Origin of the sequence: Thermomonas flagellata (assembly GCF_022419185.1) — a bacterium.
In the GTDB taxonomy this organism is placed as follows: Bacteria; Pseudomonadota; Gammaproteobacteria; order Xanthomonadales; family Xanthomonadaceae; genus Thermomonas; species Thermomonas flagellata.
In genome coordinates, this window is record NZ_JAJOZK010000003.1 from 112,592 (window position 1) to 168,655 (window position 56,064).

52 protein-coding genes (2 of these 52 only partly in view) are annotated in these 56,064 nt (G+C 73.9%); 28 read left to right on the forward strand and 24 right to left on the reverse strand.

Annotation, left to right across the window (positions count from 1 at the left end):
- Positions 1–276, forward strand: partial view of a penicillin acylase family protein gene (locus tag ML340_RS04065; protein WP_240096922.1) — the end only. It extends 2,133 nt beyond the left edge of the window; only the last 276 of its 2,409 coding nucleotides appear in the window; its start codon lies beyond the left edge, outside the window; its stop codon occupies positions 274–276.
- A gap of 13 nt (positions 277–289) precedes the next feature.
- Here the strand turns inward: ML340_RS04065 and asnB are convergent, their stop codons facing one another.
- Both asnB and ML340_RS04075 read right to left on the reverse strand, forming a co-directional pair.
- Positions 290–1,981 (reverse strand): asparagine synthase B, encoded by a 1,692-nt coding sequence (asnB, locus tag ML340_RS04070; RefSeq protein WP_240096924.1) that lies wholly within the window; start codon positions 1,979–1,981, stop codon positions 290–292.
- A 236-nt stretch (positions 1,982–2,217) separates the two neighbouring features.
- Positions 2,218–3,402 carry a PLP-dependent transferase gene (locus ML340_RS04075; RefSeq protein ID WP_240096926.1) on the reverse strand — a complete coding sequence of 395 codons (1,185 nt, stop codon included), beginning with the start codon at positions 3,400–3,402 and terminating at the stop codon, positions 2,218–2,220.
- A 134-nt stretch (positions 3,403–3,536) separates the two neighbouring features.
- Between ML340_RS04075 and ML340_RS04080 the strand changes: the two genes are divergently transcribed.
- Positions 3,537–4,010 (forward strand): Lrp/AsnC family transcriptional regulator, encoded by a 474-nt coding sequence (locus ML340_RS04080; protein WP_240096929.1) that lies wholly within the window; start codon positions 3,537–3,539, stop codon positions 4,008–4,010.
- A 3-nt stretch (positions 4,011–4,013) separates the two neighbouring features.
- Here ML340_RS04080 and dapE read toward each other — a convergent pair whose 3' ends face one another.
- Genes dapE through map form a run of 6 tightly spaced genes read right to left on the reverse strand, consistent with a single transcriptional unit; the run spans position 4,014 to position 10,086 of the window.
- Positions 4,014–5,144: a succinyl-diaminopimelate desuccinylase gene (gene dapE / locus ML340_RS04085; RefSeq protein WP_240096931.1), complete on the reverse strand. Its 1,131-nt coding sequence runs from the start codon at positions 5,142–5,144 to the stop codon at positions 4,014–4,016.
- Positions 5,141–5,380 (reverse strand): hypothetical protein, encoded by a 240-nt coding sequence (locus ML340_RS04090; protein WP_240096933.1) that lies wholly within the window; start codon positions 5,378–5,380, stop codon positions 5,141–5,143. The genes dapE and ML340_RS04090 overlap by 4 nt, the downstream gene beginning before the upstream one ends.
- Complete coding sequence (locus ML340_RS04095; RefSeq protein WP_240096935.1) at positions 5,380–5,736, reverse strand: Spx/MgsR family RNA polymerase-binding regulatory protein; 357 nt, start codon at positions 5,734–5,736, stop codon at positions 5,380–5,382. The genes ML340_RS04090 and ML340_RS04095 overlap by 1 nt, the downstream gene beginning before the upstream one ends.
- An 8-nt stretch (positions 5,737–5,744) precedes the next feature.
- Positions 5,745–6,734 carry a 2,3,4,5-tetrahydropyridine-2,6-dicarboxylate N-succinyltransferase gene (gene dapD, locus ML340_RS04100; RefSeq protein WP_240097209.1) on the reverse strand — a complete coding sequence of 330 codons (990 nt, stop codon included), beginning with the start codon at positions 6,732–6,734 and terminating at the stop codon, positions 5,745–5,747.
- On the reverse strand, positions 6,674–9,307 hold the full coding sequence (gene glnD, locus ML340_RS04105) for a [protein-PII] uridylyltransferase (protein WP_240096937.1): 2,634 nt from the start codon (positions 9,305–9,307) through the stop codon (positions 6,674–6,676). The genes dapD and glnD overlap by 61 nt, the downstream gene beginning before the upstream one ends.
- 2 nt (positions 9,308–9,309) lie before the next feature.
- Complete coding sequence (gene map / locus ML340_RS04110) at positions 9,310–10,086, reverse strand: type I methionyl aminopeptidase (RefSeq protein WP_240096939.1); 777 nt, start codon at positions 10,084–10,086, stop codon at positions 9,310–9,312.
- A gap of 238 nt (positions 10,087–10,324) precedes the next feature.
- Here map and rpsB point away from each other — a divergent pair, with 238 nt between their 5' ends.
- The 21 genes from rpsB (at position 10,325) to ML340_RS04215 (ending at position 33,010) form a co-directional block, all read left to right on the forward strand.
- The gene (gene rpsB / locus ML340_RS04115; protein ID WP_240096941.1) at positions 10,325–11,110 is read left to right on the forward strand and encodes a 30S ribosomal protein S2; all 786 of its coding nucleotides are present in this window, start codon (positions 10,325–10,327) and stop codon (positions 11,108–11,110) included.
- Positions 11,111–11,235: 125 nt separating this feature from the next.
- Positions 11,236–12,114, forward strand: coding sequence for a translation elongation factor Ts (tsf, locus tag ML340_RS04120; RefSeq protein WP_240096943.1), 879 nt, complete (start codon positions 11,236–11,238; stop codon positions 12,112–12,114).
- Positions 12,115–12,247: 133 nt separating this feature from the next.
- Positions 12,248–12,967, forward strand: coding sequence for a UMP kinase (pyrH, locus tag ML340_RS04125; protein ID WP_240096945.1), 720 nt, complete (start codon positions 12,248–12,250; stop codon positions 12,965–12,967).
- Between the two features lie 67 nt (positions 12,968–13,034).
- Positions 13,035–13,997, forward strand: a complete 963-nt coding sequence (locus tag ML340_RS04130; protein ID WP_240096947.1) for a cation diffusion facilitator family transporter — start codon at positions 13,035–13,037, stop codon at positions 13,995–13,997.
- 55 nt (positions 13,998–14,052) lie between these two features.
- A complete protein-coding gene (gene frr / locus ML340_RS04135; protein ID WP_240097210.1) occupies positions 14,053–14,610 on the forward strand; it encodes a ribosome recycling factor in 558 nt (185 codons plus the stop codon).
- 93 nt (positions 14,611–14,703) lie between these two features.
- Entirely contained in the window at positions 14,704–15,453 is a 750-nt protein-coding gene (gene uppS / locus ML340_RS04140; protein WP_240096949.1) for a polyprenyl diphosphate synthase, read from the forward strand.
- Positions 15,450–16,301, forward strand: coding sequence for a phosphatidate cytidylyltransferase (locus ML340_RS04145; RefSeq protein ID WP_240096950.1), 852 nt, complete (start codon positions 15,450–15,452; stop codon positions 16,299–16,301). The genes uppS and ML340_RS04145 overlap by 4 nt, the downstream gene beginning before the upstream one ends.
- Positions 16,302–16,304: 3 nt before the next feature.
- Complete coding sequence (dxr, locus tag ML340_RS04150) at positions 16,305–17,489, forward strand: 1-deoxy-D-xylulose-5-phosphate reductoisomerase (protein ID WP_240096952.1); 1,185 nt, start codon at positions 16,305–16,307, stop codon at positions 17,487–17,489.
- A complete protein-coding gene (rseP, locus tag ML340_RS04155; RefSeq protein WP_240096954.1) occupies positions 17,486–18,847 on the forward strand; it encodes an RIP metalloprotease RseP in 1,362 nt (453 codons plus the stop codon). Before dxr ends, rseP begins: the two co-directional genes overlap by 4 nt.
- A 94-nt stretch (positions 18,848–18,941) precedes the next feature.
- Positions 18,942–21,407, forward strand: coding sequence for an outer membrane protein assembly factor BamA (gene bamA / locus ML340_RS04160; protein WP_425608277.1), 2,466 nt, complete (start codon positions 18,942–18,944; stop codon positions 21,405–21,407).
- A 7-nt stretch (positions 21,408–21,414) separates the two neighbouring features.
- A complete protein-coding gene (lpxD, locus tag ML340_RS04165; RefSeq protein WP_240096958.1) occupies positions 21,415–22,434 on the forward strand; it encodes a UDP-3-O-(3-hydroxymyristoyl)glucosamine N-acyltransferase in 1,020 nt (339 codons plus the stop codon).
- On the forward strand, positions 22,431–22,901 hold the full coding sequence (gene fabZ / locus ML340_RS04170; protein WP_240096960.1) for a 3-hydroxyacyl-ACP dehydratase FabZ: 471 nt from the start codon (positions 22,431–22,433) through the stop codon (positions 22,899–22,901). Before lpxD ends, fabZ begins: the two co-directional genes overlap by 4 nt.
- Complete coding sequence (gene lpxA, locus ML340_RS04175) at positions 22,898–23,689, forward strand: acyl-ACP--UDP-N-acetylglucosamine O-acyltransferase (protein ID WP_240096962.1); 792 nt, start codon at positions 22,898–22,900, stop codon at positions 23,687–23,689. The genes fabZ and lpxA overlap by 4 nt, the downstream gene beginning before the upstream one ends.
- A gap of 45 nt (positions 23,690–23,734) precedes the next feature.
- Positions 23,735–24,943, forward strand: coding sequence for a lipid-A-disaccharide synthase (gene lpxB, locus ML340_RS04180; RefSeq protein ID WP_425608278.1), 1,209 nt, complete (start codon positions 23,735–23,737; stop codon positions 24,941–24,943).
- Positions 24,940–25,518 carry a ribonuclease HII gene (rnhB, locus tag ML340_RS04185; protein ID WP_240096966.1) on the forward strand — a complete coding sequence of 193 codons (579 nt, stop codon included), beginning with the start codon at positions 24,940–24,942 and terminating at the stop codon, positions 25,516–25,518. Before lpxB ends, rnhB begins: the two co-directional genes overlap by 4 nt.
- Before the next feature lie 67 nt (positions 25,519–25,585).
- A complete protein-coding gene (gene dnaE / locus ML340_RS04190) occupies positions 25,586–29,110 on the forward strand; it encodes a DNA polymerase III subunit alpha (RefSeq protein WP_275672600.1) in 3,525 nt (1,174 codons plus the stop codon).
- Between the two features lie 70 nt (positions 29,111–29,180).
- Positions 29,181–30,146, forward strand: coding sequence for an acetyl-CoA carboxylase carboxyltransferase subunit alpha (locus ML340_RS04195; protein ID WP_240096970.1), 966 nt, complete (start codon positions 29,181–29,183; stop codon positions 30,144–30,146).
- Positions 30,147–30,227: 81 nt separating this feature from the next.
- Positions 30,228–30,527, forward strand: a complete 300-nt coding sequence (locus tag ML340_RS04200) for a hypothetical protein (RefSeq protein ID WP_240096972.1) — start codon at positions 30,228–30,230, stop codon at positions 30,525–30,527.
- 43 nt (positions 30,528–30,570) lie between these two features.
- Positions 30,571–31,869, forward strand: a complete 1,299-nt coding sequence (tilS, locus tag ML340_RS04205) for a tRNA lysidine(34) synthetase TilS (RefSeq protein ID WP_425608279.1) — start codon at positions 30,571–30,573, stop codon at positions 31,867–31,869.
- A 9-nt stretch (positions 31,870–31,878) separates the two neighbouring features.
- Positions 31,879–32,142, forward strand: a complete 264-nt coding sequence (locus ML340_RS04210; protein WP_240096976.1) for an exodeoxyribonuclease VII small subunit — start codon at positions 31,879–31,881, stop codon at positions 32,140–32,142.
- Positions 32,129–33,010, forward strand: a complete 882-nt coding sequence (locus ML340_RS04215; RefSeq protein WP_240096978.1) for a polyprenyl synthetase family protein — start codon at positions 32,129–32,131, stop codon at positions 33,008–33,010. Before ML340_RS04210 ends, ML340_RS04215 begins: the two co-directional genes overlap by 14 nt.
- Positions 33,011–33,025: 15 nt before the next feature.
- Here ML340_RS04215 and ML340_RS04220 read toward each other — a convergent pair whose 3' ends face one another.
- The 5 genes from ML340_RS04220 to pmbA form a co-directional block, all read right to left on the reverse strand.
- Positions 33,026–33,481 carry a DUF4870 domain-containing protein gene (locus ML340_RS04220; protein ID WP_240096980.1) on the reverse strand — a complete coding sequence of 152 codons (456 nt, stop codon included), beginning with the start codon at positions 33,479–33,481 and terminating at the stop codon, positions 33,026–33,028.
- Positions 33,482–33,587: 106 nt separating this feature from the next.
- On the reverse strand, positions 33,588–33,959 hold the full coding sequence (locus ML340_RS04225; RefSeq protein ID WP_240096982.1) for a DUF4870 domain-containing protein: 372 nt from the start codon (positions 33,957–33,959) through the stop codon (positions 33,588–33,590).
- Between the two features lie 70 nt (positions 33,960–34,029).
- A complete protein-coding gene (locus ML340_RS04230) occupies positions 34,030–35,184 on the reverse strand; it encodes a DUF1501 domain-containing protein (RefSeq protein WP_240096983.1) in 1,155 nt (384 codons plus the stop codon).
- Positions 35,185–35,186: 2 nt separating this feature from the next.
- A complete protein-coding gene (locus ML340_RS04235) occupies positions 35,187–36,587 on the reverse strand; it encodes a DUF1800 domain-containing protein (protein ID WP_240096985.1) in 1,401 nt (466 codons plus the stop codon).
- Between the two features lie 78 nt (positions 36,588–36,665).
- Entirely contained in the window at positions 36,666–38,036 is a 1,371-nt protein-coding gene (pmbA, locus tag ML340_RS04240) for a metalloprotease PmbA (protein ID WP_240097212.1), read from the reverse strand.
- A gap of 95 nt (positions 38,037–38,131) precedes the next feature.
- Between pmbA and yjgA the strand changes: the two genes are divergently transcribed.
- Positions 38,132–38,710, forward strand: a complete 579-nt coding sequence (gene yjgA, locus ML340_RS04245; protein ID WP_240096987.1) for a ribosome biogenesis factor YjgA — start codon at positions 38,132–38,134, stop codon at positions 38,708–38,710.
- Here the strand turns inward: yjgA and tldD are convergent, their stop codons facing one another.
- From tldD to ML340_RS04265, 4 genes are read right to left on the reverse strand one after another with little or no spacing between them, the layout of a single operon-like run.
- On the reverse strand, positions 38,711–40,153 hold the full coding sequence (tldD, locus tag ML340_RS04250; RefSeq protein WP_240096989.1) for a metalloprotease TldD: 1,443 nt from the start codon (positions 40,151–40,153) through the stop codon (positions 38,711–38,713).
- A gap of 60 nt (positions 40,154–40,213) precedes the next feature.
- Positions 40,214–44,059, reverse strand: coding sequence for a YhdP family protein (locus ML340_RS04255; RefSeq protein ID WP_240096991.1), 3,846 nt, complete (start codon positions 44,057–44,059; stop codon positions 40,214–40,216).
- 27 nt (positions 44,060–44,086) lie between these two features.
- Positions 44,087–45,571 (reverse strand): ribonuclease G, encoded by a 1,485-nt coding sequence (gene rng, locus ML340_RS04260; RefSeq protein ID WP_240096993.1) that lies wholly within the window; start codon positions 45,569–45,571, stop codon positions 44,087–44,089.
- Positions 45,568–46,137: a Maf family nucleotide pyrophosphatase gene (locus tag ML340_RS04265; RefSeq protein ID WP_240096995.1), complete on the reverse strand. Its 570-nt coding sequence runs from the start codon at positions 46,135–46,137 to the stop codon at positions 45,568–45,570. The genes rng and ML340_RS04265 overlap by 4 nt, the downstream gene beginning before the upstream one ends.
- A 153-nt stretch (positions 46,138–46,290) precedes the next feature.
- Between ML340_RS04265 and ML340_RS04270 the strand changes: the two genes are divergently transcribed.
- Positions 46,291–47,037 (forward strand): SIMPL domain-containing protein, encoded by a 747-nt coding sequence (locus ML340_RS04270; protein ID WP_240096997.1) that lies wholly within the window; start codon positions 46,291–46,293, stop codon positions 47,035–47,037.
- 34 nt (positions 47,038–47,071) lie between these two features.
- Here ML340_RS04270 and rlmH read toward each other — a convergent pair whose 3' ends face one another.
- From rlmH to leuS, 6 genes are all read right to left on the reverse strand, one after another.
- Entirely contained in the window at positions 47,072–47,542 is a 471-nt protein-coding gene (rlmH, locus tag ML340_RS04275) for a 23S rRNA (pseudouridine(1915)-N(3))-methyltransferase RlmH (RefSeq protein ID WP_240096999.1), read from the reverse strand.
- 70 nt (positions 47,543–47,612) lie between these two features.
- Positions 47,613–48,014 (reverse strand): ribosome silencing factor, encoded by a 402-nt coding sequence (gene rsfS / locus ML340_RS04280; protein ID WP_240097001.1) that lies wholly within the window; start codon positions 48,012–48,014, stop codon positions 47,613–47,615.
- A 13-nt stretch (positions 48,015–48,027) separates the two neighbouring features.
- On the reverse strand, positions 48,028–48,714 hold the full coding sequence (nadD, locus tag ML340_RS04285; RefSeq protein WP_240097003.1) for a nicotinate-nucleotide adenylyltransferase: 687 nt from the start codon (positions 48,712–48,714) through the stop codon (positions 48,028–48,030).
- Between the two features lie 7 nt (positions 48,715–48,721).
- Complete coding sequence (gene holA, locus ML340_RS04290; protein ID WP_240097005.1) at positions 48,722–49,765, reverse strand: DNA polymerase III subunit delta; 1,044 nt, start codon at positions 49,763–49,765, stop codon at positions 48,722–48,724.
- Between the two features lie 7 nt (positions 49,766–49,772).
- Positions 49,773–50,291 (reverse strand): LPS-assembly lipoprotein LptE, encoded by a 519-nt coding sequence (locus tag ML340_RS04295; RefSeq protein WP_240097007.1) that lies wholly within the window; start codon positions 50,289–50,291, stop codon positions 49,773–49,775.
- A gap of 23 nt (positions 50,292–50,314) precedes the next feature.
- A complete protein-coding gene (gene leuS / locus ML340_RS04300; RefSeq protein WP_240097009.1) occupies positions 50,315–53,098 on the reverse strand; it encodes a leucine--tRNA ligase in 2,784 nt (927 codons plus the stop codon).
- 120 nt (positions 53,099–53,218) lie between these two features.
- Between leuS and ML340_RS04305 the strand changes: the two genes are divergently transcribed.
- Both ML340_RS04305 and ML340_RS04310 read left to right on the forward strand, forming a co-directional pair.
- Entirely contained in the window at positions 53,219–54,562 is a 1,344-nt protein-coding gene (locus ML340_RS04305) for a metal-dependent hydrolase family protein (protein WP_240097011.1), read from the forward strand.
- Positions 54,559–54,810, forward strand: a complete 252-nt coding sequence (locus ML340_RS04310) for a SemiSWEET transporter (protein ID WP_240097013.1) — start codon at positions 54,559–54,561, stop codon at positions 54,808–54,810. Before ML340_RS04305 ends, ML340_RS04310 begins: the two co-directional genes overlap by 4 nt.
- Here the strand turns inward: ML340_RS04310 and ML340_RS04315 are convergent.
- Complete coding sequence (locus ML340_RS04315) at positions 54,791–55,381, reverse strand: DUF998 domain-containing protein (protein ID WP_240097015.1); 591 nt, start codon at positions 55,379–55,381, stop codon at positions 54,791–54,793. The two genes, ML340_RS04310 and ML340_RS04315, sit on opposite strands and share 20 nt — an antisense overlap.
- A gap of 42 nt (positions 55,382–55,423) precedes the next feature.
- On the opposite strand from ML340_RS04315, the gene trxA reads away from it, so the two are divergent.
- On the forward strand, positions 55,424–56,064 hold the 5' portion of the coding sequence (gene trxA / locus ML340_RS04320; protein ID WP_240097017.1) for a thioredoxin. It continues 223 nt past the right edge of the window; only the first 641 of its 864 coding nucleotides appear in the window; the start codon lies at positions 55,424–55,426; its stop codon lies off the right edge, out of view.

Here is a 56,064-nt window from a genome sequence, read left to right on the forward strand (position 1 = left end):
CCGGCGCTGGCCGAGCGCGTGCTGTGCATGCCGGCGGTGCCGCTGCCGGGCGACGCCGACATGCCGCGGGTGCAGGCGCCGGCGTTCGGCGCCAGCGAGCGCATGGTGGTCAGCCCGGGGCACGAGGCCGACGGCATCACCCACATGCCCGGCGGGCAGAGCGGGCACCCGCTGTCGCCGTTCTGGGGCGCGGGCGAGGCGGGGTGGGCCGCGGGCGAGCCGACCCCGTTCCTGCCCGGCGCCGCCCGCCACCGCCTGCAGCTGCAGCCGCGCTGAGCGCGGCGGCCGCTCAGGCCGCCACGTGCACGTCGCGCACCGCGCGCCCGGACGGATCCGCGGCGGCGGCGAACGCCGCGTCCCAGGCGATCGCCGCCGGCGAGGAGCAGGCGATCGACTTGCCGCCGGGCACGCTGCGCGCGCAGGCCTCGCCCGGGAACTGCTGTTCGAACAAGCTGCGGTACCAGTAGGCCTCCTTGGTCTGCGGCGGGTTGATCGGGAAGCGCTCCTCCGCGGCGGCCAGTTCGGCGTCGCTGACCCGCTGCTCGGCATGCGCCTTGAGCCCGTCGATCCAGCCGTAGCCGACGCCGTCGCTGAACTGCTCCTTCTGCCGCCACAGGATTTCCTCCGGCAGCGCGCCGGCGAAGGCCTCGCGCAGCACCGCCTTCTCGATCCGCCGGCGTCCGTCCGCGCCGCTGCCCGCCATCTTGTGGGCGGCGTCCATGCGCATCGCGGTGTCGATGAACTCCACGTCCAGAAAGGGCACCCGCGCCTCCACGCCCCAGGCCATCATCGCCTTGTTCGCGCGCAGGCAGTCGTACTGGTGCAGGGCATCCAGCTTGCGCACCAGCTCCTCGTGGAAGGCGCGCGCGTCCGGCGCCTTGTGGAAGTAGAGGTAGCCGCCGAACAGCTCGTCGCTGCCCTCGCCGGAGAGCACCATCTTGACCCCCATCGCCTTGATCCGGCGCGCGAGCAGGAACATCGGGGTGGACGCGCGGATGGTGGTGACGTCGTAGGTCTCGACGTGGCGGATCACCTCCGGGATCGCGTCCAGCCCCTCGGCGAAGGTGTAGGTGAAGCCGTGGTGGACGGTGCCGAGCGCGTCCGCCGCGCGCTGGGCGGCGGCCAGGTCGGGCGAGCCCGGCAGCCCGATCGCGAAGCTGTGCAGGCGCGGCCACCAGGCCTCGCCGCGGTCGTCGTCCTCGATCCGGCGGCGCGCGAAGCGCGCGGCGCAGGCGGCCACCAGCGAGGAGTCCAGCCCGCCCGAGAGCAGCACCCCGTAGGGCACGTCGCTCATCAGCTGGCGGTGCACCGCGCGCTCCAGCGCCTGGCGCAGCTCCGCGCGGTCGGGGGCGACTCCCTGCACCGCGTCGTAGTCGCGCCACGCGCGCCGGTACCAGCGCTGCGGCGCCTCGCCGGCGGCGCTGTCATACACATGCCCCGGCGGGAACAGCGCCGCGTCCGCGCACACGTCGGCGATCGCCTTCAACTCGGAGGCGACCCACAGCCGCCCGGCGTCGTCATGGCCCCAGTACAGCGGGCAGATGCCCATGTGGTCGCGCGCGATCAGCAGGCGCTGCGCCGCGGCGTCCCACAGCAGGAAGGCGAAGATGCCGTTGAGCCGCGCCAGCCACTGCGCCGGCGCCTCGCCGTCGCGGTACAGGGCGTTGATCACCTCGCAGTCGGAGCCGGTCTGGAACGCATACGGATGCGCCAGCCGGCGCTCGAGGTCGCGATGGTTGTAGATCTCGCCGTTCACCGCCAGCACCAGCGCGCCGTCGGCGGACACGATCGGCTGCGCGCCGCCGGCCGGGTCCACGATCGCCAGCCGCTCGTGCACCAGCAGCGCCGCCGACTCCGCGTGCACCCCGCTCCAGTCGGGGCCGCGGTGGCGCTGGCGCGCGGAATGGGCCAGCGCCTGCGCGCGCAGCGGGCGCAGGTCGGCGCCGGGGCGCAGGTCGAACAGTCCGAGAATCGAGCACATGGGCGGCAGTCCTGTCGGGGTGGGAGGTGGAAGGCGTAAACCGGGGGGGGCGAAAACGCGCGAGCCCGCACGGGGGGGTGCGGGCTCGTCGGGGGATCAGCGTGGGGAATGCGCGCTAATCGCCGGCCCGCGGGAGGCAGGCGTTATTGCGATTGGCATTCGCGCGGAGGCGGGTCACGGCGCGATCCTGCCAGCCGCGCGCGGCCGCTGGCAAGCGTCGGTTGCGCGCGCAAGCATCAGCCGGCCGCGGCCTGCAGCGCGCGCGCCACGTCCTCCAGCAGGTCGGGCGCGTCCTCCAGCCCGGCCGACAGCCGCACCAAGCCCTCGCCAATGCCGGCGGCGGCGCGCTCCTCCGGGGTGTAGGTGGAATGGGTCATGCTCGCCGGGTGCTGCGCCAGCGACTCGGCATCGCCGAGGCTGACCGCGCACGCCACCAGCTGCAGCGCGTCGATGAAGCGCCGCCCGGCCGCGACCCCGCCGTGCAGTTCGAACGCCAGCATCCCGCCGGGCTGGCGCATCTGGCGCGCGGCCAGGGCATGGAACGGATCGTCCGCCAGCCCCGGGTAGTACACCCGCGCCACCGCCGGGTGCCCGTGCAGCAGCCCGGCCAGCGCGCGCGCGTTGGCACAGTGGCGGTCCATGCGCAGGGCCAGGGTCTTCAGCCCGCGCAGCAGCAGGCTGGCATCCGCCGGCGAGAGCACCGCCCCGGTCATGTCCTTGAGCCCCTGCAGGCGCACCTGCGCGGCCAGCTCCGCATCGCGCGCCACCATCACCCCGGCGGTGGCGTCGCCGTGCCCGGACAGGTACTTGGTGGCCGAATGCAGCACCACGTCGGCGCCCAGCGCCAGCGGCTGCTGCAGGTAGGGCGTGGCGTAGGTGTTGTCGACCGCGACCAGCGCGCCCGCGGCGTGCGCCGCGGCGGCCACCGCGGCGATGTCGATCAGGCGCATGTTCGGGTTGGCCGGCGATTCCAGGTACACCAGCCGCGGCCGTTCGCGCAGGCCGTCGGCCAGCGCCGCCGGGTCGGTCATGTCGACCTGGCGCACGCGCACTCCGAACTGGCCGATCCCGTGGTGCAGGAAGGCGAAGGTGCAGCCGTACAGGGTGCGGTCGGCCAGGATGAGATCGCCCGGGCGCAGCAGCGTCCACAGGGTGCTGGTGATCGCGCCCATGCCGGAGCCGAACGCGACCGCGGCGGCGCCGCCCTCCAGCGCCGCCATCCGCGCCTCGAACAGGGCCAGGGTCGGGTTGCCGATGCGGGTATAGACATAGCCCGGCCCCTCGCCGGCGAACGCGCGCGCCGCCGCCTCCGCGCCGGGAAAGGCGAAGGTCGCGCTGTGGTAGGTCGGCGGCACCAGCGCCCCGTGGTGCGCCTGCGGGTCGTAGCCGTGGTGGATGGCGAGCGTGGAGAAGCCGGACATGGCGGGCCAGCGGGTCGGGAGGAGGCCACCAGCCTAGTCCGGCCGCCGCGGAAGAGGCTTGCAATGCTTGCCCTGCGATGGGGGTTCGCAGGCAGGTTTTTGCCTTGAACCGGCGGATCGGGGATGATCTTTCGATGGACGCCCCGCTCGACCGCACCGACCGCCGCCTCTTGGCCGCCTTGCAGGACGATGCCCGCCTGACCGTGGCGGAGCTGGCTGAGCGGGTCGCGCTGTCGCCCTCGCCGTGCTGGCGGCGGGTGCGCCGGTTGGAGCAGGCCGGGGTGATCAGCGGCTACCACGCGCGGCTGGACGCCGGCCGCCTGGGCCTGGGCATCACCGCCTTCGTCAGCGTGGTGATGGGCAGCCACACCCGCGAGGTCGCGCGTGCGTTCGAGGCCGCGGTGCAGGACATCCCGGAGGTGATCGCCTGCCACAACGTGTCCGGCGAGTACGACTTCCTGCTCGAGGTGGTGGCGCCGGACCTGGCCGCCTACGGCGAATTCGCGCGCAGCGTGCTGCAGGCGCTGCCGGGGGTGCGCGCGCTGCACTCGAGCTTCGCCCTGAAGCCGATCAAGACCGCGCGCCGGCTGCCGATCCCCGGCGCCTAAGCCTCAGCCGAGCAGCAGGCGCTCGACCAGCGTGGCGTACAGCGCGGGCAGGCGCTCGAGGTCGGCCACCCGCACGTGTTCGTCGACCTGGTGGATGCTGGCGTTGACCGGGCCGATCTCGACGCACTGCGCGCCCAGCGGGGCGATGAAGCGCGCGTCGGAGGTGCCGCCGCCGGTGCTCTCCTCCGGCGGGTGGCCGGCGAACCCGGCGAGCACCGCGCGCGCGACCGCGCGCAGGCGACCTTCCGGGGTGTAGAACGGCTCGCCGCCGCGGTGCCAGTGCAGGGCGTAGTCCAGCCCGTGCGCGCGCAGCACCGCCTCGCATTCGGCTTCCAGCTGCTCCGCGCGCCAGTGCGGGTTGTAGCGAAGGTTGAACAGCACCGCGAGTTCGCCTGGGATCACGTTGTTGGCACCGGTGCCGGCGTGCACGTTGCTGATCTGCAGGCTGGTCGGCGGGAACGATTCGTAGCCGTCGTCCCAGCGCCGGGCGGCCAGTTCCGCCAGCGCCGGCAGGGCCTGGTGGATCGGGTTGCGCGCCTTCTCCGGATAGGCCACGTGGCCCTGGATGCCGCGCACCGTCAGCGTGGCCGACAGCGTGCCGCGGCGGCCGACCCGCAGCAGGTCGCCCAGCATCTGCTTCGAGGACGGCTCGCCGGTGATGCACCAGTCGATGCGCTGGCCGCGTTCGCGCAGCACCTGCGCGACCTTGCGCACGCCGTCGATGGCCTCGCCCTCCTCGTCCGAGGTCAACAGCAGCGCGACTGTGCCCGGATGCGCCGGATGCGCGGCGACGAAGCGCTCCAGCGCCACCACGAAGGCCGCCACGCTGCCCTTCATGTCGGCGGCGCCGCGCCCGTACAGGCGGCCATCGCGCACTTCGGGAACGAACGGATCGCTGGCCCAGGCCGCGCGCGGGCCGGGCGGCACCACGTCGGTGTGGCCCAGCAGCAGCAGCACCGGGCCGCCGCGGCCGTGGCTCGCCCAGAGGTTGTCCACCGCCCCGAAACGCAAGTGTTCGACCGCGAACCCCGCAGCCTGCAGGCGCTGCGCGATCAACGCCTGGCAGCCGGCATCCTCCGGCGTCACCGACGGCCGCGCGATGAGGTCCTGTGCCAGCGCCACGACCTCGCTCATGTTTTGCTCCTGTCCGCTGCAGACCGGGCGTGCCGTCGCGCGTTGCGCGACGGCTGCCAGATCGCCATCAGTGCGGCGCCGATCAAGGCCCCGAAAAAGGCGACCCGCAGCTCCGGGCCGATGGTGTCGTGCCAGCCGAACAGCCATTCGCCGCCGGCCAGGGCCAGGAAGAAGCCCGCCACCGCACCTGCGCATGCGCCGAACACGCCTGCCGCGAGAATACGCAGCGCCGCCATCATCCGATCCCGAACAGCTTCTTGAAGCCGTTGTCGGAAAAGCCCTGCGCGATGCGGCCATCGTCCAGCACCACCACCGGGCGCCGAATCAGCTGCGGGTATTCACGCAGCAAGAGCTTCCATTCGGCATCGCTGCCGGGGGTCTTGCGGTGGGCGGGCAGCTGGCGCCAGGTGGTCGAGGACTTGTTGACGAGCGCGTCCCAGCCGCCGGCCGCATCCCGCCAGGCCAGCAGGGTCTCCGCCGGCTGCGGCTGCTCGCGGTAGTCCACGAACGCATGCGCCACGTCGAAGCGCTTGAGCCAGTTCTGCGCCTTCTTGCAGGTGTCGCAGGTCTTCAGTCCGTACAGGGTGACCATGTCCGCGCTCACTGGGCCAGCCCGCGCAGCAGCTCGTTGATCGAGGTCTTGCTGCGGGTGCGCGCGTCGACCTGCTTGACGATCACCGCGCAGTACAGGGAATGGCTGCCGTCGGCCGCCGGCAGCGAACCGGACACCACCACGCTGTAGGGCGGCACCCGCCCGTAGCCGATCTCGCCGGTCATGCGGTTGTAGATGCGCGTGCTCTGGCCGAGGAACACGCCCATCCCGATCACGCTGTGGTGGCCGACTACCACGCCCTCCACGATCTCCGAGCGCGCGCCGATGAAGCAGTGGTCCTCGATGATGGTCGGGCTGGCCTGCAGCGGCTCCAGCACGCCGCCGATGCCGACCCCGCCGGACAGGTGGCAGCCCTTGCCGATCTGCGCGCAGCTGCCGACCGTGGCCCAGGTGTCGACCATGGTGCCCTCGCCGACGTAGGCGCCGATGTTGACGAAGCTGGGCATCAGCACCACGTCCTTGCCGATGTGGCTGCCGGCGCGCACCACCGCGCCCGGCACCACGCGCGCGCCGAGCTTGCGGAAGTCGGCCTCGTCGAAACCCGCGAAGCGCGCCGGCACCTTGTCCCAGAATGGCGCCGGCTCGGCCTCGATCAGCTCCATCTCCTGGGTGCGGAAGTACAGCAGCACCGCCTTCTTCAGCCATTCGTTGACGCGCCAGCCGCCGTCGCCGTCCGGCTCGGCGACCCGCCAGCGGCCTTGCTCGAGGCCGGCGATCACGCGCTCCACCGCCGGGCGGGTGGCGTGCTCGATCTCCTCCGGGGTCAGCATGGCGCGCCGCTCCCAGGCGCTGTCGATCAGCGCGCGCAGCGCCTCCGCCTCGCTGGCGCGGGCGCCGCCGCGGCGGCCTCCGGCGGGGCGCGTGGCGGTGTCGTGGGCGTCGGCAGTGGGGGTCTGGTCCTTGTCCTTGCGGGTTCTCACGTGGGGTCTCCGTCGATGACGGCCAGCAGGGCCCGGCGCAGGGCCTGCCGGCGCGATTCGTCGCGCAGCGGCGCGTCGTGCTGGTCGCTGATCTGGAACAGGTCCTCGGCGCGCTCGCCGAAGGTGGCGATGCGCGCATCGTGCACGCGCAGGCCGGCCTCGCGCAGCACCCGGCTGATGTCGGCCAGCAGGCCCGGGCGGTCGGTGCACACCAGCGACAGCTGGGTGCGGCCCTGCTCGGCATCGCCGAATTCGATCCGCGGCGCGATCCGGAAGTGCTTGAGGTGGCGCGGCGGGGCGCGCCGCGCCGGGCGCACGCGGTCGAGGTCGGCGCCGGCGAGCACCTCGCGCAGGCGCTGCGCCACCGCCTCCGGGTCCTGCCCGCGCTGGCCGTCGGCCGGCACCAGCTCGAAGCTGTCGACCACGGTCCCGCCCGGCGCATCCAACAGGCGCGCGCGCTGGATCGCCAGGCCCAGGCGGTCGAGGGTGGCCACGATCGCGGCGAACAGGCCGTCGCGGTCGGGGGCGCGCACGAACACCTCCAGCGCGCCGGACTGCGCGGCGAGCGCGCGCGCGGCGACCCGCAGTTCGCCAGGGGCGGCCCCGCGCAGTTGCAGCGCCTGCCAGGCCACCGCCTCGGCGCGGCTGCGCATGAACACCTGCGCCGGCAACAGCGCCAGCAGCCGGCGCTGCTCGTCCTCCCCCACTCCGGCCGCGGCCAGCGCGGCGCGGGCGGCGGCGCGCACCTCGGCGGCGCGCTCCGCGGCGGCCACCGGGTGCTCCAGCCCGCGCCGCAGCGCTTGCCGGGTCGCGTTGTACAGGTCCGCCAGCAGGCGGTCCTTCCACGCGTTCCACAGCTTGGGCGAGGTGCCGGCGATGTCGGCGCAGGTCAGCAGGTAGAGCAGGTCCAGCCGCTCGCGGTCGCCGACCTGGGCGGCGAAGCGGTGGATCACGTCGGGGTCGGCGATGTCCTGCTTCTGCGCGGTCATCGACATCAGCAGGTGCTTCTGCACCAGCCAGGCCACCAGCGCGGTGTCGGCCGGGGACAGCCCGTGCGCGGCGCAGAACGCGCGCGCGTCCACCGCGCCCAGCTCGGAATGGTCGCCGCCGCGGCCCTTGGCGATGTCGTGGAACAGCCCCGCCAGCAGCAGCAGCTCCGGCTTGCGCAGCCGCGGCCACACGTCGTGCGCGATCGAGAAGCGCGGATCCGGCTGGCCGCCGGCGAAGCCCTCCAGGTTGCGCAGCACCATCAGGGTGTGCTGGTCCACGGTGTAGACGTGGAACAGGTCGAACTGCATGCGCCCGCTGACCCGCGCGAACGCCGGGATCCAGCGCCCGAGCACGCCCAGGCGCGCCATCCGCTCCAGCGTGCGCACCGGCTGCGGCCCGCGCAGCAGGTCCATGAAGCGCGCGCGCAGCGCCGCCGGCGCGGCCTCGTAAGCCGGGATCTCCGGCAGCAGCTGCGCCAGCGCGCGTGCAGTCTGGGTGTGCAGGCCGCGCAGGCCGGGATCGGCCGCCCACGCCGCGAACAGGGCAAACACGTGTGCCGGGTCCGCGGCCAGCCAGTCCGGCCGGCGCACCGCGAGGTAACCGCGCCGGCGCTCGAAGTCGGCGTCGATCGGCTCCGGCGCCGTGCTGCCCTCGAAATGCTCCTCGAACCGCTGCAGCAGGCGCTCGTCGATCCGGCGCACCACCGCGGCGCTGCAGTAGAACGCCTGCATCATCTGCTCCACGCCCAGCGCATCGGCGTCGTCGCGGTAGCCCAGGCGCGCGGCCAGCGCCTTCTGGTGGTCGAAGCGCAGGCGCTCCTCGCGGCGCCCGGCCACCAGGTGCAGGCCGAAGCGCAGCCGCATCAGCAGCTGGCGCTCGCGCTCCAGCGCCTGCGCCTCGTCCGCCCCGAGGTGGCCGAGTGCGACCAGCGGCCCCAGCTCGCGCACGCCGAAACTGCGCAGCGCCAGCCAGCCCAGGGTGTGCAGGTCGCGCAGCCCACCCGGGCCGTCCTTCAGGTTGGGCTCGAGGTTGTCGGAGGTGTCGCCGAAGCGCGCGTGGCGCAGGCGCTGCTCCTCGCGCTTGGCGAGGAAGAAGTCGCGCGCCGGCCACACCCGCTCCGGCGCGATCGCCGCCTGCAGGGCCGCGACTGCGGCGGCGTCCGCCTGCAGCGGGCGCGCCTCCAGCAGCGCGGTCAGCACGGTCTGGTCGGCGGCCGCGGCGGTGCATTCCTGCGCCGAGCGCAGCGCCTGGCTGGCGGCCAGCCCGGCATCCCACAGCAGCGCGTGCAGGCGCGCCAGCGCCCCGGCCTGCGCCCGCTGCGCCGGCGCTTCGGCCAGCACCAGCAGGTCGACGTCGGATTGCGGGTACAACTCGCCGCGGCCGTAGCCGCCGACCGCGAACAGCGCCAGTCCGGCCTCGCCGTCCGGCAGGCAGCGCCGCCAGGCACCGGCGACGATTGCATCCACCGTGCGTGCGCGCAGCGCGACCAGGCGCTCCACCGGCTCGCCGGCGTCGAACCGGCGCGCCAGCCGCGCGTCGGCCTGGGCCAGGGTCTCGCGCGCCTGCGCCGCCCACGCGGCATCGCCGTCGGTCCCGGCGGGAAGGGCGGCGGCCGCGGCGGGGACGGCGTCCGCCTGCATGCTCACAACTCGTTGTCGTCGCCGGGCAGGCGGGTCAGGATCTCCACCCCGTCGCGGGTGACCGCCACGGTGTGCTCCCACTGCGCCGACAGCTTGCGGTCCTTGGTGACCACCGTCCAGCCGTCCGGCAGCAGGCGGGTGTGCCGGCTGCCCTCGTTGATCATCGGCTCGATGGTGAAGGTCATGCCCTCCTGCAGCACCAGGCCCTCGCCCGGGCGGCCGTAGTGCAGCACCTGCGGGTCGTCGTGGTAGACCTTGCCGATGCCGTGCCCGCAGTACTCGCGCACCACGCTGAAGCGCTGCGATTCGGCGTAGCTCTGGATGGCGTGGCCGACATCGCCCAGGGTCGCGCCGGGACGCACCGCGCGGATGCCGCGGAACATCGCCTCGCGAGTGACCTCGACCAGCCGCCGCGCCATCACCGAAGGCGTGCCGACGAAGTACATGCGGCTGGTGTCGCCGTGCCAGCCGTCCTTGATCACGGTCACGTCGATGTTGAGGATGTCGCCCTCGCGCAGCACCTTGCTCGGGCTGGGGATGCCGTGGCAGATCACGTTGTTGACCGAGGTGCACACGGTCTTGGGGTAGCCGCGGTAGCCGACATTGGCCGGGATCGCGCCCTGCACGTTCACGATGTGGTCGTGGCAGATGCGGTCCAGCTCCTCGGTGGTGACCCCCGGCTTCACGTACGGCGCGACCACCTGCAGCACCTCGGCGGCCAGGCGGCCGGCTTCGCGCATCTTCTCGATCTCGGCCGGGGTCTTCAGGTGGATGTTCATGCGCCGATTATCGCGCATTTGCCCGCGCCCGGGGCCGCGGCTATACTTCACAAGCTTTTTAGCCGCCACGCCGGGCGCACCGGCGAATCCACACCCACCGGCAACCCCTGCTCCGGGGTGCCTGCGCAAGCAGGTTCGGCAGCAGTGACGGTGGGGAGGCCCAACCCCGGAACCTGCGCCCGCCCGCGCGGACGCACCGCCCATGCCCGGCGGCCGGTTCCCCTTCCGGAGACATGCAATGCCCCAGATCACCATGCGCCAGATGCTGGAAGCCGGCGTCCACTTCGGCCACCAGACCCGCTACTGGAACCCGAAGATGGCCCCGTACATCTTCGGCGCGCGCGGCAAGATCCACATCATCAACCTCGAGAAGACCGTCCCGCTGTTCAACGACGCGATGAACTTCATCAGCGGCGTGGCCCAGAAGCGCGGCATCGTGCTGTTCGTCGGCACCAAGCGCAGCGCGCGCGACGCGATCAAGGAAGAGGCCGAGCGCTGCGGCATGCCGTACATGACCCAGCGCTGGCTGGGCGGCACCCTGACCAACTTCGCCACCGTGAAGAAGTCGGTCGCGCGCCTGAAGGAGCTGGAGGCCGCCGAGACCGACGGCACCTTCCAGAAGCTGGTCAAGCACGAGGTGATGGCGCTGCGCCGCGAGCGCGAGAAGCTCGAGGCCAGCCTCGGCGGCATCAAGGACATGCAGCGCCTGCCCGACGCGCTGTTCGTGATCGACATCGGCCACGAGGACATCGCGGTCAAGGAAGCCAAGAAGCTGGGCATCCCGGTGGTGGCGGTGGTCGACACCAACTACGACCCGGCGCTGGTGGACTACGCCATCCCGGGCAATGACGACGCCATCCGCGCGGTGCAGCTGTACGCCCGCGCCGCCGCCGACGCGGTGCTGGAGGGCAAGGCCGCGGCGCCGTCCGCCGCGGTGGTGCGCGAGGACGAGTTCGTCGCCGTGGCCGAGGCCGCCGAGGGCGAGGACAAGAAGCCCGCGCGCCGCGCCCGCAAGGCCGACTGACGCGGCTTCATGCCGCGGTCACGCGGCCGCGCGATCCTGCGCGGCCGCGCCATCCACCCCCAGGCCGGCGCTGCCGGGCGCCGCTCGGCGCCGCCACGTCGGCCCACCACACCCCGAGGTCACCCATGGCAGAGATCACCGCTTCCCTGGTCAAGGAACTGCGCGAGCGCACCGGCGCCGGCATGATGGAATGCAAGAAGGCGCTCACCCAGAACGACGGCGACATCGACGCCGCCGCCGAATGGCTGCGCAAGCAGGGCCTGGCCAAGGCCGACAAGAAGGCCAGCCGCGTCGCCGCCGAGGGCCGCATCGCGCTGGCCCAGGACGGCGGCAAGGCGGTGCTGGTCGAGGTCAACTCCGAGACCGACTTCGTCGCCAACGATGCCAACTTCAAGGCCTTCGCCGACGCGGTGGCGCAGGCCGCGCTCAGCTCCGGCGCGGGCGACGTCGAGGCCCTGAAGGCCGCCACGCTGGCCAGCGGCGAGAGCGTCGAGGAAGGCCGCGCGGCCGCGGTCGCCAAGCTCGGCGAGAACATCCAGGTGCGCCGCCTGGTCCGCATCGACAGCGCCCACAACGTGGCCGCCTACGTGCACGGCGGCAAGATCGGCGTGCTGGTCGAGGTCGCCGGCGGCGACGCCGACTTCGCGCGCGGGGTGGCCATGCACGTGGCCGCCATGAACCCGCCCTACAACAAGCAGGCGGACGTGCCGGCCGAGTTCATCGCCAAGGAGAAGGAGATCGAGCTGGCGAAGATGAGCGAGAAGGACCGCGCCAAGCCGGCCGAGATCCTGGAGAAGATCATCAGCGGCAAGCTGGCCAAGATCGTCAACGAGGTCAGCCTGTACGGCCAGCCGTACGTGCTCAACACCGACCAGACCGTGGAGCAGGCGGCCAAGGCCGCCGGCGCCGACGTGCTCGGCTTCACCCGTCTGGTGGTCGGCGAGGGCATCGAAAAGCCGGTCGAGGACTACGCCGCGGAAGTGGCCAAGGCCATGCAGGTCTGACCCTTCGGGCGATAGCGCAAGACACCCGGGAAAACCCGCCGCGAGGCGGGTTTTTCCGTTCCGCCGCAGCGCCGCGACTGCCGCGCCGGCGGGCTTCCGCTAGAATTTCGCCGTTTGCCAGCCGGAGCCCGCCATGTCCGCCCTCGCCTACCGCCGCGTCCTGCTCAAACTGTCCGGCGAGGCGCTGATGGGGGAGGAGGACTACGGCATCGATCCCAAGGTGCTTGATCGCCTCGCGCGCGAGGTGATCGAGGCGCGCGAGGCCGGCGCCGAGATCGCGCTGGTGATCGGCGGCGGCAACATCTTCCGCGGCGCCGGGCTGGCGGCCGCCGGCATGGACCGCGTCACCGGCGACCAGATGGGCATGCTGGCCACCGTGATCAATGCGCTGGCGATGCAGGACGCGCTGGAGAAGCTCGGCGCCAAGTGCCGGGTGATGAGCGCGATCAAGATCAACGACGTGTGCGAGGACTACATCCGCCGCCGCGCCGTGCGCCACCTCGAGAAGGGCCGGATCACCATCTTCGCGGCCGGCACCGGCAACCCGTTCTTCACCACCGACTCCGGCGCCGCGCTGCGCGCGATCGAGATCGGCGCCGACCTGCTGCTGAAGGCGACCAAGGTGGACGGGGTGTACGACAAGGACCCCAAGAAGCATGCAGACGCCGTCCGCTTCGACGCGCTGCGCTACGACGAGGTGATCGCGCGCGACCTGCAGGTGATGGACACCGCCGCGTTCGCGCTCTGCCGCGACGCCGGGCTGCCGCTGCGGATCTTCGACATGGCCCAGCCCGGGGTGCTGCTGCGGATCCTGCGCGGCGAGCCGGTCGGCACCCTGGTCCACGCCGGCTGAGCGCCCCGCCGCCACGACGCCCGCCGCCGTAATAGTGTCCGCGCGCGGCGCATGGCAGGCTGCGCGCATGCACGGCCACCACCACGCCCACGACGCGACCCGCGCCTTCGCCTGGGTCACCCTGCTCAACCTCGCCTACACCGCGGTCGAGGCCGGCTACGGCTTCGCCACCGGGTCGCTGGCGCTGCTGTCGGACGCGCTGCACAACGCCGGCGATGTGCTCGGCCTCGGTCTGGCCTGGGCCGCCGCGGCGCTCGCCCAGCGCGCGCCGACCGCCCGCCACACCTACGGCTGGCGGCGCGCGACCCTGCTCGCCCCGCTCGCCAATGCGGTGGTGCTGGTCGGCTTCTCCGGCGCCCTCGGGTGGGAGGCGCTGCGCCGCTTCGCCGCGCCGCCGCAGGTGCCCGGCGCCACGGTGATGGTGGTGGCCGCGATCGGGATCGCGGTCAATCTCGGCGCCGCCTGGCTGGTGCGCGACGGCCACGCCCACGACCTCAACCGGCGCGCCGCGTTCCTGCACCTGGTGGCCGACGCCGCGGTGTCGCTGGCGGCGGTGCTGGCCGGCGCCGGCATCCACTGGCTGGGCTGGGAATGGCTGGATCCGGCGACCGCGCTGCTGGTCGCGCTGGTGGTCGCGGCCGGATCGTTCGGCCTGCTGCGCGACGCCTTCGCGGCCGCGATGGACGCGGTGCCGCGCCACCTCGACCGCGGCGAGGTCGAACGCTGGCTGCTGGCGCAGCCGGGCGTGCGCCAGGCCCACCACCTGCACATCTGGTCGCTGGGCACCGGCGAGATCGCGCTGACCGCGCACTTGGTGCGCGAGGACGCCGGCGACCACGACGCCTTTCTCGACCGCCTGGCCGAGGAACTGGACGCACGCTTCGGCATCAATCACCCGACCATCCAGATCGAGCGCGGCGGCGACTGTGCCCACGACTGCATCCAGCGCGCCCCGCACGGGCGCGCGCACGACCATGCCCATGCGCACGCCCACCCGCATCCCCACGCGGGAGGCCAGCACCGGCACTGAGGCGCGGCCCGGCTCGCATATAATCCCGGGGTTGCCCCATTCCCGGAGCCCGTCGATGCTGAACGAGATCAAGAAGGACGCGCAGGCGCGGATGGCCAAGAGCGTCGAGGCGCTGCGCCACAACCTGGTCAAGGTCCGCACCGGCCGCGCCAGCACCGGCCTGGTCGATACCATCAAGGTCAACTACTACGGCGCGGACATGCCGCTGTCGCAGGTCGCCAGCGTGTCGGTGGCCGACGCCCGCTCGATCACCATCACCCCGTGGGAGAAGCAGATGGTCGGCGCGATCGAGAAGGCGATCCTCGCCTCCGACCTCGGCCTCACCCCGAACACCGCCGGCACCGTGATCCGCCTGAACCTGCCGCCGCTGACCGAGGAGCGCCGGCGCGAGCTGGCCAAGGTGGTGCACCACGAGGGCGAGGACGCCAAGGTGGCGATCCGCAACATCCGCCGCGACGCCAACCACCACGTCAAGGAACTGCTGAAGGACAAGCAGATCACCGAGGACGAGGCGGCGCGCTGCGAGCAGGACATCCAGAAGCTGACCGACGCCGCCATCAAGGACGTGGACGAGGTGGTCAAGGCCAAGGAAGCCGAGCTGATGGCGGTCTGAACCGCCGCGCCGGCGCCCGCCCATGCCTGCCGCCCGCCGCCGCCCACCGCCGCGCCGCGCGCCCCGGCCCACCCCCGGCCGGCCGCCGCGCGCATGAGCGCCGCCGCGCCGCTGCCGCGGCACATCGCCATCATCATGGACGGCAACGGGCGCTGGGCGCGCCTGCGCCGGCGCCCGCGCCTGGTCGGGCACCGTGCCGGCGCGCGTGCGGTGCGCGCCTGCATCGAGCTGTGCCTGCAGCGCGGCATCCCGGCGCTGACCCTGTTCGCGTTCTCCAGCGAGAACTGGCAGCGCCCGCCGGAGGAAGTACGCGGGCTGATGAAACTGTTCCTCGGCGTGCTCGAGCGCGAGGTGGACGACCTGCATGCGCGCGGGGTGCGGCTGCGCTTCATCGGCGAGCGCGCGCGCTTCGAGCCGGCGATCCGCGCGCGCATGGCCGCCGCGGAGGCCCTGACCGCCGGCAACGCCCGCCTGCAGCTCACCGTCGCCGCCGGCTATGGCGGCCGCCAGGACATCGCGCGCGCCGCGCGCGCGCTGGCCGAACAGGTGGCCGCCGGCCGGCTGCGCCCGGAGCAGATCGACGAGCACCTGCTCGGGACGCAGGTGGCGCTGGCCGACCTGCCGCCACCGGACCTGTTCATCCGCACCGGCGGCGAGCTGCGCATCAGCAATTTCCTGCTGTGGCAGCTGGCCTACACCGAGCTGTGGTTCACCCCGGTGCTGTGGCCGGACGTGGACGCCGCGCTGCTGGAACAGGCGCTGGCCGACTATGCCGGGCGTGAACGCCGCTACGGCCTGACCAGCGAGCAACTGGCGCAGGGCGGCACGGAGCACGCGGCATGACCCGCACCCGCCTGCTGGCAGCGCTGGTGATGGCGCCCGCAGTGATCCTGGCGGTGCTGCTGGCACCGACCCCGCTGCTGGCGGCGCTGGCGGCGGCGGTGTTCCTGATCGCGCTGTGGGAGTGGCTGCGTCTGGCCGAAATCAGCGACACCCTCGCCCGCACCGCCCTGCTGGCCTGCAACGTCGCGCTGATGGCGGCCCTGGCCTGGGGCTCGCGCACCCGCGACGGCGGCAGCCTGGCCCTGCTGCAGCTGGCGGTAGTGATCGGGGTCGGCTGGTGGCTGCTGGCCCTGCTGTGGCTGCGCCATCCCGGCTTCGCCGCCGCCCACGACGGACCGGCGCGGATGGCCAAGCTGGCCGCCGGCAGCCTGGCGGTGATCCCGGCCTGGTGCGCGCTCGCGCTGATCCACGCCACCCCCCCGAACGGCCACCGCTGGCTGCTGCTGGCGCTGTGCCTGGTGTGGGCGGCCGACACCGGCGCCTATTTCGCCGGCCGTCGCTTCGGCGGGCGCTGGTTCGGCGGGCGCCGGCTGGCGCCGCGCATCAGCCCGAACAAGACCCTGGAGGGGCTGGCCGGCGGCCTGCTGCTGGTGCTGCTGGTGGCGCTCGCCGGCGCCCCGCTGGCCGGGGCGAGCGCCACGCAGTTGCCGGCGGTGGCGCTGGTGGCGCTGGCGACCGCGCTCGCGGCGGTGCTCGGTGACCTGTTCGAGAGTCTGCTCAAGCGCCAGGCCGGGGTGAAGGACGCCGGCGACCTGATCCCGGGGCACGGCGGCCTGCTCGACCGTCTCGACAGCGTGCTGGCGGCGCTGCCGGTGTTCGCCCTCGGCAAGGCCTGGCTGGGGTTCTGAGCCATGCAGCGCGTCGCCGTGTTCGGGGCCACCGGTTCGATCGGCACCTCCGCGCTGGACGTGATCGCACGCCACCCGCAGGCGATGCGCGCCAGCGTGCTGGCCGCCGGACGCCAGGTGGAGGCGCTGCTGGCGCTGTGCCGCCGACACCGGCCGGAGCACGCCGTGATCGCAGATCCTGCGGCCTACCCGGCGCTGCGCGACGGCCTGCGCGCCGCCGGGCTCGCCACCGAGGCGCATGCCGGCGATGCCGCGCTGGCCGCGCTGGCCGCCGGGGAGGCCTGCGACACCGTGGTCGCAGCGATCGTCGGCGCCGCCGGGCTGCCCTCCACCCTGGCTGCGGTGCGCGCCGGCAAGCGCGTGCTGCTGGCCAACAAGGAATCGCTGGTGCTGGCCGGCGAGCTGCTGATGCAGGCCGCGCGCGCGGGCGAGGCCACCCTGGTGCCGATCGACAGCGAGCACAACGCGGTGTTCCAGTGCCTGGCCGGGGCCGGCGAGGCGGCCGCGGTCGCGCGCATCACCCTGACCGCCTCCGGCGGCCCGTTCCGCGGCTGGTCGCGCGCGGCGCTGGCCAGCGTCACCCCGGCGCAGGCGGTGGCGCACCCGACCTGGGCGATGGGCCCGAAGATCTCGGTCGATTCGGCCACCCTGATGAACAAGGGGCTGGAGGTGATCGAGGCGCACCACCTGTTCGGCCTGCCCCCGGAGCGGATCGCGGTGCTGGTGCACCCGCAGTCGCTGGTGCACGCGCTGGTGGACTACGTGGACGGCAGCTGCCTGGCCCAGCTCGGGCGGCCGGACATGCGCACTGCGCTGGCGGTCGGGCTCGGCTGGCCGCGCCGGCTGGCCTCCGGGGTGCCGCTGCTGGACCTGCTGGCGCAGGGCGGCCGGCTCGACTTCGAACCCCCGGACACCGAAGCCTTCCCCTGCCTGGCGCTGGCCTATGCCGCGCTGCGCGCGGGCGGCGCCGCGCCCGCGGTGCTCAATGCCGCCAACGAGGAGGCGGTTTCAGCCTTTCTTCAGGGCCGGATCGGTTTCCTGTCCATCCCCGACATCGTCCGCCACGCCCTCGACCACATGCCATCGCATGCCGCCGGCTCGCTGGAGTCGCTGCTGGAGGCCGACGCGCGCGCCCGTGCGCACGCGCGCGCGCGCATCGCCGCCCTGTCCGCCGGAGGCAGCGCATGAGCGGGGTGCTCGGTTCGGTGTGGTGGATGCTGGTCGCGCTCGGGGTGCTGGTCACCTTCCACGAGTTCGGCCATTACTGGGTCGCGCGCCGCTGCGGGGTCAAGGTGCTGCGCTTCTCGATCGGGTTCGGCCGCCCGCTGTGGACGCGGCGCGGGCGCGACGGCACCGAGTACGTGATCGCCGCGATCCCGCTCGGCGGCTACGTGAAGATGCTCGACGAGCGCGAGGCGGAGGTGCCGCCGGAGCAGCGCCCGCTGGCCTTCAACAACAAGCCGGTGTGGCAGCGGATGGCGATCGTGGCCGCCGGCCCGCTGGCCAACCTGGTGCTGGCGGTGGCGCTGCTGTGGGCGATGCTGGTGATCGGCCGCCCCGACCATGCGCCCATCGTCGGCCAGGCCCAGGGCCTGGCGGCGGCGGCCGGGCTGCAGCCCGGCGACCGCCTGCTGGCGGTCGGCACCCGCGCCACCCCGACCTGGAGCGAGGCCGAACTGGCGCTGGCGGTGGCCGCGCTCGATCGCGCGCCGGTCACGCTGGAAGTGGCCCGGCCCGGCCGCAGCACCCCGCTGCGGCGCACCCTGCCGCTGCAGCAACTGCCGGCGCGGATCGACGAGACCCGCACCCTCGCCGCGATCGGGCTGACCCCCCGCCACCTGCTGGTGCCGGCGGTGGTCGGCAAAGTGGTCGAAGGCAGCCCCGCCTGGGGCGTACTGGCCGAGGGCGACACCATCACCGCGATCGACGGCCACCCGGTCACCAGCTTCGAGGACATCGCCCCGCTGCTGGCGCGCCTGGGGCAGCGCGGCGGCCCGGGCATGGTCGAAGTGCTCCGCGACGGCGAGCGGCTGGCGCTGGAGCTGACCCCGGCACGCGAGGTCGGCCGCGACGGCCAGGTGCACTGGCGGCTCGGCATCGCCAACGCGCCGCCGCCGCGCCCGGCCACCGACGCGGTGCTGCGGCTGGGGCCGCTGGCGGCGGTGCCGGCGGCGGTGCGCGAGACCGGCTACCAGGTGCGCCAGCTGCTGGGCATGCTCGGGCGCGCCTTCAGCGGCGCGGTCTCGGTGCAGAACACGGTGTCCGGGCCGATCACCATCGCCCAGGTCGCCAACGGCTATGCCAGCCTCGGCCCGGCCTGGTTCCTGAACTTCCTGGCCCTGCTCTCGATCAGCCTGGCCATCCTCAACCTGCTGCCGATCCCCGTCTTGGACGGGGGTCACCTGCTGTATTACCTTATCGAACTGGTCATCGGCCGCCCGCTGGGCGACCGCGTGGTGGCCGCGGGCCAGTACATCGGCCTGGCCCTGCTGGCCGGCCTGATGGGGCTGGCCTTCTACAACGACATCCTGCGGCTGGTGTCGTGACGCGCCGTCCACCCCGCGCCGGCGTGCCGGCGTCCGGCCAATCCACCGTGCTTGCCCGGCCCGCCGCGCGGGCCCCCCAACCAGGATGTTGCGAATGCCCCGATCCCTGCCCCGCCGCCTGCTGACCCTCGCCCTGGCCTCGGCGCTCGCGCTGCCGGCCTGGGCCCAGGCGACGTTCGCGCCGTTCACGGTGACCGACATCCGCATCGACGGCCTGCAGCGCATCGGCGCCGGCACCGTCCTGACCTACCTGCCGGTCGAGCGCGGCGACACCCTGGACGCCGCCAAGGCCGCGCAGGCGCTGCGCGCGCTGTACAAGACCGGGTTCTTCCAGGACGTGAAGCTCGACCACCAGGGCGGGATCCTGGTGGTGAGCGTGGTCGAGCGCCCGGCGATCAACAAGCTGACCATCACCGGCAACAAGGACCTCAAGACCGAGGACCTGATGAAGGGCCTGAAGGAGATCGGCCTGGCCGAGGGCGAGACCTACAACCCGCTCAACCTCGACCGCGTCACTCAGGAACTGACCCGGCAGTACAACAACCGCGGCAAGTACAACGTCCAGATCACCCCGACCGTCACCCGCCTCGACCGCAACCGGGTCGACGTGACGCTGGCGATCAAGGAAGGCAAGGCGGCCAAGATCCGCCACATCAACCTGATCGGCAACGACAGCTTCAGCGACAAGGACATCACCAAGAACTGGGAGTCGCACACCAGCAACTGGCTGTCCTGGTACAAGCGCGACGACCAGTACTCGCGCGAGAAGCTCTCCGGCGACATCGAGAAGCTCAACTCCTGGTATCTCGACCGCGGCTACATCGACTTCAGCCTGGACTCCACCCAGGTCGCGATCAGCGGCGACAAGAAGGACATGTTCATCACCGCCGGCATCACCGAGGGCGACGTGTACACGGTGTCCGCGGTCAGCGTCTCCGGCGACACCATCCTGCCCAAGGAGGACATCGAGAAGATGGTGTCCTTCATCAAGCCCGGCAGCACCTTCTCGCGCGCGTGGCTGGAGCTGGCGACCAATGCGATCACCGCGCGCCTGGCCAACGTCGGCTACGCGTTCGCCAAGGTCAACCCGGTGCCGACCATCGACCGCAGCAAGCGCACGGTGGCGATCGACTTCCAGGTCCAGCCCGGGCCGCGGGTGATGGTCCGCCGCATCGTGTTCAAGGGCAATACCCGCACCGCCGACCAGGTGCTGCGCCGCGAGATGCGCCAGTTCGAGAACACCTGGTACTCGCAGGCCGCGATCGACCGCGGCAAGGTGCGCCTGGACCGCCTCGGCTACTTCGAGGAGGTCAGCGTGGACAACGAGCCGGTCGCCGGCAGCGACGACCAGGTGGACGTGGTCTACACGGTCAAGGAGACCACCTCCGGCAGCATCTCCGCGGGCGTCGGCTATTCCCAGCTGACCGGCGTCAACCTGTCGCTGCAGCTGTCGGAGAACAACTTCCTCGGCACCGGCAACCGGGTCTCGACCTCGATCACCCGCAGCATCTACCAGCGCCGCTACGACTTCACCTTCGTCAACCCGTACTTCACCGACGACGGCGTCTCGCTCGGCTACAACCTGTGGTGGCGCAAGTTCGACTACTCGAGCTTCAACGTCGCCCAGTACTCCACCAACAGCGGCGCCGCGCAGGTGTTCACCTCGGTGCCGATCAGCGAGAGCGACTCGGTCTCGCTGATGTTCGGCATCGACAGCAACAAGATCCTGGCGATTGAGGGCTCCACCCCGCCGCCGCTGGTGGACTACATCAACGCGGTCGGCAACCGCACCTTCCACGCCTGGCGCATGCAGGCCGGCTGGGGCCGCGACACCCGCAACGACTACTTCATGCCGGTGGTCGGCATGACCCAGAACCTGACCGCCGAGATCACCCTGCCCGGCTCCACCGTCGAGTACTACAAGCTGCAGTACGACGTGGCGCGCTACTGGCCGATCAGCCGCGCGCTGGTGCTGCGCACCGCGCTCAACCTGGGCTACGGGGATTCCTACGGCAAGACCTTCACCCGCAACCTGTGCTTCACCCCGCCGACCCTGATCGACAGCAACAACGACGGCGTGGTCGACACCTCGGTGCCCGGCCCGCCGCCGAGCGTGCCGTGCCTGACCACCTCGCCGGACTACGTGAAGACGGTGACCGCGCGCGGCCTGCCGTTCTTCGAGAACTTCTACGCCGGCGGCATCGCCGCGCAGGGCCGGGTGCGCGGTTTCATGGACAACACCCTGGGCCCGGTCTACATCTCCCCCGGCGGCTTCCGCCAGCCGCTGGGCGGCTCGTTCCTGCTGGCCGGCTCGATCGAGACGGTGTTCCCCAAGCTGTTCGACAGCCCGGCGGCGCGGGTCTCGGCGTTCCTCGACTTCGGCAACGTGTACGACGGCTGGAAGAACTTCAAGGCCAACGAACTGCGCGCATCGACCGGCGTGGCCCTGCTGTGGCGCTCGCCGATGGGCCCGCTGTCGATCAGCTATGCGTTCCCGCTGCGCAAGAAGCCCGGCGACCAGCTCGAGCGCCTGCAGTTCACCTTCGGTGGCGGCTTCTGAGGCCGGCATGCCCGGCACCGCGGTCCTCGCCTCGGAACTGGCCCGCCGCTTCGGCCTGGATCTCCAGGGCGAGGACCGCGCGCTGGACGGGGTCGCCACCCTCGCCCGCGCCGGCGCGACCCAGCTGGCCTTCCTGGCCAACCCGCGCTACCGCGCGCAGCTGGCACAGACCCGCGCCGGTGCGGTGGTGCTGCGCGCCACGGACGCCGCCGGCTTCGCCGGCAGCGCGCTGATCGCGCGCGACCCGTATGCCGCGTTCGCGCGGATCGCCGCGCTGTTCGAACCGCGCCCGGCGCGTCCGCCCGGGATCCATCCGAGCGCGGTGGTCGACCCCAGCGCCCAGGTCGACCCCAGCGCGCACGTCGGCGCGCACGTCGCAGTCGGCGCGCGCAGCCGGATCGGCCCCGGCTGCGTGGTCGGCCCCGGCTGCGTGATCGGCGAGGACTGCGAACTCGGCGAGGGCTGCGAGCTGGTGGCGCGGGTCACCCTGGTCACCCGCGTGCGCCTCGGGCGGCGGGTGCTGGTGCACCCCGGCGCGGTGCTCGGCGCCGACGGCTTCGGCATCGCCATGGACCAGGGCCAGTGGCTGAAGGTGCCGCAGCTGGGCGGGGTGGTGGTCGGCGACGACTGCGAGATCGGCGCCAACACCACCATCGACCGCGGCGCGCTGGACGACACCGTGCTCGAACAGGACGTGCGCCTGGACAACCAGATCCAGATCGCGCACAACGTCCACATCGGCGCGCACACCGCGATGGCCGGCTGCGCCGCGGTGGCCGGCAGCGCGCGGATCGGCCGCCACTGCCTGATCGGCGGCGGCGCCGGCATCCTCGGCCACCTCGAGCTGTGCGACCGGGTGGTGGTCACCGCGATGTCGCTGGTGACCCACTCGATCCGCGAGCCGGGCGAGTATTCTTCCGGCACCCCGCTGATGGAGAATCGGCGCTGGCGGCGCAGCGCGGCGCGGTTCAAGCAGCTGGACCGCATCGCGCGCCGCGCCGGCGCCGGCGACAAGGACACCGAATGAACGACGCCGCCTTCACCCCGCTGTTCACCCCGCCGTTCGGGCCGGCCGAGATCGAGCGCCTGCTGCCGCACCGCTATCCGTTCCTGCTGGTCGACCGCGTGCTCGAGTTCGAGAAGGACCGCCGCGTGCTGGCCTACAAGAACGTCAGCTACAACGAGCCCTTCTTCGGCGGGCACTTCCCCGGGCACCCGGTGATGCCGGGGGTGCTGGTGATCGAGGCGATCGCGCAGGCCGGCGGCGTGCTCACCCAGCTCTCGCGCGATCCGTCCGAGCTGGGCAAGGACACCTTCTACCTGGTCAAGGTGGACAAGGCGCGCTTCAGCCGGATGGTGGTGCCGGGCGACCGCCTGGAACTGGAGGTCACGCTCGAGCGCCGCATCCGCAACATGGCGCAGTACGCCGGAGTCGCGCGGGTGGACGGCGAGCAGGCCGCCTGCGCCGAGATCATCTGCGCGGCCGCGCGATGAACGCCGCCGCGCCCGAGGTGCATCCGACCGCGGTGGTCGCCGCCGACGCCCGGCTCGGGCCGGGCGTCGTGGTCGGCGCGTACACCGTGATCGGACCGGAGGTCGAGATCGGCGCCGGCACCCGCATCGGCCCGCACTGCAGCGTGCTCGGGCCGACCCGGATCGGCCGCGACAACGTGATCCACGGCCACGCCGCGATCGGCGGCGACCCGCAGGACAAGAAATACCAGGGCGAGCGCGTCGCGCTGGAGATCGGCGACGGCAACGTGTTCCGCGAGTTCGTCACCATCAACCGCGGCACCGGCGGCGGCGGCGGCGTGACCCGCATCGGCCACCGCAACTGGTTCCTGGCCTATTGCCACGTCGCCCACGACTGCCAGGTCGGCGACGACTGCGTGTTCTCCAACAACGCCGGCCTGGCCGGGCACGTCACCATCGGCAACTTCGTGATCCTCAGCGGCTTCTCCGGGGTGCACCAGTTCTGCCGGGTCGGCGACCATGCCTTCATCGGCATGGGCGCGCTGGTCGGCGGCGACGTGCCGCCGTTCGTGATGGTCGCCCAGGACCGCCCGGCGCGGCCGCGCGGCATCAATACCGAGGGCCTCAAGCGCCGCGGCTTCACCCCCGAGCGGATCGCCGCGATCCGGCGCGCCTACCGCACCCTGTACCTCGGCGACGGCGGGCTGGAGGAGGCGCGCGCCGAGCTGGCCGAGGCCGCCGCCGGCAACCCGGACGTGCGCGCCTTCCTCGACTTCATCGAGGCCGGCGGGCGCCCGCTGCTGCGCTGAGCAGACCGCATGGCGCGCGCCGCGGGCCCCTGCTGAACCGCCCCGATGCCAGCGAGCGTGCCCGCGCCCACCCTGTCCACGCCGCCGCCAGCGGCCACGCCGCGGCCGCCCCTGCGGATCGCGCTGTGCGCCGGCGAGGCCTCCGGCGACCAGCTCGGTGCCGGTCTGGTCGCAGCCCTGCGCGCGCGGGCGCCGGACGCGCAGTTCGCCGGGATCGGCGGCGAGGCCATGCGCGCGGCCGGGGTGCAGACCTGGCACGACAGCAGCGCGCTGGCGGTGATGGGCCTGGCCGAGGTGCTGGCGCACCTGCCGCGCCTGCTCAGGCTCCGCAAGACGTTCCGCCAGCGCGTCCTCGCCTGGCAGCCGGACGTGTTCATCGGCATCGATGCGCCCGACTTCAACCTCGGCGTGGAGCGCTGGCTGAAGCAGCGCGGCGTGCGCACGGTGCACGACGTCAGCCCCTCGGTCTGGGCCTGGCGCGAGGGCCGCGCCGCGCGGATCGGCGCAAGCGCGGACCGCGTGCTGTGCCTGTTCCCGATGGAACCGCCGATCTACGCCCGCCACGGGGTGGACGCGGTCTACACCGGGCATCCGCTGGCGGACGCGATCCCGCTGGTGCCGGACCGCGCCGCGGCGCGCGCGGCGCTGGGCGTGGCGGCGGACGCGCCGGTGCTGGCGCTGCTGCCGGGCAGCCGGCTGGGCGAGATCCATCGCCTGCTGCCGGTGTTCCTCGCCGCCGCCGCGCGCCTGGCCGGCGATGTCCCCGGCCTGCAGGTGCTGGTGCCGGCGGCCAATCCGGCCTGCCGCGCGGCGATCGCGGCCGGGCTGGCCGCGGCCGCGCCGCTGCCGATGCCGGTGCAGGTCCTGGACGGCCAGGCGCAGGCGGCCATGATCGCCAGCGACGTGGTCCTGCTCGCCTCCGGCACCGCCGCGCTGGAGGCGATGCTGTGCAAGCGGCCGATGGTGGTCGGGCACCGGGTGTCGCCGGCCAGCTATGCGATCGCGCGCCTGCTGCGACTGATCCGTACCCGCCACGTCAGCCTGCCCAACATCCTCGCCGGCGAGGCGCTGGTGCCGGAGCTGCTGCAGGACGCCTGCACCCCCGGGAACCTGCACGCCGCGCTGCTGCGCTGGTTCCGCGATCCGGCCGCGGTGGCGGCGCTGCAGCCGCGCTTCCTCGCCCTGCACCAGGCCCTGCGCTGCGACGCCTCGGCGCGCGCCGCCGAGGCCGTGCTGGAGGTGGCGCGGCGATGACCCTGCGCGTCGCCGGGGTGGACGAGGCCGGGCGCGGGCCGCTGGCCGGCCCGGTGGTGGTGGCCGCGGTCATCCTCGACCCGGCGCGGCCGATCGCTGGGCTGGACGACTCCAAGCGCCTGAGCGCGGCACGGCGCACCGCGCTGGTGCCGCGGATCGAGGCCACCGCGCTGGCCTGGCGGGTGGAGTTCGTGTCGGTCGCCGAGATCGACGCGCGCAACATCCTGCACGCCACCCTGGACGGCATGCGGCGCGCGCTGGCCGCGCTGCGGCCGCCGCCGCAGCACGCCCTGGTGGACGGCGACCGCGTCCCGGACGGGCTGGCCTGCGCGGCGACCGCGGTGGTCGGCGGCGATGCCAGCGAACCGGCGATCATGGCCGCCTCGATCCTGGCCAAGGTCGCCCGCGACCGCCACATGCAGGCGCTGCACCGGCGCTATCCGCAGTACGGGTTCGACCGCCACATGGGCTACCCGACCCCGGAGCACCGCGCCGCCCTGCTGCGCCACGGCCCCTGCCCGGAACACCGGCGCAGCTTCGCCCCGGTGCGCGCCGCGCTGGCCGCGCGCGGCTGAGCCGGCTGTCAAGCCTTGTCCGCGCCCGGCGCCGGGCCTACCCTGCCGGGGCCCGCCAGGACGCGTGATGCCCGCCCGCTTCGTCCACCTGCACCTGCACAGCGAATACTCGCTGGTCGATTCGACCATCCGCCTACCGGACCTGGTCGCGGCCTGCGCGGCGCGCGGACTGCCGGCGGTGGCAGTGACCGACCTCGACAACCTGTTCGCGCTGGTCAAGTTCTACAAGCAGGCGGAGAAGGCCGGGATCAAGCCGATCGCCGGCGCCGACCTGCGGATCGCCGAAGGCGACGCCGCGGCCGCGCGCCTGACCGTGCTGTGCCGCGACCACGCCGGCTACCTCAGCCTGTCGCGCCTGCTGACCCGGGCCTGGATGGAAGGCCACCGCCTCGACGGGGTCGCGCTGCGCCCGGCCTGGCTGGAGGACAACGCCGGCCTGTTCGCGCTCGCCGGTCCGCAGTCGGAGCCCGGCCTGCTGCTCGCCGCCGGCCGCCCCGACCACGCCGAGCAGGCGCTGCGCGACCTGCAGGCGCGCTTCGGCGAGCGCCTGCACCTGGAGCTGGTGCGCTGCGGGCGCCCCGGCGAGGAGGCGTTCAACCGCTTCGCGCTGGAGGCCGCGGCGCGCCTCGGCATCCCGCTGGTGGCCAGCAACGACGTGCGCTTCCTCGACCCGGAGGGCTTCGATGCGCACGAGGCGCGGGTGTGCATCGCCAGCGGACGCACGCTGGACGACCCCAAGCGCCCGCAGGACTACAGCCGCGAGCAGTGGCTGAAGCCGGCGGAGGCGATGGCCGCGCTGTTCGCCGACGCGCCCGACGCGATCGACAACGCGCTGGCGCTGGCCAGCCGCTGCAACCTCGAGCTGCGGCTGGGGACCTACTACCTGCCGGCGTTCCCGGTGCCGGCCGCGGAGACGCTCGACAGCTGGATTCGGCGGCAGGCGCGCGACGGCCTGCAGGCGCGCCTGGAGAAGCACCCGCTGGCACCGGGCAAGACCCGCGCCGACTACGACGCGCGGCTCGAGACCGAGCTGGACGTGATCGTGAAGATGGGCTTCCCCGGCTACTTCCTGATCGTGGCCGACTTCATCAACTGGGCCAAGCAGCACGGCATCCCGGTCGGCCCCGGGCGCGGCTCCGGCGCCGGCTCGCTGGTGGCATGGGCGCTGGGCATCACCGACCTCGACCCGCTGCCCTACGACCTGCTGTTCGAGCGCTTCCTCAACCCGGAGCGGGTGTCGATGCCGGACTTCGACATCGACTTCTGCATGGACCGCCGCGACGAGGTGATCGAGTACGTCGCACGCAAGTACGGGCGCGACCGCGTCAGCCAGATCATCACCTACGGCACCATGGCCGCCAAGGCGGTGTTGCGCGACACCGGGCGCGTGCTCGGGCATCCCTACGGCTTCGTCGACGGCCTGGCCAAACTGATCCCGCTGCAGCCGGCCGACCCGGTCACCCTCGCCGACGCGCTCGGCACCAGCGCGCGCGCGCGCCAGGAGCCGGAACGCCAGGTCGCGGAGTTCCGCCAGCGCTATGACGGCGACGACACGGTGCGCGACCTGGTCGACCTCGCCCTGCAGCTGGAGGATCTCACCCGCAACGCCGGCAAGCACGCCGGCGGCGTGGTGATCGCGCCCTCGCCGCTGTCCAACTTCTGCCCGCTGTACGCCGAGCACGACGGCCAGGGCCGCGGCAAGAACCCGGTCACCCAGTTCGACAAGGACGACGTGGAGGCGGTCGGGCTGGTCAAGTTCGACTTCCTCGGCCTGCGCACGCTGACCATCATCGACTGGGCGGTGAAGGCCATCAACGCGCGCCGCCGGGCGGCCGGCGAGGCGCCGCTGGACATCGCCGCGCTGCCGCTGGACGACGCCGACACCTATGCCCTGTTCGCGCGCGGGCAGACGGTGGCCGTGTTCCAGTTCGAATCGCGCGGCATGCGCGAGCTGCTCAAGCGCGCGCGCCCGGACCGCTTCGAGGACATCATCGCGCTGGCGGCGCTGTTCCGCCCCGGCCCGCTCGGCAGCGGCATGGACCGCCAGTGGTGCGACCGCAAGCACGGGATCGAGGAGGTCAGCTACCCGCACCCGGCGCTGGAACCGGTGCTGGCGCCGACCTACGGCGTGATCGTGTACCAGGAACAGGTGATGCAGATCGCGCAGGTGCTGGCCGGCTATTCGCTGGGCGGCGCCGACCTGCTGCGGCGCGCGATGGGCAAGAAGAAGCCCGAGGAGATGGCCAAGGAGCGCGCCAAGTTCGAGGCCGGCGCCGCCGCGCGCGGGGTCGACCCGAAGACCGCGACCCAGATCTTCGACCTGATGGAGAAGTTCGCCGAGTACGGCTTCAACAAGTCGCACTCGGCGGCCTACGCGCTGGTCGCCTACCAGACCGCCTGGCTCAAGGTGCACTACCCGGCCGAGTTCATGGCCGCGGTGCTGTCCTCGGACATGGACAACACCGACAAGGTGGTCGGCTTCCTGGCCGAGGCGCGCGCGCTCGGGATCGACGTGCAGCCGCCGCACGTGAACGCCTCGGACTACCGCTTCCGGGCCGAACCCGACGGGGCCATCCGCTACGGCCTGGGCGCGGTCAAGGGCGTCGGCCAGGGCGTATGCGAGGCGATCGTGGCCGCACGCGCGGCCGGCGGCGCGTTCACCGGCCTGCTCGACTTCTGCCAGCGGGTGCAGGCCAGCGGCCTGAACCGGCGCACCCTGGAGGCGCTGATCCAGGCCGGCGCGCTGGACGGGCTGGCCCCGACCCGCGCCTCGCTGATGCTGCAGCTGCCGCAGGTGCTGCAGGCCAGCGAGCAGATCGCGCGCAGCCGCGAGGCCGGCCTGCAGGACATGTTCGGCGCCGCGGAGGCCGCCAGCCCGCTCGACGTGCCGCTGCCGACCTGCGCCGAATGGCCGCTGGCGCAGCGGCTGGCGGGCGAACGCGAGACCCTCGGGCACTACCTCAGCGGGCACCCGCTCGACCCCTACCGCGAGGAGCTGCGGCAGCTGGTCGGGCACGACCTCGGCGGGCTGGACGCGGTCTGGGAGGCGCGCCCGGCCGACGCCCGCAGCGGCTGGCGCCCGGAGCTGACCGTGGTGGTCGCCGGGCAGGTCGCCTCGGTGCGCAAGCGCGGCGACGACCAGTCCTTCGTGGTGCTGGAGGACGGCCGCGGCCGGATCGAATGCGGGTTCTTCGGCCAGCAATGGCAGCAGTACGCGCCGCTGCTGGTGCGCGACCGCATCCTGCTGGTCGAGGGCGGCCTGCGCGAGGACGAATTCAGCGGCGGCTTCTCGCTGCGCGCGCGCCGCGCCTGGGACTACCCGGCATGGGTGGCCGAAAGCCGCGGCCAGCGCCTGCAGCTGGAGCTGGACCTGCGCGCGCACGGTGCGCTCGAGCAGCTGGCGCGGGTGCTGCGCGAGCGCCGCGGCAGCACCCCGGTGCTGATCGAGGCCACCACCGCGGCCGGCCGCGGCCGGCTGCTGATCAACGGCGACGGCGGACTGCGGGTGGACGCGGACCTGCCGGACCTGCTGCGCGGGCTGCCGGGGGTGGGCCGGGTGCGCCTGCAGCTGGCGCGCCCGTGGGCGGAATGAGCCCGCGCGCGGCGGGGCGCCTGCCACCTACGGTTCGGTACGGTCGCCGCGCTGGGCTACACTGCCGGCGATGAACCCGAACTACCTCGATTTCGAGCAGCCGATCGCGGACCTGGAGGCCAAGATCCAGGAACTGCGCCAGGCCAGCAGCGCACCCGGGCTGGACGTGGACGCCGAGGTGCGCGCGCTGCAGGACAAGCTGCGCAAGCGCACTGCCGCGATCTTCCGCGATCTCAGCCCGTGGCAGGTGTCGCAGCTGGCGCGCCACCCGCAGCGGCCGTATACCCTGGACTACCTGCGCCTGATTTGCGAGGAGTTCCAAGAGCTGGCCGGCGACCGCGCCTTTGCCGACGATCCGGCGATCGTCGGCGGGCTGGCGCGGATCGACGGCCGCGCGCTGGTGGTGGTCGGGCACGAGAAGGGCCGCGACACCAAGTCCAAGGTCCGGCGCAACTTCGGCATGCCCAAGCCAGAGGGCTACCGCAAGGCGTTGCGCCTGTTCAAGCTGGCCGAACGCTTCCGGCTGCCGGTGCTGACCTTCATCGACACCCCCGGCGCCTGGCCCGGGATCGACGCCGAGGAGCGCGGCCAGTCCGAGGCGATCGCCCGCAACCTGCTAGAGATGAGCCAGCTGCGGGTGCCGGTGGTGTGCACCGTGATCGGCGAGGGCGGCAGCGGCGGCGCGCTGGCGATCGGCGTGGGCGACCGCACCCTGATGCTGGAATACAGCACCTACTCGGTGATCAGCCCGGAAGGCTGCGCCTCGATCCTGTGGCGCGACGCGGCCAAGGCCAAGGACGCGGCCGAGCAGCTCGGCCTGACCGCGCGCCGGCTCAAGGAGCTCGGGCTGATCGACAAGGTGGTGCGCGAGCCGATCGGCGGCGCCCACCGCAATCCGGTGCAGATGGCCAAGCGCCTGAAGGCGGTGCTGCTGAACGAACTGGACGCGCTGCAACCGGTGCCGATCGACACCCTGCTGGAGCGCCGCTACCGCCGCCTGCGCGGCTACGGCGCCTACGAGACCGCGGCGGCCTGAGACCCGGCGCGCGCTGCGCGCGGGCGCGCTGCTTGCTAGAGTCCCCGCGCCGCCATCCGGGCGGCGTCTGGGGAGGACACCATGGTCATCAAGCGTATCGGAGTGCTGTCCGCCGGCAAGCTCGCCGGCATCATCGCGGCCGCGATCGGGCTCATCGTCGGGCTGCTGCTGTTCCTGTTCAGCAGCCTGCTCGGCGCCGTGGTCGGCAACAGCCTGGGCCAAGGCAGCGGCATGGCCGCGGGCCTCGCCGGCGGGGTCGCCGGGATCATCGTGCTGCCGATCCTGTACGGCGTGTTCGGCTTCATCGGCGGGGTGATCCAGGCCTTCATCTACAACCTCGCCGCGGGCGTCGTCGGCGGGCTGCAGATCGAGGTGGAATGAAGCGCATGCGCGCCGCGCCCCGGCGGGCGCGGCGCCGCCGTCCATGCAACCCTCCGGCATGCCACTGCACCTGCCGCCGCTGCCGCGGGACGGCCCGCTGCGGGTGGGCTTCAGCGGCGGGCTGGACTCGCGCGTGCTGCTCGATCTGCTCGCGGCCGATCCGCGCATGCGCGCGCTGGGGCTGTCGGCGCTGCACGTGCACCACGGCCTGCATCCCGAGGCTGATGCCTGGGCGGCGCACTGCGCAGGCGTGTGCGCTGCGCTCGGGGTGCCGCTGCAGGTCGTGCAGGTCCGCGTGGACCGGGACTGCGGGCTCGGCCCGGAGGGCGCGGCGCGGCAGGCGCGCCACGCGGCGTTCGCCGAGGCGCTCGACGCCGACGAAATCCTGGTGCTCGCCCACCACCAGGACGACCAGGCCGAGACCCTCCTGCTGCGCGCTCTGCGCGGCGCCGGCGTGGACGGCCTGGCGGCGATGCGCCCGTGGCGGCGCTTCGCCCGCGGCTGGCTGTGGCGCCCCCTGCTGGCGCAGCCGCGCGCGGTGCTGGCCGCCTATGCCCGCACCCACGGGCTGCAGTGGCTGGAGGATCCGAGCAACGCCGATCCCGCCCTCGACCGCGGCTTCCTGCGCCGCGAGATCCTGCCGCGGCTGCGCCAGCGCTGGCCGCAGGCGACCGCCGCCCTTGCGCGCAGCGCTGCGCTGAGCGCACAGGCCGCCGACCTACTGGCCGACGAGGACGCGGCCGCGCTCGTGGCCGCCCGCCTGGGCGCAGACACCCTGCGCGTGGAGGCCGTGCGCGCCCTGCCCGCCGCGCGGCGCATGCGCCTGCTGCGGCACTGGATCGCCGCGCTCGGGCTGCCGCCGCTGCCGGAGCGGGCACTGGCGCGGGTCGAGGGCGAACTGCTGGCCGCGCGCGCGGATGCGCAGCCGCGGATCGACTGGCACGGCGCGCGCCTGCAGCGCTGGCGCGACCGCCTGCACGCCGGCCCGATCCGCCCCGCGCTGCCGCCCGACTGGAGCACGCTCTGGGACGGCCGCACGCCGCTGCGGCTGCCGACCGGCGACTGCCTGCTGCTGGAGGGTACCGCCGGCTTCGATGCGCCGCTGCAGGTGCATGCCCGCCGCGGCGGCGAGCGCCTGCGCCTGCCCGGGCGACGGCATACCCATGCACTCAAGCACCTGCTGCAGGAGGCCGGGATTCCGCCGTGGGAGCGCGCGCGCCTGCCGCTGCTGCGGCATCCCGACGGCGCGCTGCTGGCCGCGGGCGCCGCGCTCATCGGCGCGCGCCTGGCCGACTGGCTGCAGCACCACCACGCCCGCCTGCACTGGCAGCCGCTGCCGTAAACTGCCGGTATGAGCAGCCAAGCCCCCACCCCGCCGCCGGTGCCCACGGTGGCCAATTTCGAGGCCTCCATGCAGGAACTGGAGGCGCTGGTCGCACGCATGGAGAAGGGCGACCTCAGCCTCGAGGAATCGCTGCAGGCCTACCGCCGCGGCGTGGCCCTGTACCAGGCCTGCGAGAAGATCCTCAAGGACGCCGAACTGCAGGTGCGCACCTTGGCCGATCCGCTGCAGGCCGACGCGGATGCCGGCGCGGACGACGATGCCGGATTCTGAGGCCCGCCTCGCCGGCTGGCGGGCGCGGGTGGAGGCCAGCCTCGACGCGGCGCTGCCGCGGCCCGAGGCCAGCCCCGCGCGCCTGCACGCGGCCATGCGCCACGGCGTGCAGGGCGGCGGCAAGCGCATCCGCCCGCTGCTGGTGTACGCCACCGGCACCGCGCTCGGCGCGGACGAGCCCACGCTCGATGCCGCCGCCGCCGCGGTCGAACTGGTGCACTGCTACTCGCTGATCCACGACGATCTGCCGGCGATGGACGACGATGTGCTGCGCCGCGGCCAGCCCACGGTGCACGTCGCGTTCGACGAGGCCACCGCGATCCTGGCCGGGGATGCGCTGCAGGCGCTGGCGTTCGAACTGCTCGCCGGGGCCGCGCTGCCCGCGGAGCGCCGGGTCGCGATGCTGGCGGAGCTGGCGCACGCTGCCGGCGCCGCCGGCATGTGCGGCGGGCAGGCCCTGGATATGCAGGCCAGCGGGCAGCAGCTGGAGCTGGCCGCGCTGGAGATCCTGCACGCGCGCAAGACCGGCGCCCTGCTGCGCGCCGCGGTGCGCCTGGGCGCGCTGGCCGCGGGTGCGGACGCCGGCACCCGTGCCGCGCTCGATCGCTATGCCGACGCGCTCGGGCTGGCGTTCCAGATCCGCGACGACCTGCTCGACGTGGAAGGCGATCCGGCCGTGCTCGGCAAGACCGCGGGCAAGGATGCCGCGCAGGCCAAGGCCACCTTCCCGGGCCTGCTCGGCCGCGACGCCAGCCGCGCGCGCCTGGCCACGCTGGCGGTGCAGATGCAGGAGGCCCTGCAGGCGCTGCCAGGGGAGCACGGGGCGCTCGCCGCGCTCGCGCGCCAGGTGGTCGAGCGCGACCGCTGAGTGGCGCCGCGCGCTTCAGCGCAACAGGCGCAGGGTGATCGGATAGCGGTAGGGCTGGCCGTCGTAGGCCTTGTACGCCGCGATCAGGCTGCACACCAGCCAGGTCAGGGCGATCGCCGCGTACAGCGCCAGCAGGAGCAGACCGGCCGGCGCGGTCAGCAGCAGGCCGAGGCCGAGGGTCAGCACGGTCGCGCCGACCAGCACGATGCCGATCACCACCGCGATCACCGCGTAGATCAGCATGCTCAGGTTGAAGTTCACCGCCTCGCGCGCGTGCGCGGCGGCGAACGCGGAGCGGTCGCGCACCAGCGCCCACACCGCCAGCGCGGCCAAGGTGCCGGCCAGGCCCGCGATCCAGCTGGTGAGGAAGGCCGCCAGCAGCGCGGCGACATGCGCGCCGGCCGCCCACAGGCGCTCCTGCTGGCTCGGGACCGCCGCCGCGGGGGCGATCGCCTTGATCGGTGCTTGCACGGGTGGCCTCCTGCGCGCGCGCCGGGGGATTCCGGCCGTACGCAGAGCATGGGGCCGATCCGGCCCCATGCAAGCCAACCGATGGCCTACGAACGCTGGCCGGTGATCAGGCGATCAGGCGCAGCGCGAAGGGATAGCGGTAGTCCACGCCCTCGTTGGCCTTGATCCCGGCGAGGATGCAGAACACCAGGTTCACGATCAACAGCACCGGGTAGAGCAGGAACCCGATCATGACCACGCTCAGTACGATCGCGACCACCCAGGCGATCGCGATGGTGATCTGGAAGTTCAGCGCTTCCTTGGCCTGCCCGGTCAGCCAGGCTTTCTCCGGCTTGTCCTTGTTGGTCAGCCAGATCACCAGCGGCATGATGAAGCTGAGCAGGATGCCGGACAGGTGGGTGATCAGGGCGAGGGTCTTGTCCTCCTGCGCCGGCAGCGCGCCGGAGGCCTGCGGGAAGCTGGTGTCGTTCGGACTCATGGTGGTGGTTCCCCGGGAACGGCGTACGGCCGCGATCGCCCATGCTAACGCAGGCAGATGACAGAAGCGGTCACGCCGCCCGCACCAGCCCGGACAGCGGCGCCAGCGCCGCGCTGTCCGGGAACACCCGGCGCGCCAGCACGTCCGCGCCCAGCCCGAGGTGGTCGCGCAGCACGCCCTTGAACACCGCGCGCAGGTCGGTGGTGGCGCGCAGGTCGCGGCCCTCGTTGAGCTGGGTGCGGCCCAGCCCCGGCCAGTCGCCGGCCACGCGCCCGCCGGCCACCGCGCCGCCGGCGAGGAAGGCCACCCCGCCGGTGCCGTGGTCGGTGCCGCCGGTGCCGTTGATGGCGGCGGTGCGCCCGAATTCGGTGACCACCGCCACCACCGTGCGCGGCCACACCGGCTGCGCGCCGTCGCGGAAGGCCTGCAGGCCGGCATCCAGTTCCGCCAGCTTGCGGTCGAGCACCGCCAGTTCGCCGCCGTGGGTGTCCCAGCCGGTGTCCTCCACGAAGCCGATCCGCGGCCCGTCCGGCGCGGCCATGAAGCGCGCCGCCGCGGCCATCGCCTGCGGCAGGCGCAGCCCGCCGCCGGCCTGCATCGCGGCCTGGCCGGCGTCGATCCCGGCGAAGGTGGGCGCCAGCGCCGGATCGGCGGCATACAGCAGCTGCAGCTGCTGCCACAGGATCGGGTCGATGCGGTTGCCCAGCGGCGGCGACCAGGTGCTGGCGTTGCCGCTGCCGCGCAGCGCCAGCGGCATCACCGCCGAGATCGCCAGCCCCGCCCCGCCCGGCATCGCCGCGACGCAGCGGTTCAGCCAGCCGGTGGTGCCGCCGCCGCTCGTGGTGCCGTTCTCCACGCAGTCCTGCGCCTCGAAATGCGAGCGCTGGCGGTAGGGCGGCGCCACCGCCGCGACCGGCAGCAGTTCGCCGCGCGCATACAGCGCGGCCATGCCGGACAGCTTGCCGTGCAGGGCGAAGTCGGCATCCAGCCGCAGCGGCGCGGGCTGGCCGGGGCTGGCGGCGAACGCGCCGCGCAGATCCGCGAACGCCGGGTCGCCCAGCGGCTGCAACGCGTGCAGGCCGTCCATCCCGCCGCGCAGCAGCACCAGCAGGAAGCGGGTGTCGTGCGCGCCGGTCGCGGCCAGCGCGAACCGCGGCAGCGCCGCCAGCGCCAGCGCGGAGGCGCCGAGGCCGAGGAATCCACGTCGGTCGATCCGCAGCGTCATCTTCAGGTCCTCCACTGGAAGGCAGGGCTGGCCAGCAGCAGCGCCACGCCCTGCTGGATGGATTCGGCGCGCCGCAGCGCGGTCGCAGTCTGCGCGTCCAGCGCCGCGCCCAGCGCGGCCTGGCCGAGCGCCAGCGGGGTCGTGCCGGTGTCCGGCAGGCGGGTCGCCAGCGCCTGCGCGGCCTGCACCCGCTTGAACAGGGCGTCCGGCCCGCCCCAATCGGCGGCGACATCCCCGAACCCCGCCGGCGAGCGCGGCTGGAACAGCGGCTGCCCCAGCAGCGCCTGCAGGCGCTGCGCCAGCGCGAGGTCGGACTCCGCGCCCAGCCCGCAGGCACGCAGCGCCGACAGGCAGAAGTCGTCCGGCGTCTTGAACTTGCGCGCCCCCGGCTGCCAGGCGGCGGGATCCTCGACCAGCACGCGGTACACCTGCGGCAGGTCGCCGCCGCTGTCCAGCCAGGCCCGCGCCATGCGCTGCACCAGCGCCGGCGGCGGATCGTCGCCGACGAAGTGCCGCGCCAGCTTGGTGGACACGTGGCGGGCGGTGGCCGGGTGCACGGCGAGGTCGTGCAGGATGGCGACGCCCTGGGCCTCGCCGTCCTGGCGGTAGGTCTTGCCGAACACCCGGCGCGCGCCCGGCTCGTGCGCGGCGGCGCGGAACAGGAAGGCGGTGGTGCGGTCGCCCGCCTCCGGGTCCACGCTCCAGCCGGTGATCGCGCGCGCGAATTCGGTGACGTCCTGCTGGCTGTAGCCGGCGTCCACCCCGAGCGTATGCAGTTCGAGGATCTCGCGCGCGAGGTTCTCGTTCAGGCCGCGGCGCGGGCCCTGGCCGGTGCGCTGGCGGCGGCGCTCGGCCTGCTGCGCGGCGCGCGAGTCCGCGCCCACCGACTGCGCGTTGTCCAGGTACAGCAGCATGCCCGGATGGCGCTCGACCGCCAGCAGCAGGTCGGCGAAGCGACCGTTCACGTGCGGGCGGATCGCCTCGCGCTCCATCGGCGCGGCGAACAGCGCGGCCACCCGCTTGTCCACCGAGATCGCGAAATGGTTCGACCAGAACCGCACCAGCCGCTCGCGGAAGCCGTCGTCGGCGCCGACCGCGACCTGCTGGCGCAGTTGCAGCTCGCGCTCCAGCCCCTGCCGCACTAGCCGCGCCGACTGCATCTGCGCGGCCTTGGCGTCGGCATCGCCGGACTGCCGGGCCTGCCGGCGTTGCTGCTGCAGGCGGCGGTACTGGCCGAGGTAGTCGGCGCTCGTCGGCAGCCCGGCGAACGCCGCAGGCGCCGGCGCCGGGCCGAGCTGCGCGCGCAGCCAGCTGCGCGGGTCGGGATCGATCCTCTGCAAATCGCCCGGCCGGGCCCCGAGCCCGAACCGGTTGGCGGCCGTGCCTGCCTCGCGTGTGGCCATGCGCTGCACCCGTGGAATGGAACCGCCACTGGCAACGCCGGCGCCCGCGGCCGGTTGACCGCGGCGGACGGCCGGCGTTCAGCCGCCGTCGTCGCCGGCCACCGTCATCCTGCCCACCAGGATCGAGCCGGTGCGGATGTGCGAACGCGGATCGACGTCGCGGCCGACCGCCTCGATCGCGGCGAACATCTCGCGCAGGTTGCCGGCAATGGTGATGCCATCGACCGGGTGGGCGATCTCGCCGTGCTCCACCCAGAACCCCGCGGCCCCGCGCGAGTAGTCGCCGGTCACCGGGTTCACGCCCTGCCCCATCAGCTCGGTCACCAAGAGGCCGCGGCCCATGCCGCGCAGCAGGGCATCGAGGTCGCCGGCATTGGCGTACACCTGCAGGTTGTGCGCGCCGCCGGCGTTGCCGGTGCTGGCGAGCCCGAGCCGGCGCGCTGAATAGCTGCCGAGCAGGTAGTGCTGGACGATGCCGCCGTCGACCAGCCGCGAGCGCCGGGTGGCCACGCCCTCGGCGTCGAACGCGGCGGAACGGAAGCCGCGCGGCAGGAACGGATCCTCCTCGAGCACGAACCACTCCGGGAACACCCGGGTACCGGCGCTGTCGAGCAGGAAGCTCGCGCGGCGGTAGAGCGCGCCGCCGCTGACCGCATTGAGGTAGTGGCCGACCAGCGAGCGCGCGACCTCGGCGGCGAACAGCACCGGCACCTCGCGGGTCGCCAGCGGGCGCGGATCCAGCCGGGCCAGCGCGCGCTGCGCGGCCTTGCGGCCGATCGCATCCGCCGCCTCGAGGTCGCCCGGCGCCAGCGCCACGCTGTACCAACCGTCGCGCTGCATGCCCTCGCCTTCGCCGGCGATCAGCATGCAGCCGATGCTGTAGGAGGTGCTGCGCTCGCTGCCGAGGAAGCCGTGGGAGTTGGCGTACACGCTCAGCGAGGCGTTCGCATTCACCGAGGCGCCGTCGGAATTGCGGATGCGCGCGTCGGCCGCGCGCCCGCTCTCCTCGCAGGCCTGCGCCAGCGCGATCGCCTGCTCGGCGTCGAGCGTGGACGGGTGCCAGGTGTCGAACTCGCGCAGGGTGGTCGCCAGCCAGGCCGGATCGGCCAGCCCCGCGGCCGGGTCGGGCTCGGTGTGGCGGGCGATCGCGCAGGCCTGGGCGACCGTCGCGGCCAGGCTGTCCTCGCGCAGGTCGGCGGTGCTGGCGCTGCCCTTGCGCTGGCCGAAGTACACCGTCACCGCGATCCCGCGGTCGCGGGTGGCCTCGACCGTCTCCACCTCGCCGAGGCGGACGTTGACCGCCAGCCCGGTGTCCACGTCGCAGCTCACCTCGCACTGGTCGGCGCCGGCGGCGCGCGCCTGCGCGAGCAGGCGCTCGGCGATCCCGGCCAGCTGCTGCAGGCGGGCGGGGCTGTCGTCGTGCACGGGCAGGGCATCCTGGATCGGCATGGTCGGCGGGGTCCTCATGGAGTGGGCGGTCGCTGCGAAGGCGGGACGGAGCGCGCGCGGCGCGGCCGGACGCGCTCGTGGCGTATGCTGTGGTGATGCGCGGACGCGATCCGGACACCGGCGAATACCTCGGCCCCAGCCGCAGCCAGCAGCGCCGCGCGGCGCTGGACGTGCTGGAGCTCGGGCAGCAACTGGCGGCGCTGAGCGCGGCCCAGCTGGCGCGGCTGCCGCTGCCGGAGGAACTGCTGCCGCACATCCGCGAGGCCCAGCGCATCACCGCGCACATCGCGCGCAAGCGCCAGCTGGCGTTCCTGGCCAAGCAGATGCGCGCGCTCGAGGCGGAGACGCTGGAGGCGATCCGCGCCGCGCTCGCGCAGGACGGCGCCGACGCGCGCCGCGCGACCGCGCGCATGCACCGCGCCGAGGCCCTGCGCGAGGCGCTGCTGGGCGACGCGGGCGATGCCGCGCTGGCCGCGCTGCTGGCCGCGCACCCACAGGCCGACCACCAGCAGCTGCGCCAGCTGGTGCGCAATGCGCGCGCCGAGCGCACCCACGGCAAGCCCCCGCGCGCGCAGCGCGCGCTGTACCGGCAGCTGCACGCCCTGCTGGACGACCCGGCGCCGCACGCGCACGCAGCGTCGGCGGAAACGATGGACGACGGCCCGCACGCCTGATCAGCCCGCGCGGGTGCCGCCGACGGTCAGCTCGGAGATCAGCAGCGACGGCTGGCCGACGCCCACCGGCACGCTCTGGCCGTCCTTGCCGCAGGTGCCGACGCCGTCGTCGAGCGCGAGGTCGTGGCCGACCATCGCGACCTTGCGCATGGTCTCCGGGCCGTTGCCGATCAGGGTCGCGCCCTTGACCGGGGCGGTGATCCTCCCGTCCTCGATCAGGTAGGCCTCGGTCGCGGAGAACACGTACTTGCCGCTGGTGATGTCCACCTGGCCGCCGCCGAAATTGACCGCGTACAGGCCCTTCTTCACCGCGCGGATCATGTCCTGCGGGTCGTGGCTGCCGGCGCGCATGTAGGTGTTGGTCATGCGCGGCATCACCAGGTGCGCGAAGGATTCGCGGCGGCCGTTTCCGGTGGGCGCCACGCCCATCAGGCGCGCGTTGAGGCTGTCCTGCATGTAGCCGACCAGCACGCCGTCCTCGATCAGCGTGGTGCACTGGGTGGGCTGGCCTTCGTCGTCGATGTTGAGCGAGCCGCGGCGGCCGGCGAGGGTGCCGTCGTCGACGATGGTCACGCCCCTGGCCGCGACCTGCTCACCGATCCGCCCGGCATAGGTGCTGGTGCCCTTGCGGTTGAAGTCGCCCTCCAATCCATGCCCGACCGCCTCGTGCAGTAGCACGCCCGGCCAGCCGGCGCCCAGCACCACCGGCAGCGCGCCGGCCGGCGCCTCCACCGCCTCCAGGTTCACCAGCGCCTGCCGCAGCGCCTCGCGCGCGAATCTCTCCGGCTTGCCCTCGGCCAGCAGCTCCGCGTAGCCATGGCGGCCGCCGAAGCCGGCATAGCCGGTCTCGCGGCGCCCGTTCTGCTCCACGATCACCTGCACGTTCATCCGCACCAGCGGGCGCACGTCGGCCGCCAGCACGCCGTCGCTGCGCGCCACCAGCACGGTGTCCACGCTACCGCTCAGGCTCACCATCACCTGGCGCACGCGCGGGTCGAGCGCGCGCAGCAGGGCATCCACCCGGCGCAGCGCCTCCACCTTGGCCGCGTCGTCCAGCGCCGCGACCGGATCCAGCGCCGGGTACAGCGCGCGCCCGCCGCGCACCCGCAGGCCCTGCGGCGGCTGCGGGCGGCCGTCGCGGGCGATCGCGCGCGCGCTGCGCGCGGCCTCCAGCAGCGCCCCCGGGTCGAGGTCGTCGCTGTAGGCGAAGCCGGTCTTCTCGCCGCTGATGGCGCGCACGCCCACGCCCTGCTCGATGCTGTGCGCGCCCTCGCGGACGATGCCGTCCTCCAGGCTCCAGTGCTCGCGCCGGGTGTGCTGGAAGTAGAGGTCGCCGAAGTCGACCCCGGGCCCGAGCAGGGCCGAGAAGGCGCGCTCGAGGCCGGCGGGATCGAGGCCGGCCGGGGCGAGCAGGCGGTCTTGGGCGAGAGCGAGGTGGTCCATCGGGCTGTCCTGGTCGGGGAACGGGAGGAATGGCGGCGGTCGGCGCGGATTGCAACCGGTTCAGTCCGCCGCCGGGCGCTCGCGCGCGCGCGGCAGCGGTGCCGGGCGCGCCTGCGCCTCCACCTGCGGCGCCTGCCACGCGCCGCGGATGCGGTAGCTGCGCGCACCCAGGTCCTGCATCGGGCGGTCCAGCACGGCGTTGGCGACCGCACCCACCGCGGCGCCGACCGGGCCGCCGGCGAGCGCGCCGACCGCGGTCAGCACCCCGCCCGAATGCGGGTATACGTCCACCGTCTGGTCCAGGCGCTGGCCGACCAGGTCGGCGCTGCCGCGCACCCGGATCTCGGCCGCCGGGCCGCGGATGTCGAGGTCGTCGGTCTGCACCTGGCCGCCGCCGACCCGGGCACTGCCCTGCAGGCGGTCGAACGCGAAGCCCTTGTCGAAGAAATCGCGGAAGTCCAGGGTCAGCCGGCGCGGCAACTGGGCGATGCCGAGCAGGCCAAGCACCCGCCCGGCGCCGGGCTCCACCTGCAGCAGGCGGCCGTCGCGCACGTCCACCGCCAGCTGCGCCTGCAGGCCGGCCGCGGTCAGCGCCTGCGGTCCGCCGTGCCAGCCCGCGTCCAGCTGCAGGCGGCCGTGGCCGCCGGCGAGCTGCCCGCCCAGGCCGAGCGCGCCCAGCAGGCGGCCGACGTCGTCGCTGTCGAGGCGGGCGGAAAGCTGGGTCTGGGCGGCGCCCGCGTGCCCGCTCCAGTGCCCGCTGGCCTGCAGGCGCTGGCCGGCGCCGTGGGTGCTCAGCTCCTCCAGGCGCAGGCCGTCGGCGCTCGGCTGGGTGCGCAGGCGCGCACCGCCGAACGCCAGCCCGCCCACGCGCAGGTCGGCCACGTCGATCTGCAGCGGCGGGATGCGCGCCGGATCGGGCGCGGCCGCCGCCGTGGGCGTCGCGGTGGCCGCCGCGCCCGGCCAGGCCAAGGCCGGCGGGCGCCAGTCCAGCCGCGAGAAGCGCCCGACGATCGGCGCGCCGCGCGCATTCGGCAGGGTCAGCACCCCGGCGAGCGCCGGCCCCTCCAGCTGCAGGCGCTCGCCGCCGGCGACCGGCGCCAGGGTCAGCGCGGTGTCGGCGAAGTCCGCGCCGAGCAGGTGCAGCTGCCCCACCTGCAGTTCCACCCGCCGCAGCGGCGGGCCGCCGCGGCTGCCGCCGCCGGCCAGCACCGCGCTCCAGTCGAGCGGGTCCAGCTGCGGCACCCGGCCGTCGATCCACAGCCCGCTGCCGCTGGGCGCCGCCGCCGCCCCGCCGCCGAGGCGGAGCTGCACCCCGGCCTGGGGGCCGCTGCCGCGGCTGCGCAGCGAGAGCACGTCACCCAGATCGACCGCGACCTCGCCCTGCGCCAGCGGCAGGCTGAGGTCCACCTGCACCGGCCATGCCGCGGCGGCCGGCTTGCGCAGGGGCGGCGGCAGGCCGATCGCGGTGCCGACTAGGCTGGAGCGCAGGGCCAGCCGCCCCTGCCCCGCGGCCGCGCCCTGCGGCACCGCCAGCCGCGCGCTCCACGGCGAACGCCCGTCCATCCAGGGCTTGAGCCAATCCAGCTCGCCGCCGGCATGCGCGAGCACCTGGTCGATCCCGACGCTGGCCTGCAGCTCGGCCTCGAACGCCAGCCCCGGCGCCTGCGCGTGCGGGCCGGAGCGCAGCGAGAGCAGCCCCGGCTGGCCGTCGTGGCGCACCTGCAGGCCCTCGGCGAGGATGCCGGCGCGGTCGTAGCGCAGTCGCCCGCGCACACCGTCGAACGCCAGTCCCCAGCCGTCCTCGCGCAGCGCCACGTCCTGCAGCTGCACCTGGCCCTCGACCTGCATCGGCGGCGCCGGGTGGTAGAACGGCAGGCGCAGGTGGAAATCGCCCTGCACCGGCCCCCGCGCCTGCAGCCCGTCGAGCACGCTGCCGACCTCGCGCCGCAGCGGGCTGGCGCGCAGCAGTGCCAGCACCGCCCCGGCCTCGCCGGCGGTCTCGGCATCCACCGTCAGCTCGGCCTGGCCGAAGCGCGCGATCCCGGCGCGCAGGGACGTCACCGGCACCCCGGCCAGGCGCGCGCGCCCGCTCAGGCCGAAGCCGTCGGCCTCGAACGCCAGCGCCCCGTCGACCTGCTCCGCCGCCGGCCAGTCCGGCTGGAACTTGACCCGGCCCTCGGCGATGCGGGCATCGATCCGGAACCGGCCGGCGCCGGCGCGCCCGGCCTCGGCGCGGAACGGCCAGTCGCGCAGGTCGCCGGCGACCACCGCGTGCGCATCGCGCACCCAGCCGCCCTGCAGCGCGGTGTCCAGCCAGCGCACGGTCTCCGCCGGCATCAGGTAGCGCACCCAGAACCCACGCGCGGCGGTGACCGGGGCCGGCCCGACGTCCGCGGCCAGGTCCAGCCGCGGGCGGCCGCCCTCCGCGGGGAAGCCGATACCGCCGCGCACCGCCACTGCCACCGCGTCCACCTGCAGCGCCAGGCCCGGGGTCTGTACCTGCCAGCCGGCATCGTCGCGCCAGGCCACCGCCTCGCCGTCGGCGCGGAACGCGTGCGCGACCCCGAACCCGGACGGCCAGTCGAACACCGCCTGCGCCTGCGGGTCGAAGCGCAGGCGCAGCCCGTGGCCGTCCGCGCGCAGGTCGCCGGCCACGCCTTGCAAGCCCGGGGCATGCCCGACCGGCGCGAAGCCCAGCGCGCGCAGGCGTGCGCCCGCCTGCAGCCGGTCCGGCGCCGCCGCGTCCAGCCACAGGTCTTCTGCCACTCCGCTCGGACGCGCCTGCAGCAGCCAGCGCCGCAGGCCGGGCGGCAGCCGGTCCGACAGCGCGGCCCAGGCCAGCAGCGGCCCGGCGTCGATGCGCGCGGCGCGCACCGCGTAGCGGCCGCCGCCGGCGACCGCCAGCCCGTCCAGGGTCTGCGCGCGGCGCCCGCCGCCGACCCGCAGCCGCAGCGCGCGCGCCTGCCACTGGCGCAGGGTGCCCTGCCAGTCGAGGTCGAAATCGAGCGCGCCCAGCGCCTGCGTCGGCAGCGGCGCGCCAGGGGCCAGCGGCGCCCCGGCCAGGGCCACGCCCTGCAGCCGGCCGCGGCTGCGCACGCCGACCACGCGCCCGCCGCGCAGGGTCAGCCAGGCCTCGGCCTCGCCGCGCCCGGCCGCGGCGCGCAGCCCCGCCAGCGGCGCCAGCGCGCGCCAGTCGCGCAGGTCCAGGCGCGGCGCCTGCAGGTACAGGCGCCCGTCACCGCGGTCGCGCGCGACGTCGAGCGCGGCGTATACCGGCGCCGCGTCCGCGCGCGACCGCGCGCGGACGCCGGCCTGCAGGCGCGCGCCGTGCACCTGCAGGCGCAGGTCCACCGTCGGGAAGGCCAAGTCGAGCCCCAGCTCCGGGGCCAGCACCCGCAGCCGCGCCTGCGCGACCTGCAGCTCGCCCAGCCGGCGCAGCGCATCCAGCGGATCCCCGCCGCCCGGCTGGCGCGGCAGCCCGCGCACCTGCCAGTGCCCGTCCGCCAGCCGCTGCAGGGTCAGGTCGAGCCCGTGCAGCCTAAGCTCGGTGAACGCCCGCCACGGCAGCCAGCCGGTGTACTGCGCGACCAGCAGCTCGGCATCGCCGATCCGCAGCGGCGCCGGGCCCGCCCCGATGCGCAGCCCGTCCAGCCGCAGCAGCGGGCCGCGCCGGGTCCAGGCCGTGTGCACGCGGTCGAACGCGACCGGCTGGCCAGCGCGCGCCGACAGCCAGGCGGCGATCTGCGCCGGATGGCGCTCCGCCAGCGGCAGCAGCAGGCTGCCGAGCGCGTTGCCCAGCGCCAGCCCGATCGCCAACAGCAGCGCGCCGTAGCCGAGCCCGCGCCGCAGCAGGCGCCAGCGCCGCCGCGGCGGCAGCGGATGGGCGGTGGCGGCGGGCGCGGTCAAGCCGATCCGCGCCCGCGGCCGGCGCGCTCACAGCAGGACCACATCGAACTGCTCCTGCAGGTACTGCGGGTCGGGCTGGAACCTGATCGACTTGCCGAGGAATTCCTCCAGCTCCGCCACCGCGTTGGATTCCTCGTCGGTGATGCGCGCCACCACCTTGGGCGAGGCGATCACCAGCAGGCGCTCGGCCTCGAACTGGCGCACCGCGCGCACCACCTCGCGGAAGATCTCGTAGGTCACGGTCTCGGCGGTCTTCACCATGCCGCGCCCGCCGCACTCGTGGCAGGGCTCGCACAGCTGGCGCTGCAGCGAGTCCACCGTGCGCTTGCGGGTCATCTCCACCAGCCCCAGCGGCGAGAAGTCGTACACCGTGGTCTTGGCGTGATCCTTGGCCAGCGACTTCTCGAGCGTGCGCAGCACCTGCCGCCGGTGCTCGGCGTCGAGCATGTCGATGAAGTCGATGATGATGATCCCGCCGAGGTTGCGCAGGCGCAGCTGGCGCGCCACCGCCTGCGCCGCTTCGAGGTTGGTGCGGAACACGGTCTCCTCGAGGTTGCGCTGGCCGAGGAAGCTGCCGGTGTTCACGTCCACCGTGGTCATCGCCTCGGTCTGGTCGATCACCAGGTAGCCGCCGGACTTCAGCGGCACTTCCTTCTCCAGCGCGCGCTGGATCTCGTCCTCGACCCCGTACAGGTCGAAGATCGGGCGCGAGCCGGCGTAGTGCTCGATCTTCTCGGCCAGCCCCGGCATGTACTGCGCGGCGAACTGGCGCAGGCGCTCGCAGGTCTCGCGCGAATCCACCTTGACCTTGTCCACGTCGCGCCGGATCAGGTCGCGCACCGCGCGCAGCGGCAGGCTCAGGTCCTCGTAGATGCAGGTGCCGACCTTGGCCGCGGCGGCGGCCTGCTCGATCCGCTCCCACACCCGGCCGAGGTAGGCGATGTCCTCCGCCAGCGCTTCCTGCGGCTGGCCCTCGGCATTGGTGCGCACGATGTAGCCGTGGCCGCGCCCGGCCGGCGCCAGCGCGGCCATCAGCCCCTTCAGGCGGGCGCGCTCCGCGTCGTCCTCGATCCGCGCGGAGATGCCGACCACCCGCGTGCGCGGCAGCAGCACCAGGTAGCGCGAGGGGATGCTGAGCTGGGTGGTCAGGCGCGCGCCCTTGCTACCGATCGGGTCCTTGACCACCTGCACCACGATCTCGGCGCCGTCGCGCAGGACCTCGCCGATCGGCACCTGCACCTGCGGCGCCGGCGCGCCGGACTCCTCGCCCGGCTCCAGCGGGGCGTTGCGGAAGATGTCGTTGACGTGCAGGAAGGCAGCGCGGTCGAGGCCGATGTCGACGAACGCGGCCTGCATGCCCGGCATCACCCGCTGCACCTTGCCCTTGTAGATGTTGCCGACCACCCCGCGCTGGCTGCCGCGCTCGATGTGCAGCTCCTGCAGCATGCCGTTCTCGACCACCGCGACCCGGGTCTCGCGCGGGGTCACGTTGACCAGCAGCTCCTCGCTCATGGGTCGATCCCGAACTGGCGCAGCAGCTGGCGGGTCTCGTACAGCGGCAGGCCCATCACCCCGCTGTGGCTGCCGGCCAGGTGCGCGACGTGGGCCTCGAAGCGGCCCTGGATCGCGTAGGCGCCGGCCTTGCCCTGCCATTCGCCACAGGCCAGGTAGCGCGCGATCGCGGCCTCATCCAGCGCCTCCACCGTGACCTGCGAGCGCGACACCGCCTGCGCCTCGCGCCCGGCGGCGACCACCGACACCGCCGTGGCCACCTCGTGGGTGCGCCCCGACAGCCGGCGCAGCATGTCCGCGGCGGCGGCGGCGTCCGCCGGTTTGCCGAACACGTCGTCGTCGAGGATGACCTCGGTATCGGCCGCGAGCACCACCGCGCCCGGCACCGCCACCACCCGCAGCAGGCCCGCGCCGGCCTTCTCGCGCGCGACCCGGCACACGTAGTCCAGCGCCGGCTCGCCCGGGGCGCGCCGCTCCGGCAGGTCGAGGTCGAGCACGCCGAAGTCCAGCCCCAGGCGGGCCAGCAGGTCGGCGCGGCGGGGCGAGCGCGAGGCTAGATGCAGCATGCCCGGCAGTCTAACCCGAGCCCCGCGCCGGCCCGGCGGCAGCGGCCCGCGCAGCGGGCGCCGGCTCATCACGCATTCACCGCCGGCGCGCGTTCACCTGCGGGCAACCCGGCGCCGGCGATGCTCGCTCGCGCCATCCCACTGGAGCCTCGCATGCCCGCCGTCCGCGCCGTCCTGCCGGTCCTTGCCCTCGCCCTCGCCCTCGGAGTCCCCATGCACGCCGGAGCCCAGTCGACCACGCCGCCTACCCCGCAGGTCCCCGCCGACGCCACCCTGCTGTCGGTGGCGACCACCGCCGAGACCACCCGCGTGCCGGACGTGGCGCGGATCTCCACCGGGGTAGTGACCCAGGCCGGCGACGCCAATGCGGCCATGCGCGAGAACGCGACCCAGATGGACCGGGTGATGGCGGCGCTGCGCAGCGCCGGGATCGCCGCGCGCGACATCCAGACCAGCGGGATCAGCCTGAACCCGCAGTACCGCTACGTGGAGAACCAGCCGCCGGCGATCGTCGGCTACCAGGCCAGCAACACCGTCAGCGTCAAGGTGCGCGAGCTGGCCCGCCTGGGCAAGGTGCTGGATGCGCTGGCCGCCGCCGGCGCCAACCAGATCAGCGGTCCCAGCTTCGAGGTCGACCAGCCGGAGGCCGCCTACGCCGAGGCGCGCGTGCTGGCCCTGCGCAAGGCGCAGGCGCAGGCGCAGACCTATGCCGAGGCGCTGGGCCTGAAGGTGCGGCGGGTGATCAGCATCAACGAGGGCGGCCCGCGCCTGCCGACGCCGATGCCGGTGCTGCGCGCGGCCGCCGCGCCGATGGCGATGATGGAGAAGGACACCGCGGTGTCGCCGGGCGAGGCCAGCCTCGGCGTCGGCATCGAGGTGGTGTTCGAGCTGGGCCGCTGAGCCGCCCTACCCGGGCGCGCGCCCAGGGCCGCGCTCAGGCGCGGTGGTAGGGATGGCCGGCCAGCAGCGCCGCCGCGCGGTAGAGCTGCTCGGCCACCAGCAGGCGCACCAGCATGTGCGGCAGCGTCAGCGGGCCGAGCGACCAGGCCTCGTCGGCGCGCGCCAGCACCTCGGGGGCATGCCCTTCCGGGCCGCCGATCAGCAGGGCGAGATCGCGCCCCTGCCCACGCCAGTGCGCCAGGCGCTGGGCCAGCTGCTCGGAGCTGTGCATGCGGCCGCGTCCGTCCAGCGCGACCACCTGCGCCTGCCTCGGCAGCGCCGCCAGCACCCGCGCGCCCTCGTCCGCGATCGCGCGCGCGGTGTCGCGGCCCTTGCCGCGGCTGCCGGGCGCGACCTCCACCAGCTCCAGCGGCAGCCAGTGCGACAGCCGCTTCTGGTATTCGGCAAACCCCTGCGCGACCCAGCCGGGCGCGCGCTCGCCGACCGCGACCAGGCGGGCTTTCATCGCGGCAGGACCGGGGCGTGAGGCAGGGGGCGCGCAGCCGTGTGCGCGCGCACGCCCCGGCGCGGCCGGCTCATCCCGGCAGGCCCGGCTCCGGCGGCTGGTCGCCGACCGTCCACAGCCGCTCCAGCGCATAGAACTCGCGCACCCGCGGCAGCATCACGTGGACCACCACGTCGCCGAGGTCGACCAGCACCCACTCCGCCTCGCGCTCGCCCTCGACCCCGAGCGGCACCACGTCCAGCCGCTTGGCGAACTTCACCACCTCGTCGGCGATCGCCTTGACGTGGCGGGTGGAGGTACCGGAGGCGATCACCATGAAGTCGCACACGCTGCTCTTGCCGCGCACGTCGATCTCGACCACGTCCTTCGCCTTGAGCTCCTCGACCGCCGCGTGCACGGTCTTCAGCAGGACGTCCGCGGACGGCGGCGGGTGCGGCAGGCGGGTCTTGATGACGTGGGCGGGCGTGGTCAAGGGCGTCGGGCTCTCAGGCGTCGGTGGACTCGGGCGGCAGTATAGCCCCCGGCTCGCGGTACAGCCGGTGGCGTTCGATGTAGGCGGCGACCGCCGGCGGCACCCAGTCCTGCCAGGGGTCGCCGCTGCGGATGCGGCGGCGCAGCTCGGTGGAGGACTCCGGGCGCGGCAGCGCCAGCGGCAGCAGAGCGAAGCCGCCGGAGGCGCTCTCGTGCAGGGCCGAGGGCGGCAGCCAGCGCTGGTCGAGTTCGGCCAGCACCGCAGGGGCGCTGGCGCGCAGCATGGCCGCGTCGATCGGGGCGCCGGGGCGCTGCACCGCGACCACGTGCGCCAGCTCGAACAGGTCCTGCCAGCGGTGCCAGGTATGCAGCTGCAGCAGGGCGTCGCTGCCGACCAGCCAGGCGATCGGCAAGGCCTCGCCCAGTTCGGCGCGCAGCTCGGCCAGGGTGTCCACGGTGTACGAGGGCCCCGGCCGCGCCAGTTCGCGGCGGTCGAGGTGCAGGCCCGGCTCGCCGGCCAGCGCCAGTTCGAGCATGGCCACCCGCTGGGCGGCGTCGGCGCGGGTCTCCGGCTTGTGCGGCGGGTCGTGCGCGGGCACCAGCCACACCTGCGCGTGCAGCACGTCGCGCGCCGCGCGCGCGATCGCCAGGTGCCCGGCATGCACCGGGTCGAACGTCCCGCCGAAGCAGACCCGCAGCATGCGCCGTCTACGCCGCCAGCAGCGGCAGCGCCGCCGGATCGGCCACCGCCAGCAGCAGCCGTTCCAGTTGCAGCCAGGCGTCCATGCTCTCCTCGCCGGGCCGGGCGCGGCCCTTGGCGATCCGGTCCACCCGCGCCGCCTCGCGCAGGAAGCGCTCCCACTGCGCGCGCGGATGGCGCGCGAGGGCGCGCTTGCAGGCCGCCTGCTTGGCCTCCCACAGCCGCTGCGCGCGGCACTCGGCGGCGAAGTCGCGCGCCGCCGCCAGGGTGGCGAGCAGCTGCAGCTCGCGCACCACCATGCCCAGCAGGGCCGGCACCGCCTCGCCCTCGGCGCGCAGCCCGGCGAGGATGCGCGCGACCTGCGCCGGCCGCCCGGCCAGCGCTGCATCCATCAGGCGGAACACGTCGTAGCGCGCGCTGTCGGCGACCAGCGCCTGCATCCGCGCCGCGTCCAGCACCGCGGCGCCGGGGCCGCCGGCCAGCAGCGCCAGCTTGTCGATCTCCTGCGCCGCCGCCAGCAGGTTGCCCTCGACCCGCTGCGCCAGCTGCGCCAGCGCCTCCGGCGCTGCGCGCAGGCCGTGCCGGCGCAGGCGGCGCTCGAGCCAGGCCTCCAACTCGTGCGGCTTGACCGGCCAGGCGATCGCCACGTGCCCGGCGCGCGCGATCGCCTCGCTCCACTTGCCGGCATGCTGGCGCGACCAATCGCCGGCGACCACCAGCAGCACCACGTCCGGCGGCGGCGCCGCGCAGTAGGCGGCGATCACCTTGGCGCCCTCGTTGCCGGGCTTGCCGGTCGGCAGGCGCACCTCGAGCAGGCGGCGCGCGGCGAACAGGCCGGGCGCCTGCAGCGCGGCCTGCAGCGCGGCCCAGCCGGCATCGCGGCCGTCGATGTCGAACACCTCGCGCTCGCCGACGCCCTGCGCGCGCGCGGCGGCGCGCACCGCGTCCGCGGCTTCCTGCACCAGCAGCGGCTCGCTGCCGGCGACCAGGTAGGCCGGCCGCAGCGGCTCGGCCGCAAGCTGGGCGGGCAGGCGCTCGGCGCTCAGCTCCATGCCGGCCTCAGCGGGCCGCGGCCGGCTCGGCGCTGGCGGCGGCATCCACCCGGCGCAGGATGGCGGCGGCCATCTCGCGCCGCAGCTCGCGCACCAGGAGTTCGCGCTCGCTGGCCTTGCCGATCGAGTCCACCGCCGGGGCCAGGTAGTCGCGCGACAGCTCGACCGCCTGCTGCGGCACCGCCATGCTGCCGTCCGCGCGCTGCATGCTGAAGATCACCGCGTAGCGCAGCGAGAACTCCTGCGCGCGCCCGAACTGGTCGTAGCTGATCGGGGTGTCGGCCCACTGCTCGGACAGGATGCGCAGGGTCGCCACCCCGCCGGTCGCCCCTTCCGGCGCCGGCTGCGCGCCTGCGCGCCGCAGCCCGGTGGCGAGGCGGTCGGCCAGTTCGCTGTACGGGTCGGTCGCGACCACCCGCACCGGGCCGAGGTTCTGCGGCAGGTTGAGCGCGTTGCGCAGGTGGAAGCCGCAGCCGGACAGCAGCGCGGCGCAGAGCGCGAGCAGGACGACGAGGCGACGGGTCATGCGCGCAGTCTACGCGATCGCGCTCACTCGGCGGTCACGATGTTGACGATCTTGCCCGGCACGACCACCACCCGCCGGATCTGCCGGCCCTCGACGTAGGGGCGTACGTTCGGCTCGGCCAGCGCGGCCGCCTCGATCGCCTCGCGCGCCGCATCCACCGCCACGTCCAGCGTCGCGCGCAGGCGCCCGTTCACCTGCACCGCGAGGGTGACGGTGTCGCGCACCAGCGCCGCCGGGTCCGGGGTCGGGAACGGCAGGTCCTCGAGCAGCGTCTCCGGATGCCCGAGGACCTGCCAGAGCGCGTGGCAGATGTGCGGCGTCACCGGATTGAGCATCAGCACGAGTGCGCACAGCGCCTCGTGGCGCACCGCGCGCCCCTGGCCGGAGGCATCCTCGAACTTGGCCAGCGCGTTCAGCAGCTCCATCAGCGCGGCGATCGCAGTGTTGAAGCTGTGGCGGCGGCCGTAATCGTCGCCGACCTTGGCGATGGTCTCGTGCAGCTGCCGGCGCAGCGCCTTCTGCGCGGCATCCAGCGCGCCCGGGTCGAGCGCCGGCGGCGCCGGCTGCGCGGCGTGCGCGTGCACGTCGCGCCACAGCCGGCGCAGGAAGCGCGCCATGCCCTCGACCCCGGCCTCGCTCCATTCCAGCGACTGCTCAGGCGGCGCGGCGAACATCGAGAACAGGCGCACGGTGTCGGCGCCGTACCGGTCCACCAGCACCTGCGGATCGACGCCATTGTTCTTCGACTTGGACATCTTCTCAGTGCCGCCGCGGATCACCGGGCGGCCGTCGGCCTTCAGCACCGGGGTCAGCACCGGCGGCGGCACCGGCACCGGGTCGGGCAGCGACAGCGGCGGCGGCTCCGGCTGCCACATCCGCCACTCCACGTCGGCCGGGTTGATCCAGTCCTTCTGGCCGTCCGGCGTCTCGCGGTAGAAGGTGTCGGCGACCACCATGCCCTGGGTGAGCAGGCGGGTCGCCGGCTCGTCGCAGTGCACCAGCCCGGCGTCGCGCAGCAGCTTGTGGTAGAAGCGGAAGTACATCAGGTGCAGGATCGCGTGCTCGATCCCGCCGATGTACTGGTCCACCGGCAGCCAGTAGTCGGCGCGCGCGTCCACCATCTCGACGGCGCCCGGCGAGGTGTAGCGCGCGTAGTACCAACTCGACTCCATGAAGGTGTCGAAGGTGTCGGTCTCGCGCTCGGCCGGGCCGCCGCACTGCGGGCAGGTGGTCTTGCGCCACGCGGGGTCGGACTTGATCGGCGAGTGCACGTCGCCGGCGGCGAAGGCGTCGGCCACGTCCTCCGGCAGCACCACCGGCAGCTGGTCCTCCGGCACCGGCACCGCGCCGCAGGCCGGGCAGTGGATGACCGGGATCGGACAACCCCAGTAGCGCTGGCGGCTCACCCCCCAGTCGCGCAGGCGGAAGTTCACCCGCCGGCAGCCGATGCCCTCGGCCTCCACCTTCGCGGCCAGCGCGTCGAACGCGGCCTGGAAATCCATGCCGTTGAGCTCGCCGGAATTGATCAGCCAGCCGCGCTCGGTGTGCGCCCCCTCCTGCTCGATCCGGCGCAGGTATTCGCGCACCACCGCGACCGCGGCATCCACCTCGACCACGTCGACCGCGCGGTGCTCGCCCAGCGCCACCGCCATCGGATCGTCGTGTCCGCGCACGTGCGCGGCGATCTCCTCCAGCGCGTCGCGGGTGGCCGCGTCCACCACCACCGGCCGGATCGGCAGGCCGTAGGCCTGGGCGAACTCCCAGTCGCGCTGGTCGTGCGCCGGCACCGCCATCACTGCGCCGGTGCCGTAGCCCATCAGCACGAAGTTGGCGACGTAGATCGGCAGGTCCTCGCCGGTCAGCGGGTGCCGGGCCCACAGGCCGGTGGCCATGCCGCGCTTCTCTTGGGTTTCGAGCTCGGCCTCGGACACCCCGCCCTTGCGCAGCTCGGCCAGGAACGCGGCCAGCTCGGGGTTGTTTGCAGCCGCCTTCAGCGCCAGCGGATGCTCGCCGGCGATGCTCAGGAAGGTCACGCCCATCAGGGTGTCGGGGCGGGTGGTGAACACCGTCAGCGGTTCCTCCTCGCCGTCCACCCGGAACTGGATCTCCAGCCCCTCGCTGCGGCCGATCCAGTTGCGCTGCATGGTCTTGACCGACTCCGGCCAGCCCTCCAGGCGGTCCAGGTCGTCCAGCAGTTCCTGCGCGTAGTCGGTGATGCGCAGGAACCACTGCGGGATCTCGCGCTTCTCCACCAGCGCGCCGGTGCGCCAGCCGCGGCCGTCGATCACCTGCTCGTTGGCGAGCACGGTCTGGTCCACCGGATCCCAGTTCACCACCGCGTTCTTGCGATAGGCGATGCCCTGCTTCAGCAGGCGCACGAACATGCGCTGCTCGTGCACGTAGTACTCCGGCTTGCAGGTGGCGAACTCGCGGCTCCAGTCAATCGCGTAGCCGAGCGCCTTCAGCTGGGCGCGCATGTGCGCGATGTTGGCGTAGGTCCACTTGGCCGGCGCGGTCTTGTGCTTGATCGCGGCGTTCTCGGCCGGCAGGCCGAATGCGTCCCAGCCCATCGGCTGCAGCACGTTGTGGCCGGTCATGCGCTTGTAGCGGCTGATCACGTCGCCGATCGTGTAGTTGCGGACGTGGCCCACGTGCAGCGCGCCGGACGGGTACGGCAGCATCGACAGGCAGTAGTACTTGGGCCTGTCGCCGCCCTCGCGCACCTCGAACGCGCGGGTGCGGTCCCAGTACGACTGGGCGGCGGATTCGACCTGGCGGGGCTGGTAGCTGGCGGGTTCGGCGCTCACGGCGAAGGCAGGCGGCAACGGGGCGCACAGCCTAACCCACGCTGCCGGCCAGCGTCATCGCAGCACCGATCATGGCACCAATCGTGGCACCATCCGCACACCCTCGGGGAGCCTTCCGCCATGCGCCTTGCCTGCCTGTGCGCCGCCCTGCTGGCGGCCGCCCTGCCTGCCTCCGCCCTCGCGTCCGCCGCTGCGTCCGCCGCCGCGGCCGATGCCTCCGCCGATGCCGCGCCGCCGACCGTGCTGCACTGCGCGCGCCTGTTCGACGCGCGCGCCGGGCGCGTGCTCGGTCCGCACACCATCGCGATCGCCGGCGCAAGGATCGCCGCGGTCACGCCCGGACGGGCGCCCGCGCCGGCGGGCGCGCGCGTGCTCGACCTCGGCGACCGCACCTGCCTGCCCGGCTGGACCGACCTGCACGTGCACCTCGGCAGCCAGTCCAGCCCGCGCAGCTACGAGGAGGGCTTCCGCCTCGACGACGTGGACTTCGCCCTGCGCGGGGTCGGCTATGCGCGCAAGACCCTGCTGGCCGGCTTCACCAGCGTGCGCGACCTCGGCGGCGAGGTCGCACTGCACCTGCGCGACGCAATCAACCAGGGCCTGATCGACGGCCCGCGGATCTGGGCCGCCGGCAAGTCGATCGCGACCACCGGCGGGCACGCCGATCCGACCAACGGCTACAACAGCGCACTGGCGCACCTGGTCGGCCCGCCGGGGCCGACCGAGGGCGTGATCAACTCGGTCGACGACGCCCGCCAGGCCGTGCGCCAGCGCTACAAGGACGGCAGCGACGTGATCAAGATCACCGCCACCGGCGGGGTGCTGAGCTACGCCAAGTCCGCCGACGCGCCGCAGTTCACCGTGGAGGAGGCGCGCGCGATCGTCGACACCGCGCGCGACTACGGCTACCGGGTGGCGGCGCACGCGCACGGCGAGGAAGGCATGTACCGCGCGGTCCTGGCCGGGGTCACCAGCATCGAGCACGGCACCTACATGAGCCCGCGGGTGATGGCGCTGATGAAGCAGCGCGGCACCTGGTACGTGCCGACGCTGAGCGCCGGGCGCTTCGTGGCGGACAAGGCCAAGGTCGAAGGCTATTTCCCGGAGGTGGTGCGGCCGAAGGCGGCGCGGATCGGGGCGCTGATCCAGGACACCGCCGGCCGGGCCTACCGCAACGGGGTCAAGATCGCGTTCGGCACCGATGCCGGCGTCGGCCCGCACGGCGACAACGCGCGCGAGTTCCTGTACATGGTCGAGGCCGGCATCCCCGCCGCCTACGCGCTGCAGGCCGCGACCGTGCACGCGGCCGAGGTGCTGGGGGTGGACGACCAGGGCGTGCTGGCCCCGGGCATGCGCGCGGACGTGATCGCGCTGCCGGGCGATCCGGTGGCCGACATCCGCAACGTGCTGGCGGTGGACTTCGTGATGAAGGACGGCCGGGTCTACCGGGAGCCGGCGCGATGAGCCTGGAATGGCTGGGCTACCTCGCCGCCACCTGCACCACCGTCGCGTTCGTGCCGCAGGCGGCCAAGACCCTGCGCAGCCGCGACACCTCCGGCATCTCGCTGTGGATGTACGTGGTGTTCACCTTCGGGGTGGCGTGCTGGTTCGGCTACGGGCTGTACCTGCACTCGTGGCCGATGATCGTCTCCAACGCGATCACCTTCGTGCTGGCGGCGAGCATCCTCGCGCTCAAACTGCGCTACGGCTGAGCGCGCGCCCGGCCAGCAGCCACCAGCCGAACCAGGCCAGGAAGGCCAGCCGCTGGGCCAGCCCGACCCAGGCCCCGATCGGCAGCAGCACTGCCAGCAGTGGCACCGCGGCGGCGAGCAGCAGCCCCGCCAGCGCCGGCGCGCGCGCCCTGCGCACCGCCCAGGCGAATGCGGCCGTGGCCGGCACGAATGCGATCCACCACAGCATCCACGCCAGCGCGTGCAGGCGGTTGGCCGGCGCATCCACGCTGCGCATGTCCAGTGGCAGCAGCCCCTGCGCGGCGAACGCCAGGGCCGACAGCAGCGCCAGTGCCAGCGCCAGCCGCAGCGCCCAGCCCGGATGCCCCTGCCGCGCGCGCCAGCGCAGCGCCTGCAGCGCCAGCAGCCCCCCCGGCAGCAGGAACGCGCCGGCATTGAAGGCCCATGCCGCCGGCAGCCCCCTCGCGCCGCGCAGGGCCAGCGGATGCAGGCGGTGGGAATACTCCGGCACGCCGAGGCCGGCCGCCGCCAGCGCGGCCACGAACACGGCCACGGCCAGCCAGGGCAGGGCAAGCTTGAATGTGCGTCGCATGCCCCCATGCTAGCGCCCATCCCCGCTGCTTCCCCGCCGCCCATGACCGACGCCGCCAAGCCCCACGTGTTCGACGCCACCGCCGCCACCTTCGAGGAGGCGGTCATCCGCAAGTCGCAGCAGGTCCCGGTGCTGGTGGACTTCTGGGCCACCTGGTGCGGTCCCTGCCGCACCCTCGGGCCGATCCTGGAGAAGCTGGCCGCCGACTACCACGGCGCCTTCGTGCTGGCCAAGGTGGACGTGGACAAGGAACAGGAGCTGGCCGCCGCGTTCCAGATCCGCTCGGTGCCGACCGTGATGCTGCTCAAGGACGGCCAGCTGGTGGATGGCTTCCCGGGCGCGCTGCCGGAAGGCCAGCTGCGCGAGTTCCTCAAGCACCACGGCATCGAGCCGGCCGCCGCCGAGGCCGCGCCGGAGCCGCCGGTGGCGCGCGATCCGCACGCCGAGGTGATGCGCCTGCGCAAGGCGATCGAGGCCGCCCCGGACGACGCCGGGCTCAAGCTCGACCTGGCCCTGGCCCTGCTGCAGACCGGCGCCGCGGCCGAGGCCGAGCAGCTGCTGGACGCGCTGCCGGCCAACCTCGCCACCGACGAGCGCGCGCTGAAGGCGCGGGCGCGCCTGGGCTTCGCCGCGCTGCTGAAGGACGCGCCGCCGGCGGCGACCCTGGAGGCGGCGATCGCCGC

Coding starts and splice junctions, on each gene's coding strand:
- pmbA (WP_240097212.1), bottom strand. CDS start 38,036: ATGCCGATCCAGGATGCCCTGCCCGTGCACGACGACAGCCCCGCCCGC.
- lpxD (WP_240096958.1), top strand. CDS start 21,415: ATGCCCGGCACCGCGGTCCTCGCCTCGGAACTGGCCCGCCGCTTCGGC.
- asnB (WP_240096924.1), bottom strand. CDS start 1,981: ATGTGCTCGATTCTCGGACTGTTCGACCTGCGCCCCGGCGCCGACCTG.
- dxr (WP_240096952.1), top strand. CDS start 16,305: ATGCAGCGCGTCGCCGTGTTCGGGGCCACCGGTTCGATCGGCACCTCC.
- tilS (WP_425608279.1), top strand. CDS start 30,571: ATGCAACCCTCCGGCATGCCACTGCACCTGCCGCCGCTGCCGCGGGAC.
- ML340_RS04295 (WP_240097007.1), bottom strand. CDS start 50,291: ATGACCCGTCGCCTCGTCGTCCTGCTCGCGCTCTGCGCCGCGCTGCTG.
- ML340_RS04225 (WP_240096982.1), bottom strand. CDS start 33,959: ATGAGTCCGAACGACACCAGCTTCCCGCAGGCCTCCGGCGCGCTGCCG.
- bamA (WP_425608277.1), top strand. CDS start 18,942: ATGCCCCGATCCCTGCCCCGCCGCCTGCTGACCCTCGCCCTGGCCTCG.
- map (WP_240096939.1), bottom strand. CDS start 10,086: ATGAACATCCACCTGAAGACCCCGGCCGAGATCGAGAAGATGCGCGAA.
- ML340_RS04235 (WP_240096985.1), bottom strand. CDS start 36,587: ATGGCCACACGCGAGGCAGGCACGGCCGCCAACCGGTTCGGGCTCGGG.
- nadD (WP_240097003.1), bottom strand. CDS start 48,714: ATGCTGCGGGTCTGCTTCGGCGGGACGTTCGACCCGGTGCATGCCGGG.
- ML340_RS04145 (WP_240096950.1), top strand. CDS start 15,450: ATGACCCGCACCCGCCTGCTGGCAGCGCTGGTGATGGCGCCCGCAGTG.
- dapE (WP_240096931.1), bottom strand. CDS start 5,144: ATGAGCGAGGTCGTGGCGCTGGCACAGGACCTCATCGCGCGGCCGTCG.
- tldD (WP_240096989.1), bottom strand. CDS start 40,153: ATGGACCACCTCGCTCTCGCCCAAGACCGCCTGCTCGCCCCGGCCGGC.
- rlmH (WP_240096999.1), bottom strand. CDS start 47,542: ATGAAAGCCCGCCTGGTCGCGGTCGGCGAGCGCGCGCCCGGCTGGGTC.
- ML340_RS04305 (WP_240097011.1), top strand. CDS start 53,219: ATGCGCCTTGCCTGCCTGTGCGCCGCCCTGCTGGCGGCCGCCCTGCCT.
- ML340_RS04090 (WP_240096933.1), bottom strand. CDS start 5,380: ATGGCGGCGCTGCGTATTCTCGCGGCAGGCGTGTTCGGCGCATGCGCA.
- tsf (WP_240096943.1), top strand. CDS start 11,236: ATGGCAGAGATCACCGCTTCCCTGGTCAAGGAACTGCGCGAGCGCACC.
- ML340_RS04215 (WP_240096978.1), top strand. CDS start 32,129: ATGCCGGATTCTGAGGCCCGCCTCGCCGGCTGGCGGGCGCGGGTGGAG.
- ML340_RS04315 (WP_240097015.1), bottom strand. CDS start 55,381: ATGCGACGCACATTCAAGCTTGCCCTGCCCTGGCTGGCCGTGGCCGTG.
- fabZ (WP_240096960.1), top strand. CDS start 22,431: ATGAACGACGCCGCCTTCACCCCGCTGTTCACCCCGCCGTTCGGGCCG.
- glnD (WP_240096937.1), bottom strand. CDS start 9,307: ATGCAGGCGGACGCCGTCCCCGCCGCGGCCGCCGCCCTTCCCGCCGGG.
- frr (WP_240097210.1), top strand. CDS start 14,053: ATGCTGAACGAGATCAAGAAGGACGCGCAGGCGCGGATGGCCAAGAGC.
- lpxA (WP_240096962.1), top strand. CDS start 22,898: ATGAACGCCGCCGCGCCCGAGGTGCATCCGACCGCGGTGGTCGCCGCC.
- ML340_RS04200 (WP_240096972.1), top strand. CDS start 30,228: ATGGTCATCAAGCGTATCGGAGTGCTGTCCGCCGGCAAGCTCGCCGGC.
- pyrH (WP_240096945.1), top strand. CDS start 12,248: ATGTCCGCCCTCGCCTACCGCCGCGTCCTGCTCAAACTGTCCGGCGAG.
- ML340_RS04095 (WP_240096935.1), bottom strand. CDS start 5,736: ATGGTCACCCTGTACGGACTGAAGACCTGCGACACCTGCAAGAAGGCG.
- dnaE (WP_275672600.1), top strand. CDS start 25,586: ATGCCCGCCCGCTTCGTCCACCTGCACCTGCACAGCGAATACTCGCTG.
- ML340_RS04130 (WP_240096947.1), top strand. CDS start 13,035: ATGCACGGCCACCACCACGCCCACGACGCGACCCGCGCCTTCGCCTGG.
- rpsB (WP_240096941.1), top strand. CDS start 10,325: ATGCCCCAGATCACCATGCGCCAGATGCTGGAAGCCGGCGTCCACTTC.
- lpxB (WP_425608278.1), top strand. CDS start 23,735: ATGCCAGCGAGCGTGCCCGCGCCCACCCTGTCCACGCCGCCGCCAGCG.
- rng (WP_240096993.1), bottom strand. CDS start 45,571: ATGAGCGAGGAGCTGCTGGTCAACGTGACCCCGCGCGAGACCCGGGTC.
- ML340_RS04310 (WP_240097013.1), top strand. CDS start 54,559: ATGAGCCTGGAATGGCTGGGCTACCTCGCCGCCACCTGCACCACCGTC.
- holA (WP_240097005.1), bottom strand. CDS start 49,765: ATGGAGCTGAGCGCCGAGCGCCTGCCCGCCCAGCTTGCGGCCGAGCCG.
- yjgA (WP_240096987.1), top strand. CDS start 38,132: ATGCGCGGACGCGATCCGGACACCGGCGAATACCTCGGCCCCAGCCGC.
- ML340_RS04230 (WP_240096983.1), bottom strand. CDS start 35,184: ATGACGCTGCGGATCGACCGACGTGGATTCCTCGGCCTCGGCGCCTCC.
- ML340_RS04080 (WP_240096929.1), top strand. CDS start 3,537: ATGGACGCCCCGCTCGACCGCACCGACCGCCGCCTCTTGGCCGCCTTG.
- ML340_RS04075 (WP_240096926.1), bottom strand. CDS start 3,402: ATGTCCGGCTTCTCCACGCTCGCCATCCACCACGGCTACGACCCGCAG.
- ML340_RS04270 (WP_240096997.1), top strand. CDS start 46,291: ATGCCCGCCGTCCGCGCCGTCCTGCCGGTCCTTGCCCTCGCCCTCGCC.
- uppS (WP_240096949.1), top strand. CDS start 14,704: ATGAGCGCCGCCGCGCCGCTGCCGCGGCACATCGCCATCATCATGGAC.
- rseP (WP_240096954.1), top strand. CDS start 17,486: ATGAGCGGGGTGCTCGGTTCGGTGTGGTGGATGCTGGTCGCGCTCGGG.
- ML340_RS04210 (WP_240096976.1), top strand. CDS start 31,879: ATGAGCAGCCAAGCCCCCACCCCGCCGCCGGTGCCCACGGTGGCCAAT.
- ML340_RS04265 (WP_240096995.1), bottom strand. CDS start 46,137: ATGCTGCATCTAGCCTCGCGCTCGCCCCGCCGCGCCGACCTGCTGGCC.
- ML340_RS04195 (WP_240096970.1), top strand. CDS start 29,181: ATGAACCCGAACTACCTCGATTTCGAGCAGCCGATCGCGGACCTGGAG.
- rnhB (WP_240096966.1), top strand. CDS start 24,940: ATGACCCTGCGCGTCGCCGGGGTGGACGAGGCCGGGCGCGGGCCGCTG.